General features: G+C 52.5%; 55 protein-coding genes and 1 pseudogene (2 of these 56 running past the window's edge). 13 read left to right on the top strand and 43 right to left on the bottom strand.

The genetic code is table 11. The annotated features are described in order from the left end of the window. From NYE24_RS01460 to NYE24_RS01410, 11 genes are all read right to left on the bottom strand, one after another. A protein-coding gene (locus NYE24_RS01460) for an SWIM zinc finger family protein (RefSeq protein WP_342477857.1) crosses the window boundary here: on the bottom strand, positions 1–266 show its start. Its footprint begins 1,180 nt before the window's first position; 266 of the gene's 1,446 nt are visible here — the first part of the coding sequence; it begins with the start codon at positions 264–266; its stop codon lies beyond the left edge, outside the window. 430 nt (positions 267–696) lie between these two features. Continuing rightward, positions 697–1,299, bottom strand: a complete 603-nt coding sequence (locus NYE24_RS01455; protein WP_036694411.1) for a response regulator transcription factor — start codon at positions 1,297–1,299, stop codon at positions 697–699. After that, positions 1,296–2,435, bottom strand: coding sequence for a sensor histidine kinase (locus tag NYE24_RS01450; RefSeq protein ID WP_036694412.1), 1,140 nt, complete (start codon positions 2,433–2,435; stop codon positions 1,296–1,298). The genes NYE24_RS01455 and NYE24_RS01450 overlap by 4 nt, the downstream gene beginning before the upstream one ends. 166 nt (positions 2,436–2,601) lie before the next feature. Next, complete coding sequence (locus NYE24_RS01445; RefSeq protein WP_036694566.1) at positions 2,602–3,669, bottom strand: fatty acid desaturase; 1,068 nt, start codon at positions 3,667–3,669, stop codon at positions 2,602–2,604. 116 nt (positions 3,670–3,785) lie between these two features. Next, on the bottom strand, positions 3,786–4,997 hold the full coding sequence (locus tag NYE24_RS01440) for an MFS transporter (RefSeq protein WP_342477856.1): 1,212 nt from the start codon (positions 4,995–4,997) through the stop codon (positions 3,786–3,788). A gap of 508 nt (positions 4,998–5,505) precedes the next feature. Beyond that, positions 5,506–7,101: a response regulator gene (locus tag NYE24_RS01435; protein WP_342477855.1), complete on the bottom strand. Its 1,596-nt coding sequence runs from the start codon at positions 7,099–7,101 to the stop codon at positions 5,506–5,508. 17 nt (positions 7,102–7,118) lie between these two features. After that, complete coding sequence (locus tag NYE24_RS01430) at positions 7,119–8,486, bottom strand: extracellular solute-binding protein (protein ID WP_036694415.1); 1,368 nt, start codon at positions 8,484–8,486, stop codon at positions 7,119–7,121. A gap of 14 nt (positions 8,487–8,500) precedes the next feature. Continuing rightward, positions 8,501–10,228: a sensor histidine kinase gene (locus NYE24_RS01425; protein ID WP_036694416.1), complete on the bottom strand. Its 1,728-nt coding sequence runs from the start codon at positions 10,226–10,228 to the stop codon at positions 8,501–8,503. A 185-nt stretch (positions 10,229–10,413) separates the two neighbouring features. Continuing rightward, a complete protein-coding gene (locus NYE24_RS01420; protein ID WP_036694417.1) occupies positions 10,414–11,277 on the bottom strand; it encodes a carbohydrate ABC transporter permease in 864 nt (287 codons plus the stop codon). Next, complete coding sequence (locus tag NYE24_RS01415) at positions 11,274–12,224, bottom strand: sugar ABC transporter permease (RefSeq protein ID WP_036694418.1); 951 nt, start codon at positions 12,222–12,224, stop codon at positions 11,274–11,276. The genes NYE24_RS01420 and NYE24_RS01415 overlap by 4 nt, the downstream gene beginning before the upstream one ends. A 99-nt stretch (positions 12,225–12,323) precedes the next feature. Further along, a complete protein-coding gene (locus NYE24_RS01410) occupies positions 12,324–13,685 on the bottom strand; it encodes an extracellular solute-binding protein (RefSeq protein WP_036694419.1) in 1,362 nt (453 codons plus the stop codon). A gap of 458 nt (positions 13,686–14,143) precedes the next feature. On the opposite strand from NYE24_RS01410, the gene NYE24_RS01405 reads away from it, so the two are divergent. Continuing rightward, positions 14,144–14,728, top strand: coding sequence for a thermonuclease family protein (locus tag NYE24_RS01405; RefSeq protein ID WP_076154100.1), 585 nt, complete (start codon positions 14,144–14,146; stop codon positions 14,726–14,728). A gap of 42 nt (positions 14,729–14,770) precedes the next feature. Here the strand turns inward: NYE24_RS01405 and NYE24_RS01400 are convergent, their stop codons facing one another. Further along, the gene (locus tag NYE24_RS01400; RefSeq protein WP_036694420.1) at positions 14,771–14,983 is read right to left on the bottom strand and encodes a hypothetical protein; all 213 of its coding nucleotides are present in this window, start codon (positions 14,981–14,983) and stop codon (positions 14,771–14,773) included. 217 nt (positions 14,984–15,200) lie between these two features. Between NYE24_RS01400 and NYE24_RS01395 the strand changes: the two genes are divergently transcribed. Further along, positions 15,201–15,413 carry a hypothetical protein gene (locus NYE24_RS01395; protein ID WP_036694421.1) on the top strand — a complete coding sequence of 71 codons (213 nt, stop codon included), beginning with the start codon at positions 15,201–15,203 and terminating at the stop codon, positions 15,411–15,413. Positions 15,414–15,416: 3 nt separating this feature from the next. Continuing rightward, positions 15,417–15,722 (top strand): HNH endonuclease signature motif containing protein, encoded by a 306-nt coding sequence (locus NYE24_RS01390; protein ID WP_036694422.1) that lies wholly within the window; start codon positions 15,417–15,419, stop codon positions 15,720–15,722. A gap of 281 nt (positions 15,723–16,003) precedes the next feature. On the opposite strand, the gene NYE24_RS01385 is transcribed toward NYE24_RS01390, so the two are convergent. The 3 genes from NYE24_RS01385 to NYE24_RS01375 form a co-directional block, all read right to left on the bottom strand. Continuing rightward, on the bottom strand, positions 16,004–16,162 hold the full coding sequence (locus NYE24_RS01385) for a hypothetical protein (protein WP_200869198.1): 159 nt from the start codon (positions 16,160–16,162) through the stop codon (positions 16,004–16,006). A 199-nt stretch (positions 16,163–16,361) separates the two neighbouring features. Then, complete coding sequence (locus tag NYE24_RS01380; RefSeq protein WP_036694423.1) at positions 16,362–16,724, bottom strand: hypothetical protein; 363 nt, start codon at positions 16,722–16,724, stop codon at positions 16,362–16,364. Positions 16,725–16,760: 36 nt separating this feature from the next. After that, on the bottom strand, positions 16,761–17,762 hold the full coding sequence (locus NYE24_RS01375) for an aldo/keto reductase (RefSeq protein ID WP_341024749.1): 1,002 nt from the start codon (positions 17,760–17,762) through the stop codon (positions 16,761–16,763). Between the two features lie 272 nt (positions 17,763–18,034). Here NYE24_RS01375 and NYE24_RS01370 point away from each other — a divergent pair, with 272 nt between their 5' ends. Continuing rightward, complete coding sequence (locus tag NYE24_RS01370) at positions 18,035–18,706, top strand: tetratricopeptide repeat protein (RefSeq protein ID WP_036694425.1); 672 nt, start codon at positions 18,035–18,037, stop codon at positions 18,704–18,706. Positions 18,707–18,778: 72 nt separating this feature from the next. Here the strand turns inward: NYE24_RS01370 and NYE24_RS01365 are convergent, their stop codons facing one another. The 7 genes from NYE24_RS01365 to rpiA all read right to left on the bottom strand — a co-directional run bounded on the left by NYE24_RS01365 (position 18,779) and on the right by rpiA (position 26,123). After that, entirely contained in the window at positions 18,779–19,921 is a 1,143-nt protein-coding gene (locus NYE24_RS01365; RefSeq protein WP_342477854.1) for a DUF4179 domain-containing protein, read from the bottom strand. Then, on the bottom strand, positions 19,918–20,451 hold the full coding sequence (locus tag NYE24_RS01360; protein ID WP_342477853.1) for a sigma-70 family RNA polymerase sigma factor: 534 nt from the start codon (positions 20,449–20,451) through the stop codon (positions 19,918–19,920). Before NYE24_RS01360 ends, NYE24_RS01365 begins: the two co-directional genes overlap by 4 nt. A 201-nt stretch (positions 20,452–20,652) precedes the next feature. Next, on the bottom strand, positions 20,653–23,811 hold the full coding sequence (locus tag NYE24_RS01355) for an MMPL family transporter (RefSeq protein WP_342477852.1): 3,159 nt from the start codon (positions 23,809–23,811) through the stop codon (positions 20,653–20,655). Further along, entirely contained in the window at positions 23,808–24,260 is a 453-nt protein-coding gene (locus NYE24_RS01350; RefSeq protein WP_036694430.1) for a MarR family transcriptional regulator, read from the bottom strand. The genes NYE24_RS01355 and NYE24_RS01350 overlap by 4 nt, the downstream gene beginning before the upstream one ends. A 226-nt stretch (positions 24,261–24,486) precedes the next feature. After that, complete coding sequence (locus tag NYE24_RS01345) at positions 24,487–24,927, bottom strand: GNAT family N-acetyltransferase (RefSeq protein WP_036694431.1); 441 nt, start codon at positions 24,925–24,927, stop codon at positions 24,487–24,489. 43 nt (positions 24,928–24,970) lie between these two features. Further along, on the bottom strand, positions 24,971–25,474 hold the full coding sequence (locus NYE24_RS01340; RefSeq protein WP_162174455.1) for a VanZ family protein: 504 nt from the start codon (positions 25,472–25,474) through the stop codon (positions 24,971–24,973). Then, positions 25,443–26,123 (bottom strand): ribose-5-phosphate isomerase RpiA, encoded by a 681-nt coding sequence (gene rpiA / locus NYE24_RS01335; protein ID WP_179090396.1) that lies wholly within the window; start codon positions 26,121–26,123, stop codon positions 25,443–25,445. The genes NYE24_RS01340 and rpiA overlap by 32 nt, the downstream gene beginning before the upstream one ends. Before the next feature lie 124 nt (positions 26,124–26,247). Here rpiA and NYE24_RS01330 point away from each other — a divergent pair, with 124 nt between their 5' ends. Continuing rightward, on the top strand, positions 26,248–26,445 hold the full coding sequence (locus tag NYE24_RS01330) for a hypothetical protein (RefSeq protein WP_036694433.1): 198 nt from the start codon (positions 26,248–26,250) through the stop codon (positions 26,443–26,445). Between the two features lie 34 nt (positions 26,446–26,479). Here NYE24_RS01330 and NYE24_RS01325 read toward each other — a convergent pair whose 3' ends face one another. Both NYE24_RS01325 and NYE24_RS01320 read right to left on the bottom strand, forming a co-directional pair. Further along, on the bottom strand, positions 26,480–26,683 hold the full coding sequence (locus tag NYE24_RS01325; RefSeq protein WP_076154786.1) for a hypothetical protein: 204 nt from the start codon (positions 26,681–26,683) through the stop codon (positions 26,480–26,482). 120 nt (positions 26,684–26,803) lie between these two features. Then, complete coding sequence (locus NYE24_RS01320; RefSeq protein ID WP_342477851.1) at positions 26,804–27,385, bottom strand: hypothetical protein; 582 nt, start codon at positions 27,383–27,385, stop codon at positions 26,804–26,806. A gap of 116 nt (positions 27,386–27,501) precedes the next feature. Between NYE24_RS01320 and fsa the strand changes: the two genes are divergently transcribed. From fsa to NYE24_RS01305, 3 genes are all read left to right on the top strand, one after another. Further along, positions 27,502–28,149, top strand: a complete 648-nt coding sequence (fsa, locus tag NYE24_RS01315; protein WP_036694437.1) for a fructose-6-phosphate aldolase — start codon at positions 27,502–27,504, stop codon at positions 28,147–28,149. Between the two features lie 421 nt (positions 28,150–28,570). Beyond that, positions 28,571–29,014: a MarR family transcriptional regulator gene (locus NYE24_RS01310; RefSeq protein ID WP_036694439.1), complete on the top strand. Its 444-nt coding sequence runs from the start codon at positions 28,571–28,573 to the stop codon at positions 29,012–29,014. Positions 29,015–29,026: 12 nt separating this feature from the next. Then, the gene (locus NYE24_RS01305) at positions 29,027–30,223 is read left to right on the top strand and encodes an MFS transporter (protein ID WP_342477850.1); all 1,197 of its coding nucleotides are present in this window, start codon (positions 29,027–29,029) and stop codon (positions 30,221–30,223) included. 70 nt (positions 30,224–30,293) lie between these two features. On the opposite strand, the gene helD is transcribed toward NYE24_RS01305, so the two are convergent. Both helD and NYE24_RS01295 read right to left on the bottom strand, forming a co-directional pair. Beyond that, a complete protein-coding gene (gene helD, locus NYE24_RS01300) occupies positions 30,294–32,651 on the bottom strand; it encodes an RNA polymerase recycling motor HelD (protein WP_342477849.1) in 2,358 nt (785 codons plus the stop codon). A gap of 87 nt (positions 32,652–32,738) precedes the next feature. Then, positions 32,739–33,794 carry an aromatic acid exporter family protein gene (locus NYE24_RS01295; protein ID WP_342477848.1) on the bottom strand — a complete coding sequence of 352 codons (1,056 nt, stop codon included), beginning with the start codon at positions 33,792–33,794 and terminating at the stop codon, positions 32,739–32,741. A 193-nt stretch (positions 33,795–33,987) separates the two neighbouring features. Here NYE24_RS01295 and NYE24_RS01290 point away from each other — a divergent pair, with 193 nt between their 5' ends. Further along, positions 33,988–34,488 carry a hypothetical protein gene (locus tag NYE24_RS01290; protein ID WP_342477847.1) on the top strand — a complete coding sequence of 167 codons (501 nt, stop codon included), beginning with the start codon at positions 33,988–33,990 and terminating at the stop codon, positions 34,486–34,488. A 99-nt stretch (positions 34,489–34,587) separates the two neighbouring features. Here the strand turns inward: NYE24_RS01290 and NYE24_RS01285 are convergent, their stop codons facing one another. Next, a complete protein-coding gene (locus NYE24_RS01285; RefSeq protein WP_051493402.1) occupies positions 34,588–35,256 on the bottom strand; it encodes a phosphatase PAP2 family protein in 669 nt (222 codons plus the stop codon). 97 nt (positions 35,257–35,353) lie between these two features. Here NYE24_RS01285 and hfq point away from each other — a divergent pair, with 97 nt between their 5' ends. Next, the gene (gene hfq / locus NYE24_RS01280; protein WP_036694444.1) at positions 35,354–35,590 is read left to right on the top strand and encodes an RNA chaperone Hfq; all 237 of its coding nucleotides are present in this window, start codon (positions 35,354–35,356) and stop codon (positions 35,588–35,590) included. Between the two features lie 128 nt (positions 35,591–35,718). Here hfq and NYE24_RS01275 read toward each other — a convergent pair whose 3' ends face one another. Continuing rightward, on the bottom strand, positions 35,719–36,825 hold the full coding sequence (locus NYE24_RS01275; RefSeq protein ID WP_342477846.1) for a lactonase family protein: 1,107 nt from the start codon (positions 36,823–36,825) through the stop codon (positions 35,719–35,721). Positions 36,826–37,007: 182 nt separating this feature from the next. Between NYE24_RS01275 and NYE24_RS01270 the strand changes: the two genes are divergently transcribed. Together NYE24_RS01270 and NYE24_RS01265 are read left to right on the top strand one after the other, a co-directional pair. Next, positions 37,008–37,343 carry a LytTR family transcriptional regulator DNA-binding domain-containing protein gene (locus NYE24_RS01270; protein ID WP_036694446.1) on the top strand — a complete coding sequence of 112 codons (336 nt, stop codon included), beginning with the start codon at positions 37,008–37,010 and terminating at the stop codon, positions 37,341–37,343. A 255-nt stretch (positions 37,344–37,598) separates the two neighbouring features. Further along, the gene (locus NYE24_RS01265; protein WP_036694447.1) at positions 37,599–38,777 is read left to right on the top strand and encodes a peptidylprolyl isomerase; all 1,179 of its coding nucleotides are present in this window, start codon (positions 37,599–37,601) and stop codon (positions 38,775–38,777) included. A 206-nt stretch (positions 38,778–38,983) separates the two neighbouring features. Here the strand turns inward: NYE24_RS01265 and NYE24_RS01260 are convergent, their stop codons facing one another. After that, on the bottom strand, positions 38,984–39,583 hold the full coding sequence (locus NYE24_RS01260; RefSeq protein WP_036694450.1) for a nitroreductase family protein: 600 nt from the start codon (positions 39,581–39,583) through the stop codon (positions 38,984–38,986). Between the two features lie 388 nt (positions 39,584–39,971). Between NYE24_RS01260 and NYE24_RS01255 the strand changes: the two genes are divergently transcribed. Further along, positions 39,972–41,276: a metallophosphoesterase gene (locus NYE24_RS01255; RefSeq protein ID WP_342477845.1), complete on the top strand. Its 1,305-nt coding sequence runs from the start codon at positions 39,972–39,974 to the stop codon at positions 41,274–41,276. Between the two features lie 50 nt (positions 41,277–41,326). On the opposite strand, the pseudogene NYE24_RS01250 reads toward NYE24_RS01255, so the two are convergent. From NYE24_RS01250 to NYE24_RS01185, 14 genes and pseudogenes are all read right to left on the bottom strand, one after another. Next, a pseudogene (locus NYE24_RS01250) lies at positions 41,327–42,255 on the bottom strand (phosphotransferase). Between the two features lie 137 nt (positions 42,256–42,392). Further along, positions 42,393–43,541 (bottom strand): DNA polymerase III subunit beta, encoded by a 1,149-nt coding sequence (gene dnaN, locus NYE24_RS01245; protein WP_342477844.1) that lies wholly within the window; start codon positions 43,539–43,541, stop codon positions 42,393–42,395. A 27-nt stretch (positions 43,542–43,568) separates the two neighbouring features. Continuing rightward, complete coding sequence (locus NYE24_RS01240) at positions 43,569–43,745, bottom strand: ribbon-helix-helix protein, CopG family (RefSeq protein ID WP_256706306.1); 177 nt, start codon at positions 43,743–43,745, stop codon at positions 43,569–43,571. A gap of 272 nt (positions 43,746–44,017) precedes the next feature. Next, entirely contained in the window at positions 44,018–45,232 is a 1,215-nt protein-coding gene (locus NYE24_RS01235; RefSeq protein ID WP_342477843.1) for a chromate transporter, read from the bottom strand. Positions 45,233–45,382: 150 nt separating this feature from the next. Beyond that, positions 45,383–46,810, bottom strand: a complete 1,428-nt coding sequence (locus tag NYE24_RS01230) for a M56 family metallopeptidase (RefSeq protein WP_341024716.1) — start codon at positions 46,808–46,810, stop codon at positions 45,383–45,385. Further along, positions 46,807–47,166 (bottom strand): BlaI/MecI/CopY family transcriptional regulator, encoded by a 360-nt coding sequence (locus tag NYE24_RS01225; RefSeq protein WP_036694457.1) that lies wholly within the window; start codon positions 47,164–47,166, stop codon positions 46,807–46,809. The genes NYE24_RS01230 and NYE24_RS01225 overlap by 4 nt, the downstream gene beginning before the upstream one ends. Positions 47,167–47,413: 247 nt before the next feature. Continuing rightward, positions 47,414–48,922 (bottom strand): copper amine oxidase N-terminal domain-containing protein, encoded by a 1,509-nt coding sequence (locus NYE24_RS01220; RefSeq protein WP_342477842.1) that lies wholly within the window; start codon positions 48,920–48,922, stop codon positions 47,414–47,416. A gap of 92 nt (positions 48,923–49,014) precedes the next feature. Then, positions 49,015–49,683, bottom strand: coding sequence for a TraX family protein (locus NYE24_RS01215; protein ID WP_036694460.1), 669 nt, complete (start codon positions 49,681–49,683; stop codon positions 49,015–49,017). Between the two features lie 155 nt (positions 49,684–49,838). Then, entirely contained in the window at positions 49,839–51,002 is a 1,164-nt protein-coding gene (gene mmsB, locus NYE24_RS01210; RefSeq protein WP_036694461.1) for a multiple monosaccharide ABC transporter permease, read from the bottom strand. Between the two features lie 6 nt (positions 51,003–51,008). Then, positions 51,009–52,538 carry a multiple monosaccharide ABC transporter ATP-binding protein gene (gene mmsA / locus NYE24_RS01205; protein WP_036694463.1) on the bottom strand — a complete coding sequence of 510 codons (1,530 nt, stop codon included), beginning with the start codon at positions 52,536–52,538 and terminating at the stop codon, positions 51,009–51,011. Positions 52,539–52,642: 104 nt separating this feature from the next. After that, positions 52,643–53,752, bottom strand: a complete 1,110-nt coding sequence (gene chvE, locus NYE24_RS01200) for a multiple monosaccharide ABC transporter substrate-binding protein (RefSeq protein WP_036694464.1) — start codon at positions 53,750–53,752, stop codon at positions 52,643–52,645. 306 nt (positions 53,753–54,058) lie between these two features. Next, on the bottom strand, positions 54,059–55,288 hold the full coding sequence (locus NYE24_RS01195; RefSeq protein WP_076154762.1) for a response regulator: 1,230 nt from the start codon (positions 55,286–55,288) through the stop codon (positions 54,059–54,061). Between the two features lie 22 nt (positions 55,289–55,310). Then, positions 55,311–57,176, bottom strand: a complete 1,866-nt coding sequence (locus tag NYE24_RS01190) for a sensor histidine kinase (protein WP_342477841.1) — start codon at positions 57,174–57,176, stop codon at positions 55,311–55,313. Between the two features lie 21 nt (positions 57,177–57,197). Further along, positions 57,198–57,671: the 3' portion of a substrate-binding domain-containing protein gene (locus NYE24_RS01185; RefSeq protein WP_036694467.1), read on the bottom strand. The gene runs 540 nt beyond the window's last position; the window shows 474 of its 1,014 coding nt (coding positions 541–1,014); the start codon falls outside the window, past its right edge; the stop codon is at positions 57,198–57,200.

Here is a 57,671-nt window from a genome sequence, read left to right as displayed (position 1 = left end):
GCATAGAGCAGACCTAATGCGTGCTTGCAGGGGAATTGGCGGCTGGGGCAGCTGCAGCGGAAGACCGGGCTGTCTGGTGCGATGAAGTCCACTGAGCACTCATAGGGCGTTTTGCCGCTTCCGGCACATTTTCCGAACAATAGTTCTCCGTTCTCCGACTGATGGAGCTCCACAAAGCTCTTCTTGCGGACCAGCCCCTGGCCGTTCTTGATCGCAGCAGCATTAGGTGCAAGTGAATCGACGTACGTGGATGTTAGCTCTGGCAAATTAGATTCCTCCCGGCTGAATTAGGATGTAAGCAGAATGAATAAACGTGCATACGGGGCACAAGTATTTATTACCCAACTTCACATAAAACGACTACAAATAACATCACAAAACGACTACAAATAAGATCACATGTTTGCATTTATATTAACAAATCTTGGCGTCCGATCCAATAGAGTAACCGCTTTCAAATAGAAAATGGGTGATAGGTCCTAGATTCACTTCTAGTCAAGCTCTGTTCTAAGCGATATATGTACACTCTATATTCCAAGTGGAAACAGCATTGCCGTCCTTTTAAAGGACGGTACCGTTTCAGCGAGAAATAGAAGGATAATTTATTGTGTGCAACATATAAATTCTTATATTTGAACAAAAAAACGGCCAGCCCTCATAAGACAGCCGCCGTTCCTGCTTCCCCGCAGGGATATTTTATTTGAACCAGCCTTTCTCCTTAAAGCGTGTAATCGCCTCGATCCGGTTGCCTACATCCAGCTTGTCCAGAATGACCGAGATATAGTTGCGGACCGTTCCGGTGGTGATATAGAGCTGGCTGGCGATCTCTTTCGTATTCTTGCCGTCTGCGATGAGCCCCAGCACTTCCTTCTCCCGCTCGGTCAGCGGATTTGCTTCCTTGCTGTAAGCCTCATCCATCAGCTCTGGCGCGTACATGCGCTTGCCGTCCATGACACTGCGGATCGACAGCGCCAGCTCTTCGCTCGGACTGTCCTTAAGCAGATAGGCGTCGACTCCGGCCTTGACCGCACGCTCGAAATACCCTGCCCGGGCAAAGGTGGTCAAAATCATGATTTTGCAGCTTTCCCCCTTCAGCGCTTCTGCCGCTTCCAGACCCGTCATGGCGGGCATTTCAATGTCCATAATACAGATATCCGGATGCAGTTGCTTCACCAGCTTCACGGCTTCTTCCCCGTTGCCCGCCTTACCGACCACCCGCATATCTTCCTCCAGGTCCAGCAGAGCCGATAGTGCTCCCAGCAGCATCCGCTGGTCTTCGGCTATCACGATTGATATCATTGCGCATTCACCTCCATGTCCGGCTGCTGCGACGCATTCGGCACCTTAATCACCAGTGTAGTTCCTTCATCCTGGATCACTTCCATCGAACCGTTGACGAACTCCAGCCTCTCCCTCATACCCTGCAGGCCATGCCCTTTATGATATAGCTTGGTCCCCTCAATTCCTCCGCCATTGTCCTTCACCTTGATGAGCAGATCGGTCCGCGAGGATTCAATCTGAATCCGGCAGAGTGAGGCCCCGCTATGCTTGACCACATTCGTTACCGCCTCCTTCATACACATGCTCAGCACGTTCTCGGTAATCAGCGAGGTCTGGGTTAAATCGGTGTTACCTTCCAGCTCATAATCAATCCCGGCAGCCTGAAGGAGCTGGCGGACCCGCACCAGTTCATCCTCCAGCCGGATGCCCCGCATCTGCGTAATCATCTCGCGGACTTCCTTCAGCGCACTGCGGGCCGTCATACGGACATCGTTAATTTCGATGATAGCCTGCGCCGGATTCTTGGTAATCAGCTTGCCCGCGAGGTCACTCTTCAGTCCAATCAGCGACAGTCGCTGCCCCAGCGTATCATGTAAATCACGGGAGATCCGCTGACGCTCCTCCATAATGCCCAGCTCAGAGATCCGTTTGTTGGCATCCTCCAGCTGCCCCTGCAGCTTATCCTGCCTGTTGCGGTTATACGTTGTGACCGGAAGCAGTACCACCGCAATGATACTGACCAGCACGAAGGGAAGCTGCGAGAGGAATACAGGATTGCGCATAATCAGCTCATAGTTAATCGCTACAATAGTCGTCAGCAGATGGATCGGATATAGGGTGAAGAAGGCTGCTCTTTTCTGAATATTCCCGATAAAAAAAGCCAGAAATAACGCAAAGTACATATACCCGAACAGCAGCGTCATCGTAATCGAGACCACCATCTGCACACTGGTCCAGAAATAGACCACCCAACCCCTCGACTTAAACGACAGCACGTAGCAGCCGAAGAAGACCATAATCATCAGGATGCCATACACCCAGCGGTCCGCCGTGGAGGAACGGAAGATGAAATAAAATGGGAGAATGTAAAAAACAACCCATACATAAGGGCTCAGTCCCGTGCTTTTATGAAAAATATGATGCCACTTCTGCATGTTAGCCATCCTTTTTGCCAGCAAGTTTATACCCCCATTTTAACATAAACCAGCCTACGACCGGCAACTTCCTTCACAGTAACCTGTGTATATTCTAAAAAGAAAGACCAGACCCGGCATCCTGCTCCCCGGATCTGTCTTTCTGCATGTTATCATGTTATCGCTTCTATTCGCTCTGGAATCCCGGCTTGATTACCTTAAGGACATCTGTGACGGCAGGCTCGTTCTGGCGCAGCCGCTGCTTCAACTGCTTGAAGCTGAGGAATACCTTATGCTCCTCATCCCAAAGGCGGTATTTCAGCGCTTCAAGACTGGTGCTGAGTGTAATGGTGGTTGCCTTTTGCAAGGGCGGGCTGGCATTGTGGGCCAATTCCAGATTGTAATTCGGCACCTTCGGGCTCAAGTGATGCACATGGTGAAATCCGATATTGCCGGTAATCCATTGCAGTACCTTCGGCAGCTTATAGTAAGAGCTTCCTTCTACAGCGGCGTTCACATAGCTCCACTCTTCATCATGCTCGAAATAGGTATGTTCAAACTGGTGCTGTACATAGAAGAGCCAGATGCCGAGGAAGCCGGATACGAATACGATTGGCAGCTGCACCAGCAGGAACGCCTGCCAGCCTATGAGCATAATAATCCCGGCGTACAAACCGACTATGGACACATTGGTCAGATACGTATTCATCCGTTCCTTGCGTCTTGCGCCTTTGGCATTGAACCGGTACTGGATAAGGAAAACAGCAATCGGTCCGATGACGAACATTACCAGCGGGTTACGGTAGATACGATAATAGAGCCGCGTGAGCGGCTTGGCAGCCACATATTCATCCACTGTCATGATCCAGATATCCCCGATGCCTCTTTTGTCGAGATTGCTGCTCCCGGCATGATGAATCGAATGACTGTGCTTCCACTGACGGTAAGGGACCAAGGTAAGCACGCCTGTGATGGTGCCAAGAATATCATTGGCCTTACGGTTCTTGAAGAACGACCCATGGCAGCAGTCATGAAAAATAATAAAGGTGCGGATGACAAAGCCTGCAGCCGGAATAGCGAACAGCAGCGTCAGCCAGTAGGACACGGATAAGCTGAAGTAGGCGGCAGTCCAGAGCAGCACCAGCGGCCCAAGCGTATTAATGAGCTGTTTTATGCTCGTGTTGCGGTCTGTTTTCTCGTAAGGGGCTACGCTTTTCTTCAATGTAGAGAGCTGGGGTATCTGGTTGTTGGTCATCGGGATCGGTTCCTCCTCGGATGCATCCATTCAAGGATACTTCTTATATTTACAGTATAAAGAAAGAAGTGTCATCCCCGTAAGTCATAAATATCAACTCTGACATATGACAAATGTCATACTCGGCTCTGAAGTGCTTCTCTGCCCGCCTCCTTCGTTCTGAGCAGCGGCAGCATAATCATCACCGCAATCAAGAACAGTACACCGCTCCCGGTGAAGACTGTGGATAAGGAGAGCATACCTTTTGCATAGCCGGCTACAGACATTCCGATCACCATGAAGCCCATGAACATCGGCCCCATAATGCCGCCCACCCTGCCCATATAAGCAGTGTCCGTATGACGGAGCAACAGAGTATTGATACCGATATGAATACAAGGGTAAAAGAAGCCGCTAACCGTCTGGAGCGCCAGCGTCAGCGCTGTATGATGCGACCAGCCTACTCCTACCGTTGCGGCCGCACTGATCAGCAGGCCTAGGGATAACATTGTCTGCGGCTTCATAGTTTTGCCTTTACTCATAATAAACATTCCGCCCAGCAGCATCGCCGCTCCATTCGCCATCATTACCCACTGCAGGAAGCCTTTGTCTCTGCCCAGATTCTCCATAATGATGAAGACGCCCAGCGGCTGAACCAGTCCGGCGGCAAGCCCGGCGAAGGCAAAGGTTACTCCAAGGTTCTTCAGCACCCGGCTTGCACGCACATAATTCAGTCCGGATAGCATCTCCGCCAGGAACCCGCTGCGGGCCTGTCCGGTCTCCTCCATCCGGTCAGCGGGCAGCTTGACCAGAATGAGCGCCGAGCCGATGAACATCCCGCCCATCACAGCAAGTGAGGCCTCAATGCCGTAATGACTATAGATGAAGGTGCCGATAACCGGACCAATGACCATGAAGAACGCCGTAAGCGACTGAAACATAGCCATTACACTTTGCAACTTCTCTTCAGGCACATGCTGCTTGAGCAGCTTCATCGCCGAGGGCTGTGAGAACTGGGACAGGATAGCCGACACCAGCGTTGCGAACAACAGGGCCCGCCATGAGCCTGACATGACCACCAGCAGCACAACAAAGATTGAGCAAGCGGACAACAGATCGCTAACAATCATGGTCCTTTTGGGCCGCCAGCGGTCTGCGAAGGTTCCTCCGATGATCGCGAACAGAAAGAGCGGGCCGTATTCAGCTACCGAAATGAGCGAGACATAATAAGGATCATTCTGCGTAATCTCCGTCACATACAGCAGAATCGCAAAATTCCGCACCCACACCCCGAGCTGCAATAGTACATTCGACAGCATAATAGTCCGTACATACTTGTTACTTAACACGTTAACATCCTCCATTATTCAAAATAGACTAAATAGATATGTATCTAATATCTTTACTAATATATAGACTTTAATTATATTTGTCTAGTTATTTATAGATGTTATTCTAACTGTCTATTTTTTACCGAATTACTGCTTTCTATTTTCGAAATAGAATTTATAGGGCATTCTACTTGTGCTTGGGTGTTGTTTCGTATCCTGCTTAAACAGCGGAGCGGACGGAACGACCCGCGTAAAAGCGAAAGAGGCTGCCTTTGTGCCCGGCTTTTCACCGCTAAAGAGAACAAATAAAATCTGGGGACAAGAGCGTTTGGGACAAACCATTTCATTTCCCCGTATCGCCCACTTCCGGCGTATCCAAAGGGATTTATCCCTTTCATTTCCCCGTATCGCCCGCTTCCGGCGCATTCAACAGGATTTATCCCTTTCAGCAAACGACAAGAAGCACCTAAGTCTCCTTAGGCGCTTACGCGTATCTTGTATCTATGTAGATGTTGGTCCCCCCTGGCTAAGCCTGCTTCACATGCTCCTCGCGGTACTCTGTGGGGGTCTTGCCGGTCGCTTTTTTGAATACCTGAGTGAAGTATCTCGGGTCCTGATAGCCGACCAGCGGCGCGACCTGATAGACCTTCACATTGCTGCTGCGCAGGATGTACTTGGCGTTCTCCATCCGGCAGTGGGTAACGAATTCGAGGAATGTGTAGCCGGAGATTTGCTTGAACAGGGTGCAGAAATGGCTGATGCTGAGATCGGCCACCTCGGATACCTCCTCGATGCTGAGATCCTTATGGTAGTTGGATTCAATGTACCGCTGGACCTTCTCAATGATGCTCCGGCCGTCCTCCCGGGCTGCGGTCTTATGACTCTGCTCCAGCCAGTCGCCGAAGGTGGTCTTCAGAACATCCATCATGGCAGGCAGAGTGCCGAGTCCGTTCAGCTTGCTGAGCAGCCCTTCGATGGACCAGTCATTATGGGTATTCAGATGTGCGAACTGCCGGTACAGCACCACACTCATCTCAATCATCAGACGCTCCGCCAGCGGCTGGGGCAGACTCTGGGCTTCAATGAAGAGGGACATCTCGTCAAAAAGAGTAAGCATCCGCTCCAGGTTCAACGTGCGGATGCACTCAATTAAGGACAGCTCCAGCTCCTTCGGATACTGCACCTCACGGTTGCCAGCCGCCACTGCCTCCTCTTCCAGGAAGACTCCGGCCTGGCCGGAATAGAAGCGCTGGTACAGCGCCTGGGAGGCTAACGGGTAGACCGTGCTAAGCTGATCAATCCCGCTGGTGCTTCTGCTGATGCCGACAGAGCAGTTCAGCTTGGAGTAGCGCTTGATCCCGGCAATGAGCTGCTCCCCGAGTGCCCGCTTGCTGTTATTTAGGCTAGCCGGGAAGAGCAGAATCCATTCCCCGTTATAGAACGGGAAGATGGACAATGCCCCGTTCTCGAGCGACCACTCCTCCAGGATATTGCGCACGGCAAACAGCCACAGATGCTTCTCTTCAGGGCTCCATTTCGCCGTCAGCGCGGCGTAGTCGTCCAGACGGACCACGGCCATGAAGTATTCGCCTTCCAGCTCGCTGTTCTCCAGCCATTTGAGATGCTGAAGCGGGCGCGGGTTGCCCAGCGTGAATTCGGCCAGCATACGCTCGCGGGCCAGCAGCGACAGGGTCTGCACCGAGAGCATCAGCTGCTCGTTCTCCTTCTGGCGGTCCAGGCGCTCCCTGGCCCGCTTAAGCATCTCCACCAGCTCGTCATGGTCGATTGGCTTCAGCAAATAATCAAAGGCCCCCAGCCGCAGAGCTTCCCTGGCATATTCGAACTCCCCGTAGCCGCTAATGAAGATGAAGATCAGCTTGGCGCTGCGCGGCAGCACCTCCTTCATTAGCGTGATCCCGTCAATCACCGGCATGCGGATGTCACTGATAATGATGTGCGGTGCGGTCTGCTGAATCTGCTGCAAGGCGGCCTCGCCGTTCTTCGCTTCTCCCACAATGGTCAGGCCCAGCTCATCCCATGGAATCGCAACCTTCAGGCTACGCAGTATAATTGGCTCATCATCTACGAGCAGTACCTTATATTTCTCCTGCTGTTCCTTCATCTACTACACCCCCAGGCTTATTGACCCGAAGAACTCCGGATCAGATTCCAATACTGTTTGGATGCATCCTGCAGCTGCTGCAGGGCCTGCTCCGCCTTCAGCCCTCCGTCAATCATCTCTTCAATGACACTGAGGAAGGTCTTCTTCACTTCAGGCGATAACAGATTGTCATACGGGACGAAGCTCTGCTGATTCTCCTCCATCAAATCCATCACCTGGGCGAAGACCGGTCCGGTCTTCTCCGGGTCAAATGCAATCCGCATCGACGGAATCCGGAGCCCCTCATAGACAATTCGCGTCTGAATCTCTTTCGTATAGAAGCCCTTCATCAATTCCAGAGCCGCTGTACGCTTCGCTCCGGTGAGGCTTGAAGACAGCCCGATGCCGATTGTATACCCTCCGGCGATGGACGGCTCTGACCCGGCCTCCCGCGCAGGGAAGGGCATGACTCCAACCCGGCTCTGGAAATCGTCCGGTGCATTGTCTCCCGAGAATAAATTGATATCCCAGTTGCCGTTCAGGTACATGGCTGCCCTCCCTTCAGTGAACAGACGGACCGCCCCCTCAGTAGAGGTATCGTTAGAGTCTTCACTGAAATAGCCTGCCTCCACCCATCTGTTCAGGTGCCGGAACGCTTCCAGGTAGCCGCTGCTGCGGAAGCTCGACCTATCCTCGCCCGTTACCAGCTTCTGAATCAGGTCCGGTCCGGCGTAGCGGTCCATCAGATAATGTGCGAATATCCCCGCAGGCCAGCGGTCTTCGTTCCCCAGCGCAAACGGGATATACCCCGCTGCCTTCAGCTTCGCCATCACCGTATCCAGCTCGGCCAACGTAGCCGGAGTGTTAATGCCTAGCTTGGTGAAGATTTTTTTATTGTAATAGAGCGGTTCCGCATTACCCTCAATCGGCAGTCCGTAGATATGCTTATTGAACGTCCAGAGATGCAGATCCTTGAACTGGTTGCTGAGACCGTTCTCTACAGTGAAATCAGTCAGATCCATCAGCCGGTCTGAACGCACATAAGGCTCAATCTCCGCCCCGCCGAACAGAACGAACATATCGGGCGGTGTACCGGTTACCATCTCACTCTTCAGCTTCTGCTCGCGGTGTATATTCTGATCCAGTCCCTCGAAGTTCACCTTCACATTCGGATGGCTCTCCTGGTAGCTGCGCACAACCTCCTCGAAGATCGCCAGCAGCGGCCGGTCATGCTCCTTGATCCAGAAGTGCCGGAAGGTTAGTGTGATCTTCTCGGGCGAGGTATCTTCAATTTGCTCCCGGTCCTCCTGCATAATGAACCATACGGCGCCGGACATCAGCACAATATAGAGGAGAATCCATCCCCAGTTGGTCAACCATCTAAGCACATGCCGCTGGTCCTTCATTTGGCTTCTCCCCCTCATGTCGGCTGTATCCTCGGAATCCGGATGCAGATGGCTGATCCGAAGCCCGGTGAGGAGCAGACCAGAATACCATAGGGATTACCGAACCGGATGTTCAGGCGCTCATGCACATTTTTCAGTCCAACCCCGCTGTCGCTGTATTTCTTGGGATTGCTCCGCTCCTTGTCCCACTGGCTCATCAGCACCTCAAGATCGAAGCCGGGCCCGTTATCCTTCACAATAATGATAATATCCTTGCCGTTCTCCTGAGCGGTAACCGTAATCCTTCCGTGCTCCTCCATCTGCTCAATGGCATGGTACAAGGCGTTCTCCACAATCGGCTGAACAATGAGCTTCTGGGTCATCACATATTTCAGCGGCTCGGGCAGCTCCAGCTCATAGGAGAATTTGTCCTCGAACCGGAACTTCTGGATATCCAGGTAATGGCGGACATGCTCGAACTCCATCTGCAGCGGGATCAGCTCCTGATTCTGACTGATGCTGATCCGCAGCAGCCGGCCGAGCGAGATGACCATTTTGCTGATATCCCGGTTGCCTGCCAGCACCGCCATGGAGTTGATCGATTCCAGCGAATTATAGATGAAATGCGGGTTGATCTGGGCCATCAGCGCCTGCATCTCCGCTTCCTTTTTGCGTCCCTGTTCGGTCTGGACCTGATCGATCAGCTCATTGATCTGCGAGCTCATCCGGTTGAAGCCGTCAATCAGGGAATCGCTCTCATCATTGGCCCGCAGCGGTACCGGAATCGGGGTGAAGATCCCCTGCTTGACCCGCTTCATGCCGTTCACGGCACTGTTAATGCTGCGGACGAGCCTGCGGATGAAATAACGGTCGAACAGGAAGGCCGACAGCAGCGACACCATGCCGAGAATAATCGCAATATTGCGGATGGAGACCGATTCGGAGGAGATCAGGTTCATCGGCGTAATGGCCGCCAGATACCAGTCCGCGTTATGTGAAGGCAGGAAAGTGATCAGAGAACGCTCCCCTTGATAATTGTCAATGTAATAGTCCTGCTCCTGGTTATAATTCTCCTGCAAAAAAGGAAAATCCGTCCGTTCTCCGATATGCTCCCCGGACTTGTTAAAGACGATATTACCCTGCTTGTTGACCAGCAGAATATCCCCTTTCTTCAGGGTGGCAGCCTCCCAGAAAATCTGATCGAGCAGATCCGGCTTCACATATACAACCAGATAGCCGATATCCTCCAGCGAATAATAGTCCTTAATCACTCTGGCATGGACCAGCACCGGCTTATCGCCGCTTGCCGAGCCGTTCTCTCCGGGACCGGACCAAACAGGACGCCCTTCGGCAGACTCCATGGCTCCGAACCAGACCTGCTTATGCATATCTGCAAAAGACATCGGCGCATTGTATTGATACAGCAGCCGGTCTTTGCCGTACAGGCTGAATGAGGTGATCATCGGATGGTTAATCAGCAGGTTGTTGATTTCCTGCTTGCGGTCATAGGTGAGGACGAAATTCTGCTGCTTCAGCGACTGCTGAATCGCAGGCTGTGTGATGGCAGAATTGGTGATCGATGAAATCTCACTGAGGGCGAACTTCAGCTTGCGGTCCGTCTCCAGCAGGGAGATCCAGTAGAAATTGCTTGATTTTTTCTCCATGGCATTCGAATAATTCACATACGTAACAATCCCCATGACAATCACGGGAATGAATACGAGAAGAATAATAGCGAACAAGATTTTGCGGCGGAGCTTCATGACGGTTCCCTTCCTCCTGCGGTCTCTGTCCAAATAGAAGAATAATAGGTTTCACACCTTAACTTATCCTTCTATTTCTCGCTGAAACGGTACCGTCCTCTATAAGGACGGCAAAGCCGTTTCCACTTGATTATTATTCTTCACAGCATTCTGTAAATCCTCTTACTTATAGAATAGATAGACGGTTAACTCTTGATGGCGCCTGAAGTCAGTCCGGCAATCACCCAGCGGCTGAACAGCAGGAAGACAACCAGCAGCGGCAGTGTGGCCGTGAAGGTAGCGGACATAATCATCCCGTAATCGAGACCGTCACGTGTAGTGAACAACTGCTGCAATGCAATCTGAATCGTGAAATGCTCCTTGTTCTTCAAGACCACCAGCGGCCAGAAGAAGTCATTCCATACCGTCATGAAATTCAGAATGCCCAGGGTAGCCATCGCCGGTGTAATGACCGGAACGGCAATTCTCCAGAAAATCCGGAAGTGTCCTCCCCCGTCAATACGCCCGGCTTCAATCAGTTCAGTAGGCACGGCCGAGGAGATGTACTGCCGCATCCAGAAGATGCCGAAGGCATTGACCATAGCCGGAACAATCAGCGCCTTGAAGCTGTCAATCCAGTGAAGCTTGGCCATAATGACATAGGTTGGCAATACGCCAAGCTGCTGTGGAACGATCAGGGTGGCGATAACGAAGACGAACAGCACGTTTTTACCAGGGAATTCATATTTGGCAAAAGCATACCCGGCCAGTGTACAGAAGAACACGACCGAGACCGTCACCATGGACGAGACGAACAGCGAGTTGCCGAGCGCCTGAAAGAAGTCCGATTTATCCAGTACCCGCTTGAAGTTCTCGAAGAACTGGTCTCCGATGGTGAGCAGCGGCGGTACGTGGAACACGGCTCCCTTGTCATTCGTCCCGACCACAAACATCCAATAGAACGGGAAGATGGAGACCAGTGCTCCGAGAATCAGGAGAAGATAGAAGCCCAGCTTGCCGAAGAAGCCGGGATCATCCGGTTTTTTTCTGAACATACGCAGTGTACTCACGCTTTTTTCCCTCCAGTCTCTCTGCCGCCTCTTGAGATCAGCATATTGAGGACAGAGAACAGTATCGTAACGAGGAACAGCAGAACTGCTGTAGCCGCCGCCGTGCCGAAGAAGCCGTTACGGAAGGCCTCACTGTACAAGTAAGTAACCATCGTAATCCCTTCCTGCCGGGTAGATCCGGTACCGGATTGGCCGAGGAAGACATAAGGCTCTGTGAAGAGCTGCAGGGCACCGATAGTAGATTGCAGGGAAACGAAGATAATGAACGGCTTAAGCAGCGGCAGTGTAATGAAGAACAGCTGCTGTCTGCGGTTGGCCCCGTCAATTTTGGCGGATTCGTACAGGTCCATCGGAATGCTCTGCAGGCCTGAGAGGAACAGGATCGCATTGTAGCCCGTCCAGCGCCACATGACCATGGTGGAGATGGCAATTTTGACCCCCCACCAGCCGGAGTTGAAGGCCATGCTCTCTACCCCGATTCCGTTAAGCAGCCAGTTGATCATTCCGTTATTGCCGAACAGCGTACTGAATACCAGTGTAACCGCCACGATCGAAGTGATATTCGGCATGAAATAAAGGATGCGGAAGGTCTTCTTGAACCGGGTCATCCCCGAATGCAGCAGCACCGCCAGAAGCAGCGCCAGCATAACCTGCGGCACAGTACCCATGAGTCCCATAATGAGCGTGTTACTGAAGGAGATCCAGAAGGTCGGGTCCGTGGTGATCAGCTCGAAGTTCTTGAAGCCGACGTATTTCATTGGACCTAAGGCATCCCACTTGTAGAACGATAAATAGAATGTGAAGAAGATTGGATATAGTCCGAATATCGAGAACAGAATAAAGAACGGTGAAATGAAAGTATACGCAGTGAAGCGGCTCCGTCTTTGTTCAGTGAGGAAAGGTCGTTTGCTCTCGGCATGCGGACTCGTAATTACGGGCTCTGCCATGTCACACCTCCAGGGAATTCATATCTAAATCCGGATTCACAGAGGGAATACTCCGTGAATCCGGACATTTGGGGAAGCCTGTTCCCCGCGAATTACAGCTTAGCCGCGTTCTGCAAGCGTTTTCGCCTGCTTCACAGCATCGTCCCACTCTTTGGCCGGATCGGCTTTCTTCTCCAGCACGTTTTTCAGCGCATTCTTGAAGAAGGTATCGGTCTGGTCATGCAGCGGTCCGTAGTATACCGGCTTCACGCGGTTAGCCGCTTTGCCGAATTCCACCGCCGTCTGCTGTCCGCCGAAGAAGTCATCCTTGAAATCTACGAACGCAGGATCTTCGTACAGGGCAGGAATAGAAGGCATCAGGCCTTTGGTCTTGAAGGATTCCAGCTGGTTATCCTTGTTCACGAGCCACTGGATGAAATCATATGCTTCCTTGGAGTGCTTGCCTTCCTTCGGCAGCGTGATGAACGAACCGCCCCAGTTACCTGCGCCCTCAGGAAGCTGGGCAATTCTCCATTTGCCGGAAGAGTCCGGCGCGTTGCTCTTGATATTGCCGGCCATCCAGGCCGGGCCCATCACGACGGCGAACGATCCATCGTTCATGCCTTGGCCCCATTCAGGCGACCAGAGCATTACATTGCTGATCCAGCCTTCTTGAATGCCTTTAACGGTAAAGTCATACGCCTTCTTCACCTGCGGATTGGTATCGCCGATGAAGCTGCCGTCTGCTTTGCTGAAATAGATCTCGTCCGCCGACTGGTCACGAAGCGCATTGTACGTCAGATCGGTCAGGTCGGAGAAATACTTGCCCGTCTTGTCTTTGAACGCTTTTGCTACAGTGGCGAATTTGTCCCATGTATCAATGGCCGCACCGAATCCTTCAGGATCGCTTGGCAGTCCGGCTGCTTCAGCCAGGTCAGTGCGGTAGTAGACTACTGTCGGGCCGATATCTGTCGGAAGTCCGAGCTGGAAGCTGCCGTCGATGGAGGAAGCCTGCTTCCATTTCCAGTCGAGATAGTTGGCCTGGATGTCTTTGGCTCCGAGGTCATTCAGGTTATAGAATTTGTCCTGGGCTCCCAGGAAGCGTTCCATGAAACCGATCTCAAGCTGGAAAATGTCAGGAGCGCCTGAACCCGCCGAGAGTGCTGTGGTCAGATTGTTGTGGTGGGCCGTCTGGTCACCGGTATTCTGAATTTTAATGGTTACGTTAGGGTGTTCCTTGGTGTAGGCAGCAGCCAGCTCTTCGTAGTTCACATTGCCCAGCGTCCAGAACGACAGCTCCACCTTCTCTGCGGACTCTGCCTTGTCTCCTTCAGCTGCCGGTGCTGCTGTGCTTGATCCCTTGTTACCCGAATTTCCTTCTGCAGCCTTGTTCCCGCCGTTGTTACTTCCTCCGCATGCTGCAAGTGAGCTCATGAGCATGATGGAGACCAGCGCCAGCGCCAGGCTCTTTGTTTTTTTCATTCCTCTATACCCCTCTCAAAGGTTTCTTTTACAAGATTTAGTGTACCGTAGGCCACTGTTTTTTTTGAGGAGGCATATTGCTGATTTATGGTGGAAATACTTACGATTCTAAAACTGGAGAGTTTTTATCATTACAGTATTTATAAATATTTGTAAATTACCGATAGTTTAAAATGGGGAAATCGAAAAACAATTACCAAGTATTCTGCTGTTATGTTTATTATATTTTTTATTTTGTTCGTGATTGCAATTCCAAAAGCCTCTCCCTTGGAACAAGCTGCTAATAAGACTGATGACCACACGGAAGTTCTTGACACTTATGTACTTAAATCTGAAACCACTAAGAAGAATGCTGAACTTACCAGCTTGTCTATGAATGCAAAAACCATTGAAGCAAAGGTCCCGCAGTTACTGATGGTGATACCTTCACAGTCAAATTAGATGGAAAGTCTGAAAAGGTGCGGCTCATCCTAATCGACACTCCTGAAATAAAACCTGTACAGCCCTTCGGGCCAGAGGCGAGTGCGTTTACAACAAAGTTGCTTAAGGATCATACAGTCAGACTTGAATTCGATGTATCCGAACGTGACCAGTACGGACGTATCCTTGCTTACGCCTATGTTGATGATAAAATGGTAAATGAATTGCTGCTGGAGAAAGGTCTTGCACGAGTCGCTGTCTTTCAGCCGAATGTGAAAAATGTTGATCATTTCAGGTCAATCCAGAAAAAAGCTCAAGCAGCAAAATTAGGGATATGGAGCTTAAAAGATTACGCAACTGATAAAGGATATGATGATACCGTTGTGGCTAAAGCTACTATCCAGCCCACTGCCAGAGTTAAACCTTCACCTAAGCCTACAGCCACACCTAAGCCTACCGCTACTAAAAAACAGAAACCAAAAGCAACCCCGCAACCAGTTCAAGAGGTTTACTACAAGAACTGTTCAGCCGTGAGAGCAGCCGGTGCTGCGCCGATCTATGCTGGAGAGCCTGGATACTCTAGAAAGCTTGATCGAGAGGGTGACGGAGTGGCGTGTGAATAGATTTAACCCCGGAATTACGATCCGGGGTTTTGTTATTGTGATCTATTTTCCTGTCTTTTTAAAAAAGGATTTGATTCCATCGTATATGACCATCAATCCAATAATTAAAGCCAAACTTCTTACAACAAACTCAGCAATATAGAGGCTACCTTGGTATTGTGTTGAGCCGAAAGTATGCCCAGTGATAAATCCTGGTGATATCATTATAAGCACACCTACAACGACACTTGAAATTAGTAATACGACCTTACTCACGAATGTCCCCCTCCCGTTTTCACTCTTCAAAACTAATGTATTGAAACGAACAAACTTACGAATATTATATTTTCAATTCCCTTACTTAACAACACTAATCTGGAAAAAAACCGCAATATTACTAGCATTCAGTTCCTCCATAGGTCGAACTAAAATTTATCAAATGATATAATTGCTGAAGCAGCAGTTATCCCAATCTAAAGGAGATTTATATCCCATGCCCATCAACCGACCACTACTCACTGATCAGGATCTGCAGGAAGCGATTGACCACAAGCTGCCCGTCCGCGTCTTCCAGGATGACCATCTGGTGAATTCCGGCGCTACTATAGTGCGGTTCACCGATTCGGATGTTGTGATCCAGTCGCGGGTCAGTGATCTAACCTATTATTCGCGCAGCCGCTGTGAATTCTTTGAAGTGCGGCCTTAAGAGATGACTGCCCGGGCCTTGGACACGTGTGAGCTGTGCGGCCGTTCTCCTCTTGCAACTACCGTTCACCATCTGATCCCCCGCAAGAAAGGCGGCAGCCTGCTCCCGACTGCCCTTCTGTGCAACGCTTGCCACCGGCAGATTCATGCCCTGTATACCAACAGCGATCTCGTTGTTCTTGGCCTTACGACACTGGACAGCCTGCGGAGCGACCCGCAGATTGCCGCTTATCTGAGATGGATCATGCGGCAGGCACCGGGCTCCGAACCGAAGCTGCGCAAATCAAAGCGCGTACGAAGCAAACGCTAATCTGCTGGGAAGCAGGATGAAGCAAGTGCTTCGAGGTGAATAGGATTACCTTCGCCCAGCACCGAATGTATACTGTTTTCCGCATACATTTGGGACATATGCCGCACCTCTTATCCACTAATCCACACGCACCTTGTCCACAAAAGGAGAAAACTATACTTTCCTAAACAACAAAAAAGGTGCCTTCCGAGTTCCGGGAGGCACCTTTTTGCTGCTTTTGCTGAAGGCTCTATGATTTGCTGCAAGATCTTCTGTGGAAAATAGTTCTGCTGCACCATTGCTTATTTCTTCATGTCGCCATAGTTGCTTAGCTTCTCGTTAAGGACTTCCTGAAAGCTCTGGACTTTGTCTTCCTGTCTCTGCGCTTTGGGATGGACAACAGGCTGAGGTCTAAAAAACTGATGATTAAAAGCCATAAGGTTATGTACGCTCATACTCATTGAAGTTCAACCTCCTTCCATAATCTTCACCTTATTTGCGTGAGTGCGAAGTATCTTATCCCTTATATAACCTGCTCTTTCCAGTCCTAAACAGTTTCATCTCAGAAAAATGGAAATAGCGGACCCAGACTTGAAAATCAAAGTCCGGGTCCGCCGCTGAGTATCATTCTATTCATTCATCAGCTCTACTAAATAATGGCTACAACGAAAAATCAGTCACGCCTTTCTTAGAGGCATATTTCAGCATATACGTTCCTCCGCCCTCAAAAGGCATCGTGGCGATGGTGATGCGAGTATAGTCGAGCCTGTGATCTTTTAAGACTCTCTTAACCAGAGCAATTCCGCGGGCTTCATCTGTCACTACGCAGAATAGATTAAGCACATATTTGGCCGGGTCAGCCATACTCTTGCCCATATCAAAGCCATCCACATAACCAAGTTCGGCATCCGCCAGGAACAGATTCAAGTAATCGGTTACTTTGTCTCTAAGCCATTCATCACGCTTGCTTCCCTTGACGCTCTTCAAGGGATACTGTACCACGAGCCAATGCTTCTCATTCATTTGTGTTCACCACCAGACTTATGGGTTCCTTACAGGTTACTTCTTCAAGGCTGCCCAGGAAGCCTCGTTCAGCAGCTCCAGCTCCTCCGGCTCCAACCGGAAGCTCATGGCACCGACATTCTCCCGCGCATGGCGGGCCTTGGACGCGCCGGGAATGGCAACTACAGTGTCGCCATGATAATGAATCAGCCAGTTCAGCGCGATCTGCCCGGGAGTAACCCCGTATTTGTCAGCCAGCGCAGTCAGCGAAGTGATTAGCGGCTTACTGCGGGCCAGGCTCTTGTCGTCCAGGCCGGACATCATCCGCCGGGAACGCGAGACGGCAGCCACCTGTGAAGGATCATTATGGAAGCGGCCGGTCAGGATGCCCTGCTCAAGCGGAGAATACGCGATGATCGAGATTCCCAGCTCCTTAGCAGCCGCCATGAGACCATTCTGGTCGATATTCCGGTGAAGCAGATTATATTTGACCTGATTCGATACGAGCGACAGACCGTAGGTCTTCAGCAGCCGGTGCGCTTCTGTCATCTGCTTGGCGGAATAATTGCTCACTCCGACATAACGGATTTTGCCGGCCTTCACCAGTCCTGCCATCGCCTTCATCTCACTGGCAATGGAGGATAACGAGAACGGCTGATGGATCTGATAGAGATCAATCCCTCTACCGCCCAGACAGGCGATGCGCTGGCCGATAGTAGAGGTAATTGAGCCTGCCGTCCGCAGCATCGGCCACCATTTGGTCGCAATCAGCGGAGCCGCATGGGGACTGCCCTCCTTCTGCAGCTGATCCAGCACATGAGCCAGCGCCTGCTCAGATTTGCCGCCGCCATAGATTTCTGCCGTATCCACCCAGTTCATGCCGCCTTCCAGGCTGACCCGCACAATATCCAGAATATCCTCATCTGTAATGTTGCTCCAGTAGCGGCCTACGATTCCGCTGCCCCGGCTGAACTGCCAGCAGCCCAGACCTAGCGGTGATACGGACAGCTCAGAGCGTCCCAGGGGACGCAGCTGGACCTTGCTTGCCAATGTGTCCATGTTTCATCCTTCTTTCTGTAAGAGCTAATATAGCCATGAAACAATTTAACTGTACACAAAGCTTATGACTTCTAAGGCAGGCTGTCAATTACAGCTGTGCAGGGCAGAAGCAAGAGTCCCACCGATCGTCCCGGTCTAACGAACGAGCGCACCGTGACTCTTTTTTGCGTGGCTTCAAAAAAGGATGATATGGTATAATTACCCTGCCTATTCATATCCAACTTGCAGGAAGCGCAATCGAACCACACACGTAACGGAGGGAATTCATATCCATGATTAAAATTCTAGGTTTCCTGCTGCTCTACCGGCTGCTCGGTAATCCGATTCTGGCCCTGATCATCCTGCTTGTCGTTCTCTATTTCCTGGACCGCCGTTATGTCGGCATTCTGCCCAGCTTCTCCAAGCCATTCCGCCGCAGCCGTCAGATGTCGAAGCTGCGGACGACCATTGCCCAGAACCCGAACGATGTAACCGCCAGATTCGATCTGGCCCGGCTGCTGATTGAACGCAAACGCTTCAGCGAGGCCAAGGAGCTGCTGACCGCCATCGCTGACCGTTATGAGACGTCCGCTGAATACTGGGTGGAGCTGGGATACGCCAACCTCAAGCTGGGACAGCTTCCCGAAGGCGAAGCGCAGATGCTTAAGGGGCTGGACATCAACCGCCGGGCGCAATACGGGCAGCCTTACCTGCGTCTGGCCGAGATTTTCCGGCATGTGGACCAGGACAAAGCGCTGCATTATGTAAGCCAATTCCAGGAGATTCAATCCTCCTCCAGCGAAGCCTATTATCTGGCTGGCTCGATGTTCAAGACGCTGGGACGGACTGAGGACGCCAAGCTTGCTTTTAACGAATCGCTGGCTGTCTACCGCTCTCTGCCCAAGTATAAGAAACGTCAGGAACGCGGCTGGGCGCTGCGCAGTTATTTTGCGAAGCTGAAGTAAATTCATCCCGGTCTTCCTAAGCAAATAGCCTCCGGTGCAAATTAACCTTTGCTGACCGGAGGCTTTTATATGCTATTTTACCGGAACAGTGATCTCCAGCTCAGGAATGTACCGCTTCTGTCCATCTTTCCAAATGGTAGGCTTAATGATAATGCGGGCCGGGATCGTCTCAAACGGTTCATAATTAAAAGTGTAGGATAAGATATTGCCTTCGCCCGTCCCGCCTTCGCCGCCGAGTCCCCTAACTTCCCGCCCTTGCTCGTCTGAAAGCTCAAAATAGACCGGGAAGTGGCCATTCACCTTATATTTGTCCGGAATGTTTGCTTCTATAGCCTGAATGCCCGCCCCGGCTTCTCCTTGTAATTCTGCCACCAGCAGAGTTGAAGTAGTACTTACCTCCAGCCGTTTAATCATCAGATTAATGTGATCATGAGTTTTCAGGATATCCGGTGTAAGAACGACGCCCTCCAATACTTGGCGGGTTACGGGGAACTCAAAAATGAACGGGTCGGCAAACCCGGGAAGATAGACAGACATTTTGAAATCAAAGGTGCCTGGAAGCTGCAAATTCCCTGAATTTAGAGTTGTAATAATGACAGAATCGGAGGCCTCCTGCCCGCCGGGTGCAATCTTCACTCCCGTATTAACAAGCTCTCCGTTTACATAAAAATCCATGGGGCGGTTAAGGCGGCCTGTCTCTGGATCAGGGATAGCCCATGTATCTGAAAAAGACTTGTGCGCATACACGCCCTTCGACCGGGTCATCACCAGCGACAGACGGCTTCCGTCATACATTTGTTCTGATACGGTTAGAGTCATCCCGTCCTGTGTGACGGTCTGCTCAACATTTGTGGTTAACCCTGCTTCGTTTGCTTTACGCAGCCCGGAATCTCCTGCAAGCTGGAATACGCTTGACATGAACGGTAACTGCTTCAAGGTCTCTGCCATGGCCGGGGAGATGAATCCCAGGCTAATCAGGAGCACCAGCCCTCCGGCCACAGATGCTGCACTGATCATCACCCGGGACAGCCACCGGGGCATTCTTTTACGTCTGAGCGTCTCCTGATGCTCTGAAGCCGCCTCCAAGCCAACTTCATCCTTTTCATTGATGATCCGGTACGTCTCCTCCAAACGCAGATGCACAAGCTCCGGCAGTTCAGGAAGAGTCTCTTCCTGAAGGTCTGCCAGCCTGCTCTCCAACCGCTGCTGGCTCATCCGTTCACCTTCCTTTCTACAGGTTGCTCCAGGGATTGCTGTAACGTCTTGCGGGCGCGGTGCAGCCTGGTCTTGACCGCACTCTCTGACAGCTCAAGCAGCCCGGCAATCTCCTGCACAGTCAGCCCCTGATAATAATGCAGCTTAACAATGGTCCCTGATATCTCTTCGAGCCTGCCAATGGCCTGGCGCAGATCTATCTCTTCTGCGGACGAAGATATGGCTTGTACGCTCTCCGGCGGATTGGGCATGACGACTACCCTTTCCCGTCTGCGCAGAATCAAGTTGCATTCGTTGATCAGAATACGAAATAGCCATGTGTTGAAATAAGCCGCTTCTTTCAGTCCTGAGATGGCTTTAAAAGCCTTCAGTACAGTCTCTTGCATCGCATCTGCACAATCCTCGTCACTCCTGACCATGGACTTGGCCATACTGTACATCCGCCGCTCCTGACTCTTCACCAATTGGATGAAGACCTCGCTGTCACCTGCCTGGGCACGCCTGACCAGATCCTCTTGTCCGGTGTTCAAATATGATTGCCCCCCTTCTTCCGGGAAGCTGCCGCATCCCCATTCAGTGCTTTCTTTCATATACTCTTTAGATGATGTACAAGCCGATAAGGTTACATCGGCACGGTGATTTTTTATTTTTCTTTGTAAACAGCCAAAGAGCAGGCCCCAAATAACCGGGAAGCCTGCTCTTTATTGTTTCATCTCTTGTAGTGAAGAACGTTACATATCCAGTGATTTCGAGTGATCGTCCCCGGCCGCCGGACGGAACGGCCACCAGTTAGCCCGCCCGAACATCCGCACCATAACAGGTACGAAGAACGGCAGGAAGACCAGCGCATACAGCGCCAGACCTGACAATACAACCGTCGCAATCTGCATCATCGACAGGACCCCGGACGGGTACATCGAGGCGAAGGTACCGCCCAGAATCACTACAGCCGAGAGAATCACTGTCCCCATATTGCGCATGGCGTGCAGGATGGCTTCACGCACATCCCAGGTTTTGTTCTCATTGAAGCGGTCCATCAGGAAGATGCTGTAGTCTACCCCGAGGGCAATCAGCATAACGAAGCTGAAGAACGGCGTCGTCCAGGTGATTCCCGAATAGTTCAGCAGGTGCACGAAGATCGCTTCCGTGATGCCCAGCGCCGTAAAGTAAGTGATTAACAATGAGGCAATGATGTACAGCGGCATAATCATCGAACGGAACAGCACCACCAGGATGATGAAAATACCGCTTAGCATCAGAATGACCGTACGCGTGTAATCTTCATTGGAGATGGTCTGCAAATCATTGTAGGTGCTGGTCACGCCGCTCATGGCCGTTTCCGCATTCTCCAGCTTGGTGCCGGCTACGGCACGGTCCACCGCTGCCTGAATCTGTCCGACACTGTCAATAGCCTTTGCGCTGTATGGATTTCCGGCGAAGACCACATCCAGGGTCATGACTTTGCGGTCCCCGGACAGATAGGTATCGAATACCTGCTGCATCTCCTTGGCCTTGAGCGCCTCTGCCGGAACCAGGAAACCACTCAGCTCATCATCCTTAGCATTCTGAATCTGCTTGAGGTAATCCTGCGCCGAGCTTAGGCCGCCGGTGATTTGTCCCAGACCGTCCGCACTTTGCGTCAGCCCGTCCGTCAGCTGGCTAAGCTGGCCTGTAAGCTCGCCGAACCCGTCGGCAAGCTGCTTCTGCCCGCCCTGGAGCTGTGTAAGCCCGGTGGTAATCGCCGGAAGCTTGCCGACAATCTGCCCCTGGCCGTCAGCCGCCTGCTTCAGCCCGGATTGCAGCTTGCCGATACCGGCTACCAGCTGATCCAGCCCCTTCGCCAGCGCTGCCTGCCCTGCTGCCGCTTTGGAATACCCGGCGTTGGCCTCCGTCAATCCGGCCGCCGCCCCGCTCAGCTGGGCCGAGATCTGGCCCAGTCCTCCGGCAAGGCCCGCAGCTCCCGTACCGCTCTGCGTGACTGTACCTTTGATCGTCTGATAATTCACATCCTGTAGCAGCTCCGGATAGGCGGCTTCCAGTCCGGTGAATGAAGCTCCCAGACCGTTAAGCGCATCTGCCACGCCTTGAAGCTGTGTCTGCAGACCGGTGAGGCCCCCGTTCAGCGCGGTCAGGCCGCTGCCGATCTTCTTGTAGCCTTCGAGCAGCGCGGCATTGGCCTGTGCCAGCTGCTTTGCACTGCCTGCCGCCTGCGCAAGGCCCGCTTTAATCTCTCCCGCTCCGGCCCCGCCGCTGCGGATTCCTTCTTCGATTCGTGTTAAGCCTGCGCCCAGCGCATCAATGCCTTTTTTCAGCTCAGCCGTTCCTGCTGTAAGCTTCGCACTGCCCGAGGCGGCTTCAGCAAGCTTAGGCTCATTGTCCTTCAGCTGCTTGCTTGCTTCGCTCAGCCCGCTCTGGATCTTGGTTAACCCTTCACTGCTCTGATCCAGACCGTCCGACAGCGTAGCCACCTGAGTAGGAATCAGGAAGTCATTAATCTGTTCCCCGGTAGGCCGGGACATGCTGCGCACAGCCTTAACGCCATCCACCTTTTCCAGCTCGCGGCTGATTTTCTCGGCAAGTCCCATATATTCAGCAGTGTCCATCCGGTCGTCATTCTTGATGACAATCTTGCCCGGCATGGATTCACCCGGACCGAAACTCTCGGATATAATATTGAACCCTTTGACCGAGGCATAGTTAGGCCCAATCTCATCCATGCTATTGAAGCTCAGCTTCCCGCTGTAGGTAAGCAGGAACGGTGCCACAACCGCAGCAACGATCAGCAGCGCAGCCCAGGGTCTCTTCAGCGAGAACGAACCGGCTGCTCCCCAGATCCGGCTCTCACTGTGCTCCAGCTTGCCGCGGGATGGCCAGAACAGCTTAGGACCCAGAACCGCCATGAAGAACGGCACGACCGTTACCAGTGCAAGCAGCATCACCGCTATGCCGACCGCCACCGCCACTGCCGAACGGTAGAGCATGAACTTGGACAAGCCGATGGCCACGAAGCCGACAAAGACCGCCAGCCCTGAATAGAACACCGTTCCACCAGCCTTCCGGTAAGTGGCGATGATGGCGCTTTGTGTATCCTCCGACTGGGCAAGCTCCTCCTTGAACCGGCTGATCAGCAGGATACAGTAATCGGTCCCGATCCCGAACATGACAGCCACCATGAAGATCTGGGTGAAGGTCGACAGCGGGAAGTCGAAGCGGTCCACCAGGAACGCGACAATCGACTGGGACACGATATAACTCAGCCCCACCGTCAGCAGCGGCACGAACGGAGCCACGAACGAACGGAACACCACGAACAGTATCAGCAGAATAAACACGACTGTGATGTATTCCGACTTTTTCAGACCGGCTTCCGAGCTGGCAATCGTATCCTCCGTAATCAGCCCTTCGCTGGTCATATAATGCTCCGCAGTGACGTTACTTAGCAGCTCAGCAGACTTGGCCGGCAGCTCCTTGACCGCCGCTTCTCCGCCTTGCACCGACAATGCGACCATAATCGTCTTGCCATCCTTGGCAATAAGCGTATCCTTCAGCTCCGGTTGAGAGAAAGGATCTGTAATCGTGCCGAGCTTCAGGGAATCCTTGTTCCCGGCCAGCTTCTCCACACCCTGCTTAATACTCTCGGTGTCTGCGGCCGTCAGCCCCACCGGCTCATGGAACACCAGGGCTACCTGATGCACCGTCTCCCCGTCTTTGGCCGCAGCGACCTCCTTCATAATCTCCGCAGCCCGCGAAGAGGTGTAGCCAGCCGGAACAGCGATCTGACCCTTCTCCCGAACCAGATCTGACATGCCGGGAGCCGTGAGGAATAAGACTACCGCCACAGCCACCCACACTGCGATAACCGCCCATCTTGCCTTCAAAATCGTTCTCAATTGCTTCTACCCCCTGTATCCTGCATCAGAAATGCCAGCTTCTCAAACATGGTAATAAACTGCTCTATGTTGTCTTCCTCGAAGTGGGAAAAGTATGGGGAGATCACCTGCTGCATCTGCTTCTCAGAGCTCGTGTAGACGCTCTGTCCGTACTCCGTCATGGTCAGATACACCTGCCTGCGGTCATTCTCATCCCGGGTCCGCTGAATCATTCCGGCTTCATCCAGCCGGTTGATGATGGCCGTGATTGAGCTTTTGCCGACCGCTACGGCCTCAGCCAGATAAGTGGAGGTACACCTCTCCTGCCCGCTGATCAGCCTGAGAATGAGGAATTGATCCGTTGTCAGTCCTTCCTCAAAAATATCCCGGAGCCGCGAGTTGATCTGCCTGGTAACGACCATATAAGCATCTACGTAGCGGTTAATCCATTCTTCTGCGTCTTTCTTCAATGATGCCTCCGCCCTTTCATATTAGTTCACGTGTAGAACTGTTTCACAGTAAAACTATATTGTCCTTTTCATAAAAAGTCAACTGGTTTTCATGAATTTTACATTGTTCTTCAGCAGAGCGATTGGACAAGCTTCATGGACGCAAAAAACCACCCCGCACGTAAAGTGCAGAGTGGCTAATATTGTGAATTTCACTTATTGAATATCCTGATACTGCTTGTTCTGCTTACTCCTCGTCTTCCGTCTCTTCCACCTCATAGACACAGCGGAACATTTCGATTCCGGCAGCGTTCTCGCCCAGGCTGTACACCATGAAGCCCAGACTGCGGTAAAAGTCAGCGGCAATCTCGTCCTCTGTCTCCGCTACCAGATAACGCGGCTGACGGGAGGTGACCAGCTCAAGAATCATGCCGCGCGCATACCCTTTGCCCCGGTTCTCCGGGAGCACTGCAATATGGCGGATGTCGAGCGAGCCGTCTTCCGTCTCTTCATACCCGGCCAGTCCGACCAGCAGCCCGTCCTCCTCCCAGCCGCACAGCTGCATAGCCGCAAGCTTACTATATTCCTCCGAAGTGCGTATCAGCGCATCCGGGTCATCTATAACCGCATAAGCCAGCAGCTCATTCACCTGCGGTGTGCCGACAAGCGGCTTCAAATCAATCAACATATGTCTCATCCTCCTAAAAGTATACCTGACCCCAGACCTCCCGCTATCCCCGCACCAGCCGCAGCAGCGCATACCCCGTCCAGACCCCGAGCAGGTTAAGCAGCAGATCGTCAATATCCAGGCTCCCGACATGCAGCAGCATCTGCAGCAGCTCCAATACAATGATACCCAGAGCAGACAGAAGCGTCAGCCGGATAAACGAGCGGTAACCGGTGACCACCAGCGGAAGCAGGATGCCAAATGGCGCGAATACTGCCACATTCCCCAGGAGATTCACCAGCCTGCTGGCATACGATAGTCCATTGGTCATATCAAAATATAAACGCACTGTCCGCAGCGGTTCAAGATTGTAACGGAGCGGCCCGTCCAGCTGAACCGTCCGTCCGAACCCGAGGAACATCCAGTACAGCAGCATTCCGCTATACGCGAGCAGAAGCAGCCAGGCCAGGAAGCGGCGTCCGGGCGGCAACGCCTGTTTGGCTGAAGTCTTCCCTTTCCGGCGGCTTGCATGCGGCTTAGTGATCCTGGCCACCTTCAATAATCTCAATGGTGCCGTCACTCTTGCCGATAATCGCCAGATCGGCGATCCCGATGAAGAGTCCATGCTCGACGACTCCCGGAATTCGCTGAAGGGCAAGCGCCAGCACTGTGGCCGATTCAATGGCTTCAAAACGGCAGTCGGCGATATAATTGCCGTTATCCGTCTTGTACAGGTCCTCTCCGCTGCGCCGCAGCTCCGTCTTGCAGCCCAGCTTAGCCAGAGCGGCAACCGTCCACTCCCAGGCGAATGGCACAATCTCCACCGGCAACGGGAACTTCCCGAGCGTGGTCACGGCCTTGCTCTCATCGGCCACAACGATCATGCGTGCGCTGCCCATGGCGACAATCTTTTCCCGCAAAAGCGCACCGCCCCCGCCCTTAATCAGCTGCAGCGCCCCGTCGAGTTCATCCGCCCCGTCAATCGTCAGGTCGAGGCTGTCCACATCACTGAACGCTACCAACGGGATGCCCAGCTCGCGGGCCTGATCCTCAGACGCCTGTGAGGTAGCTACGGCCGTAATCTGCAGGCCTTCGCTCACCCGCTCCCCCAGCTTGCGGATGGCCCAGTAAGCAGTGGAGCCTGTACCCAGTCCCACCTTCATGCCATCCTGCACATATTCGACTGCCTTCTCCGCTGCCAGCTGCTTCACATTGATACTCATTTTATTCCCTCCATGTTATCCGTTATAATGAACGAAGTGGAATCGGCTGTGCCTGTCCACAAGGAATTCCTATCCTTACCATCAACCTGACACTAATAATCCATCAGGAGGCATCCGCATGAGAACCGAGAACCAAATCCAATCCAAAATCAACGAAATGACGCTCCAGCGCAGATCCCTGGAATCACGGCTGGCCCCCCTGCCTCCCGGCGACCCTCAGCGGGCAGCACTTGACGCCCAGCTGACCAGGCTGGAAGATCTGATTCTAATGCTGGAATGGGTGCTGAACGCACCCGCGGGCAAATATCACGCCTGACTTCCGGGCTTCTGCCCGGACAGGCTTATGCCGTTCAGCTATAATTCCCGAGCATGGCCTCGTATAACCCGGCATTCTCATGCTCGAAGCAGACGAAATCGATCTGCCGCAGCGGGAGCTCTGCCGGGCTCTTCGCGCGGACATAATGAACTACAGCTTCCAGCGCCGTCTTGCAGGCCAGCTCCTTCGGGAAATTGTAAATGCCCGTGCTGATATTCGGACAAGCCAGGCTCTTCACCCCATGAGCGCAAGACAGATCAAGACTGCTCTTATAGCATCTCGCTAAACAGCCGCTTCACCGGCAGTACCGCCCTGCCAGGAGGTGATGTCGCCTTCATGAACCGGCAGGACGACATCATTAACGTTGATCTGCATAGCGGGTCTCCTCCTTAGCCGCAGTCTCCAGCGCCTGAATCAATTCCTTCTCGCCCCTGCGGGCAGCCTTCCCTGAAAAAGAAACATGCGTAAGCCTGCCGCCTTTCACTGCAGCCTGGCGGAGAATACCCAGCATATAATTCTGCGCATCCGATAACACGAGCTCACCCGTTCCGGCGGCAACTCTGCACAGGGCACGGGTCGTTCCCGCTTCTGACTCCGGCAGGTCTTCTTCCCCGGGCTCAATCACCGTGAATTGGAACAGCGGCACCGCCTCCGGCAGCTCCTCACCCGCTAAGAATCTCTGATTATATACCGAGTACATCAGATTGCCGGTATGCGCTCTGGAAGCATCCGACTCTTGCTCCGCAAGGATTCTGCTGTTCTGGTAAGCAATAATTCCGGCCGTGACCAGCAGAAACAGCACCACTCCCGCAATTAAAGTATACATTCCTGTCACCAGCCCATCACCTGTAATGAACAATACCGCTTCTATAGTATCATGGACAGAAGTAGCCGTGAATGGTCCTTCCCGTGTAAAAACAATTTTTTGCGCGGATTCCATAAAGTTATTTTGAAAGATTCAAATTAACAGTTGAAACTTTACGCAGCATGTCTCATAATGAAGTGGAGCCTGCTGTTTTGTCAAATCCATACGAAATCAAGGGAGGATACCCGGAAATGAAATTTTTCTTGGATACCGGAAATATTGAGGAAATCAAACGTATTACCCGCCTCGGATTAGTGGATGGCGTAACGACGAACCCGTCGCTGATCGCCAAGGAAGGCAGATTGTTTAAGGATGTAATCAAAGAGATCGTAGCGATTGTCCCTGGTCCTGTAAGCGCTGAGGTTATCGGTCTTACGGCTGAAGAGATGCTTAAGGAAGCTTACGAGATTGCTGAATGGGCTCCGAACGTGGTCATCAAGCTGCCTATGACCGAAGATGGTCTGGAAGCTTGTTATGAACTGACCAAAAAAGGCATCAAAACGAACGTAACTCTCGTATTCTCCGCTGCTCAAGGCCTCATGGCCGCTAAGGCAGGAGCTACTTATATCAGTCCGTTCGTCGGACGTCTGGATGATATCGGTGTAGACGGCATGAAGCTGATCAAGGATCTGAAGACGATTCTGACCAACTACGACCTGAAATCCGAGATCATCGCCGCCAGTATCCGCAACATTGCCCATGTGGAGCAGGCTGCCATTGCCGGAGCTCACATCGCTACCATCCCGGGATCACTCCTGCCATCGCTCTGGAAGCACCCGCTGACCGACAATGGTATCGAACGCTTCCTGAAAGACTGGGAGAAGGTTCCACAGGTTTAAAAACAAATAGTTCAAGCCCCCTTCTGCATCATGCGGAGCGGGGCTTTTTTGTGTTGCAAAGGAGCTTGAACTCCCCGATCAATATAGGTGGATTTCCTCCACTAGTTTAAGAAGGAGCACAGTCTTTTCAGGTAATAGTTGGAAAAACCGCTCTTAATATTTGCAAATCCTCCAGAGTTGAGGAACTCCTTAAAAATAAATGACGTTTTTCCAATTAATCTCCCCAGCCGCTGCAAGACACCGAAATTAGGATGCGTTTTTCCAACTAATGATGCATTAGGTAGGGCGGGTGCTGCAGTAGGTATGACGGGCAGCATTCAAGGGCTGAATTTGGCAGAGCGTGCCCCATTCATCCTTGACTCATTTACTTGTTATGCTTATACTTGTTACAACAATTAATTAATAAAGGAGCCATTCATTTATGACCCTGTCCTCTCCCCAGCAATTCCTCGGCTTCCTGCTGGGCTCAACCCACCGGAGAATCTCAGTGAGCTTCGCCCGGGCGTTGAAGCCGTATGACATCACACCTGAGCAATGGTCCACCCTGCTGATGATCTGTGACCGCAGCGGAGTCAACCAGAAGGAGGTGGCCGTTGCCTCCGCCAAAGACCAGCCCACCACCGCCCGGATCGTGGAGCTCCTGATTAAGAAAGGCTTCATTACCAAAACAGCCAACCCGGAGGACCGCAGGGCGTTCCAGCTCTATGCCACAGGAGAGGGAAGGGCGTTAATTGAGAACACTATAGCTCTGGAGCAGCAGACTATAGATATGGCTGTAGCCGGGCTCGAGCCGCAGCAGCTTGAAGATCTCCGCAGTATGCTGGAGCAGATCTATCACAACACCGGAAATATACATCAGGAATAGGAGTCAACCCACTTGAATCAATCCTCTGAACGTCTATGGACCACATCCTTCATTACACTGACCCTTTGCAATCTTCTGCTGTTCATAGGACTGCAGATGACCTTATCTACCCTTCCTGCTTATGCGGAAAGTGCTTTGCATGCTACCCCCGTGCAGGTTAGCCTTGTTACCAGCCTGTTCGCCTTCAGTGCCATTGCCTCCCGCCTCTTCTCGGCCAAGGCCATGGAGAAGGGCGGGCGCAACCTGCTGATCTTCCTCGGCCTTGCCATTGCCCTCTCTGCGGTGGCGGGCTATTATTTCGCAGGCAGCATCTTCACCCTGCTGCTGTTCCGCATCCTGTTCGGCATAGGCTTCGGCATGGCCAGCACAGCGTTCCCGACCATGGCCTCCGATGTCATCCCCATCCGCCGGATGGGCGAGGGCATGGGCTACTTTGGATTATCCACCAGCCTCGCTATGTCGGCTGGCCCGCTGATCGGACTCAGCCTGCTGCAAGGACCAGGCTTTGGGTCCCTGCTGCTGGGGACGGCTGTCGCGATTGCTCTCATCCTGCCGATGGGCTTCCGCCTGGCGAAGTCACTGCCTGGCGGACATCTGGAGCCGCCCGCAGTTCCGGCTACTGCTGCCGGAAGCAATCCTTACCGCAGGCTGCTGCTTCCCTGCCTGCTTAACTTTCTTTTATCCATCTCTTACGGCGGTCTGCTCGGCTTCCTGGCGCTCTACGGGCAAGAGAAGCACCTCCAGCATATCGCTTACTTCTTCCTGTTCAATGCCGTAGCCATTGTCGTGATCCGGCCGCTCTCCGGCAGAATCTACGACCGCTATGGTGCGCCCGCCCTGCTCATCCCGGGAAGCCTATTCATCGTTGCGGGGCTGCTCCTGCTATCCTTTGCCTCTACAACGGCGGGCTTGTTCCCGGCCGCCCTATGCTACGGCTTCGGCTTCGGCTCCATGCAGCCTGCGCTTCAGACCTGGATGATCCAGTCTGTCGAGCCACGCCAGCGCGGGTTAGCCAACGGAATGTTCCTGAACTCCCTGGATCTCGGTGTCGCCATCGGCTCCATGCTGCTTGGCGCTGTCGCCATGTTCACCAGCTACGCCGTAATGTACCGGTATTCGATATTGGCACCTCTCCTGCTGCTCGCTGTCTATCTTCTGGTACTCGTGACTCAGCGATCCCGGAAGCACAAAGCTTCCCTACAGGGTTAGCTGGAAGCCACACTTCCGTGGAATACACAAAACCGCCTCGCGTCACACGCGCAGGCGGTTTTATATTTACTCACTTCTCCAGCTCACCAGCCGAAACCGTTTCACGCACTGCAGCAGGCATGAACGGGCTTGGCTGTCCCAGGCTGTAGATGTGAAGCAGATGCATCGCCCGGGTACAAGCGGTATAGAACAGCTTACGTTCATGTTCACGCCCGTATTTCTCAGCGGAACCGTCATAGATGATTACAGCATCGAACTCGACGCCCTTGGCGAGGTAAGCCGGAAGCACCAGCGTCCCTTTTTGAAAATTAGGCGTTTCCTTCGTAACCAGCCGCACCGGCAGCCGCTTCTCCAGTTCACGATGCACCTGTGCGCTCTCTTCTGCTGTCTTGCAGATTACCGCCACATAATGATAGCCCTGGGCATGAAGCTTCAGCACATCCTGCTCCACAGAGGAGAGCAGATCATCTTCACTGTCCACCAGCGTCAGGAGCGGCTCCTCCCCCCGGCGGTGAAAGGGTACGATCTTCTCGCCACCGGGAATCATCGCCCGCGTGAATTCAACAATCTCATAAGTAGACCGGTAGCTGCGGGTCAAGGAGATCACCTCGGTGTTCTCTTCGCCGTAGATGCTCACCAGCCCCGCCAGATCTCCCAGCACCTCGCCTTGGGCATAGATCGCCTGGTTCAGGTCGCCCAGCACGGTCATTTTGGCCCGCGGAAACAGGCGGCGCATGAATTCCAGCTGGAACGGCGAGTAATCCTGCACCTCATCGACAATGACATGACGGATCAGCGTGTTCGTCCGGAAGCCCTGGCTTAGCTCCTTCAAATACAGGAACGGCGTAGCATCCTCATAGGCCAGCTCATTGCCCCTGATCGCAGTAAGCGTCTGCGCGCAGATCTCATCCCACGCTTCAGGCAGCGGCTGGCGGGTATCCAGGCGCTCTATCAGCTCACGACCCTCGAATAAGCGGCTGTACAGCGCCTTCACATCCACGAAGCGTCCGCGCTTGGTCCAGCCGCGCAGCGGCTTGAGGCGCTGGCTGACTACGTAGCGGGCAAGCAGGATCCGCTCCGCATCATAATCATCGAAGCTGTCATTATGCCCTCCGCCCTTGCGGCGCATCTGGTTGTAGGCCCGCTGATAATCGCTGTTATCCATCAGCTCAATCTGTTCGTCTACCCACGCCGCACTCCGCTCTTCTGCGCCGAAGGCCGCAATTTTTTTGAGCAGCCAGCCTGTCATCAGCTCAATCCGGTTCGCCAGCTTGATGCCCGGGTCGTAGCTGTAGAACTGGCGCTCCATCTCTTCCTTAGAAGCAACCGCCTTCCCCTGGAACATCAATGGCTTGAATAGCATGCCTTCATGCTCCAGCAGATTCACATATTGCCGGATGGCGCTAAGGAAGGCTACTGATGATTTATAAGCAATGCCTTCACGGCGTATGAACGCCTCCTCCCCGTCCGGGGCATTCAGCAGACTCTCCGTCTGGCTGAACACATCCTCCAGCTGAAATTCCTGGCCCAGCCGATGCTCCAGGTACATCTGGAAGGTGGTCTGCTGCATATTCTCTTCCCCCAGCTCAGGCAGCACAGTGGATACATAGCTGTTGAACAAGGGGTTCGGCGAGAAGAGCAGCATCTGATCCGCCTGAAGCACCTCACGGTACTTGTAGAGCAGATAGGCTACCCGCTGGAGAGCCGCTGACGTCTTGCCGCTCCCGGCAGCTCCCTGCACAACCAGCATCCGGCTTCGGTCATTGCGGATGACCGCGTTCTGTTCCTTCTGGATGGTGGCCACGATCGATTTCATCCGGTCATCGGCGCTGTGGCTGAGCACCTGCTGAAGCAATTCATCGCCGATGGTGACGCCCGTGTCGAACATGACTTCAATCTCACCGTTATCAATCACGAATTGGCGCTTCAGTTCCATGGTGCCTGTAATCTGCCCGCCCGGCGTCTCATAGGACGCAGGCCCCGGTGCCCCGTCATAATACAGGCTGGAGATAGGCGCGCGCCAATCGTAGATCAGGAAGGTCCCGTTATCCTCCATCAGCGAACCGATGCCCAGATAGATGGTATCAGCCGCAGCATACCCCGCCTCCGAGAAATCAATCCGGCCAAAATAGGGCGATACCACCAGCTTTTTATATTTTTTGAGCGCCTTGCTGGATTGCAGATGATGGCGTTCGCGTTCGTTCAGAATCTGTGCCTGCTGCCGCAGACTGGTCGAAGTCTCCCCCAGGTCGTCGGGGCTGCTGAAGTTCACTGTGACCTCTTCCCAGAAGTCTTTGCGCATATCCACGACATCCGTGCGGTGGAGTCCCAGCTCCTCTGACAGCAGCCGGATATGGGTAGACAGCAGCTTGGTGATGCCGTTTACCCGCTCCTGCTCCTTTTGCCACTCGTGATCATGTTTATCCAATTCATTTCATCCCCTTTGGAAGGTTGACTAACAATGTTACCAACTCTGTAGTCGTTTTACAAGTTTTTGCTATATTCAGCATACGCTCTATATTTTCTCACTTAGCACTGCACTTTCCTTGTCATCTGCGTTCATGCGGTGGATCTGGTCAGCTACCTTATCCAGACGCTCCAGCTGATAGCCGTAGTCATAGATGGCCGCAGCCACCACCGACAGCCTGAGTTGCCCGGACTTCTGCGGATCATACCCGTTAATGGCTGATTTCAGGAAGCGGTCATTGTCCTCTGCCAGCGGCTCGGAATCATTGGCTCCCGGCTTCAGTTTTTCCTCGAATTTCAGCAGAATGTATTCATGATACTTGATCAGCTGCTCCAGATGGCGGTCGAACAGCTCATCCGTTTGCTCCGTCCGGTCGGCCTGGAAATAATGCCGGTCAATCGCCTCAAGCACCTGATAGCCCTTTTGCAGGGAACCCAGCAGGTTTTTATAGACTACCATCTGTCTCGTCTGACTGTATTTAGCCCTGCGGAGCTGCTTCTGCTCCTCCTCGAACAACGCGTATTTGTCAGCCAGCGCTTTAATCGCGCCCTCCAGGCCGTTCTTCTCATCCCGGAAGACACTTTCCTTCATCTCATGCGACACCGCCGTCCGCAGCAGCAGCGATAAGCTGGTGAACACATTCTCGATCTGCTGGATGTACTGCTTGCGCGGCTGGGGCGGAAATACAGTGATATTGATAATAAAAGCCGACAGGATCCCGGTCAGGGTCAGCAGGAACCGGGTTAATGCGAACTGCCACTGGCCGGAAGCCTCCATGACAGAGATGACTGTGACCAGCGTCAGGCCGATCGTATCGGCGCGGTTCATTTTCATGCTGATCATAATCACCAGGATGCATACCAGTCCAACCGCAATCGGTTCATTGGAGAGCAGCATTCCGCCAAGCAGCGCTATCACGGCCCCCATCGTACTGGTCTGGATCTGATCGAGGAAATACCGCCATGATCTGTATATGGACGGCTGCATGGCAAAGATTGCCGCAATAGCCGCACCGACAGGAGAGGCGAAGTTGAATAGAACGGACAGATAAAGGGCAAGCGTTACGGCCATTCCTGTTTTGAGTATGCGGGCACCGAAAGCCAAATCCATCCCTCCCAAGAGCTTGAAGCTTATCATAATTACTGCGTATGTTCATCCTTTATGTATATCCTGTTATTACCCATGAACTGCGCTGGCGAATTTTAGTATGTCTTAAGCCGGGCTTCAGGATTCTTTCAGCTTTCAGGGAATACTGTTATACCGGGTAGTCACTATAACCATCAGAAGAGGTGTATTCATGAAAAAAACGACCCGAACCCTAACCGCATGGGCAGCAGCCATGATGCTTGCCCTGTCTCCAGCAGCCGCCTTCGGCGAGCAGCTTCCCAAGGGCACAGCCACCCCTCCTCCGGCCTCACCGCATACCGGCAGAGAGCATACCCCTCACCGCAGCGGGGACCGGAACTTCAGGGCCGGAGGCCATTTCATTATCAGCGAAACGGCTGAGCTCCTGGGAATGGGCCGTGAGGAGCTGATCGCCAGCCTGAAATCAGGTAAGACCCTGTCGGGTCTGGCCCAGGAGAAGAAGGGCTGGAACGAAGACCAGTATGTCCAGAAGCTGAGCGATGCCGCCAGCCTAAAGCTGGATGGATTCGTCAAGGAAGGGAAGCTGACGCAGGAAGACGCGGCGAAGCTGAAACCGGGCTTACCGACGCTGATCAAGCGCAGCCTCAGCCGCGTAGCCCAGCTTCACCAGGGCAAGCCGTCACCGCCGCCTGCTGCAACGAAGGCCCCCTGAACTGTACGGCACCGTCCCGGGAGAGACAAGCTAGCCAGACCGTCCTCCTTACGGATGGATACCGTATGCAAAAGAACAGGCACCGAATGCCCGGAGTTACTACTTCCGGGCATTCTTTGTGTTACGCGGGTTCGCCATGTAGTTCCTGTAAGCCTCGAAGCAGGCCGCCGACAGCATTAGCCAGGCTCCGCTCGCGGCATAGCCGCCGATCACATCACTCGGATAATGCACCCCCAGATAAATCCGGCTCCAGCCGATTCCCCCGGTCATCAGCACAGTGAACAGAATCAGCAGAAACCGCTCGCTCCGGTTGCGCATATGCCTCCAGAGCAGGTAGGCAATGACTCCGTATAACGAGAAAGCCGCCATTGAATGTCCGCTGGGGAAGCTGTAGCCTGCCTGCTCAATCAGCCTGTGAATGGTGGGACGCTCCCGGTGGAACCACAGCTTGAGGAGCGTGTTCAGCAATTGGGAGCCGAGGCCCACCCACAGGAACAGGGCAAGTTCCATCCGGTGCTTCAGCACGAAGAACAAAATGAGCATGGTCAGCACGGAGGTACCTATTGCCAGCTTCGAGGAGCCGACCAGGGATAAGCCTTTGGCCAGCGCCGTCAGCGGCGGAGATTCCATCGATTGTACGAACCGGATCACCGCATCGTCGAAACCCCGGGCTCCGCCCAGCTTAACCAGCAATGCGATCAGGATAAAAGCCAGCAAAAACCATATAAACCGCCGGAACCCGCGCGACCAGTAATGATAATATAGCATAACTACCCCCTTGTCTATTTGTCAGGCTCAATGAACACATTTCCTGGGAAGGTCTGTCCCGTGTTATAATGGCCTGGAGAAATTATTTTAATTAAAGATGGAGTGCTGCCAAGTGGAAAGTCTAAAATTGCAGGAACGTTTGTTGAACCAGTGCATCTCAACAAAGATGCCTGTGACGATCTTTACAACTAACGGAGTCAAAATGCAGGGACTGGTAACCTCTTATGACGCTTATACGATTACCTTGCAGGGTCAGGGTGACGGGAGACAGAACGTACTCTTCAAATCGGCAGTCTCCACCGTGGTGCCGCTGAAGCCCGTCTCACTCAAGTAAGCTGTCAGCACGGCGCACATTTTAACCTAAGCTATTACAAATGAACTGTCCAGGAACTCAAAAGGAACACCGGAGCAGCATCCCGGTGTTCCTTTTGCCGTTGTCTCCCTAGGGTCAGTCAGCTCGTCCTAAGCGGGGAATACCGCCGGCATTACGCACACCGGCTTCGACAGTTCAGCTGTGTTGCCGGTGAAGCTCAGGCGGCCGCTGCCTTCGTCCAGGGAGAAGACAACCAGATTATTGCCGTCCCGGTTGGCAACAATCAGATAGGCACCGTCCGGTGTAACTGTGAAGTGACGGGGATGTCCGCCTCTGGTGGATACATGCTCTACCAGGGTCAGCCCGGCTGTCTGCGGATTTACAGCATACTGTACGATGCTGTCATGTCCGCGGTTCGAGCCGTACAGATATTGGCCATCCTTGGAGAAGGTGATCTCTGCACAGCTGTTCTGGCCGGCTTCATAGCCTTCAGGCAGTGTGGATACAGTAGCAGCCGTCTTCAGGGTTCCTGCCTCTGCATCATACAGGAATGATGTCACCGTGCTGTCCAGCTCATTAATCACATAAGCGGACTTCCCGTCTGGATGGAACACGAAATGCCGCGGTCCAGCTCCGGCATGCAGCGGAGTATCTCCAATCGCATCAAAGGTTCCCGCCTCTGTATTTATCCGGTAGCTGCGGATCAGGTCCAGTCCCAGATCCGAGACGAACAGGTAGCGTCCATCAGGGCTGAAAATTGCCGAATGCGGGTGCGGACGGTCCTGGCCCGGTGTTGCCCCATGTCCGGTATGCTGGGCGGTATCCGTCAATGCTACTGGCAGTCCGCCCTTGTCCAGCGTGAGCAGTCCAACCGATCCCCCGTGATAGCTGCACACTATAAGATGTTCATTATTGGCGTCCCGGTTAATATTACAGGTCGTGCTCTGGCCTTTGCCTTCAGAAGGCATAGTCTGAATCCGCTGCAATTCGGTCAGCTTGCCTGTCTCAGGATCGATTGCGAAGGTTATAATTTCCCCTTCCTTGCCGCCCGTGCTGTTCGGCTTCTCCCCAATGGCATACAGCTTCCGCCCGGAAGGGTCCACATTGACGAACGTAGGATTCGTCAGGCCTTCTGCGGTATCCAGCCGCTCCAGCGTGCCCCCGGTTTCACCGTCAAAGGCAAACACCTGGATACCGCTCTCTTCTGCGGTGGCATATGAACCGGTAAATAACAGCAGCTTAGTCTTCTCGTTCATCTAGAATTCCTCCTCAAGTTAAACAGCCATCTATATAATTTACATTTTTTCGTGAGGGTTGACAAATGCAACGGAAAAAATGACAAAAAACATTTCAAAAATAAGACTTCTCAAGAACAAAAGAGTATGATATAATGAAAGCGCTAACATTATTGTCAATCAAGAATAAAGGGGGAACACGAATGAGCAGCCTGCTGGAAGCCAGAAATGTATATGAGGACTTCGAGGTGGAGACAGACATTCTGTTCTTTAAGGTCGGGGACCATGACCTGGTCATTTTTCACGGCAGAAACTACAATATTAAAAAGAGAATGACTGCCGAGCAATTGAACCGCTTATTGTCGAGCAACAGCTATTACCATGTGTACGGGAGCTGCTACGTGAACCTGAACAAGATCAGTTCCATCGAGGATGACTGCATCTACTTCGGTGAGATGGGCCTCTATGCGAAGTCTGTACGGGTTCCAAGACGTAAGCAGGAGAACATCCGCCATCTGCTTAAGGGACTGAGTTCCTAAGCCGGAGGCGTTATCCGCACACATCTTGCAGCTTGGTACTCTTCTATTCGAATCATTACAGTCTCTCTCATCAGGCCGGAGCGCATACGGGGACACCCGTGCTGCTCCGGTTTTTCCTGTGTTTCACCTGTTTCTTAATGGAATCTTAAAAAGTAATTGTGCTTTTTTATACTTTCTTAAGGTTTGGAATTCTGTTTTCTGGTAAAGTTGTAGAAAGACAGGCACCACCTATATTGAAGGGAGTCATTAATTATAATGGACAAAAAAGATTTCAATGAAAATGAAAAGCTAGAAAACGGCATTACGCCGGAAGAGAACGACGCTTCTGTGATTACTCCGGAAGAAGGCATCGAGCCTGCTGGAACAGCCCCAGTGCCGCAGGAACCTGTACGAACAGCTCCAAGAGTTGAAGAAAGCGTTCCCGTAATGAACAAAGTCGGCGGCGGAGGTACTCCTCCTTCCTCACCTGCTCCATCCGGCGGCGGCAAAGGCTGGATGATTGCGTCGCTCGTACTCGCCGCAGCGCTGATCGTAGTGCTGATTGTACAGCCTTTCAAGAAAGATGACAGCAAAATTGCAGTTGCTTCCGTGAACGGAACAGACATCACCAAAGCGCAGCTGTATGATAAATTGGTTGAAGCCGGCGGGGAATCCACCCTGCAAAACCTCATTACTACCACTCTGGTAGGCCAGGAAGCCAAAAAGGCTAACATTAAGGTAACCGATGCTGACATTAATCAGGAAATCGAAGATCTCAAAACCCAGTTCGGCGGCGAGGAAGCGCTCAATAACGCCTTGCAGCAGAGCTCGATGACGATTGAGGATCTGAAGAAGCAAATGCCTCTCCAGGTTGAGATCCGCAAGCTGATCGAACCTAAGATCACAATTACCGACACTGATATTTCTAAATATTTTGACGAGAATAAGGCTAAATACAATCAAGAAGAGGAAGTTCGCGCTTCCCACATTCTCGTGAAGACCAAAGAAGAAGCCGAAGCCATTGTTAAGCAGCTCAAAGACGGCGGAGACTTTGCCGCACTGGCTAAGGAAAAATCCGCTGATACCGGCTCCAAGGACAAGGGCGGCGATCTTGACTTCTTCAAACGCGGAGACATGGTTGCAGAATTCTCCGATGCTGCCTTCAAGTTGAAGGTTGGCGAAACCAGCGGTGCAGTGAAGTCCGAATACGGTTACCACATTATCAAGGTTACCGACCGCAAGGAAGCCAAGGAATATACACTAGCTGAGAAGAAAGACGAGATCAAAAAGACCCTAACGGCACAAAAAGTGTCTGAGATGTCGGCTACCTGGTTGGCGGATCTGAACAAGAGTGCCAAAATCACGAATACTTTGACCGATAAACCGGATGCATCCGTTCCTCCGGCAGCCAGTGAAGCACCGGCTGCTGCAACGGAAGCTCCTGCTACGAAATAAAGATTGCGATAATGGTACAAGCTATAACAATATAGAAGGATACAATAAAGAGGACAAGCGGGAACGCCAGTCCTCTTTATTTGTGTTCAGATGTCTGCCTCAATTATTGTTCGTGCAGATTGAGCATGACAAAAACCTCCTTGATCTGGCTATATTCATACTTAGCCGGATCAGGGAGGTTCTAAACTGCTTATCGCAGGGTTTTCTTACTTAATGACCTTCACACGTTCTTCAATCGGCTGGAATTCCTTCTCGCCTGGAGGAGTCAGGATGTTACCGAATGGCATCTGGGCAATCAGCTTCCAGTCTGCAGCAATACCGAAGGTCTCCTTCACTTCATCGTCGATCAGCGGGTTATAGTGCTGTAGGGATGCACCCAGACCTGCTTCTGCGAAGGCGGTCCATACTACAAATTGCAGAATTCCGGAGGACTGGTTGGACCAGATCGGGAAGTTCTCAGCATACAGTGCAAAGTTCTCCTGCAGGTGCTTCACCACTGCCTGATCTTCATAGAAGAGCACAGTGCCGTAGCCGGCTTTGAAGGAGGACAGCTTCTGAGCTGTGCCTTCGAATTGTTCAGTAGGAACGATCTTACGCAGGGTTTCTGCTGTAATATCCCACAGCTTATCATGTTGTTCGCCCAGCAATACTACAGCTCTGGAGCTTTGCGAGTTGAAGGAAGTTGGGCTATGTAGAACAGCCTCTTCTACAATCTTCTGAATTTGTTCATCAGAGATTGGGGATTCTTTACTGATGGCGTATATGGAACGTCTGCCTTTTACCGCTTCAAAAAAAGTCTTAGACATAAAATAACTACCTCCATTTAATTAAGTAACTTACTTTTTTTAATCATAACACTTTTCCTGTCTGAATACAACACATCATTCACAACTTTTTCCTGTACTAGCTCTTTGTTTGTATATCCGCTCTTAGTGTCGCTGAATTGCTCTCATTTATGCACCTTCCACTATTTTCTATAAGCTATTCTGGAGGTTTAGAAACAACGGCTAACATATCGTATATACAACCCGGTCATAAATAAGCTACAATAATTCAGCTAAAATACAGAAAGAAGGTTAAGCTATGCGCGTCCCGCTTCATAACCGCACAACTCATATGGTGAAGCTCATCTTAATAATGCTCCTCTCTTCCCTTCTCTTCCTCAGCGGGTGTGAAGACTCCGCTTCTTCTGCCTTGAACGCTGTTCCAGCGGCCGCCGGGTCCGTGACCCCTGCTACAGAACCCGGAGAACCTGTATCCTTCTGGGTCGCCACCGATACGCATTATCTGGACAAAGCCCTGGAGGACGGCGGTCAGGCCTTCCAGACCTATGTCACAGGCGGCGATGGCAAAATGCTTCCTTACAGCGATGAGCTGACCGAAGCTCTGGTCCGGGACGTGGAACAGAACAAGCCCGCCTTCCTCATTCTGAGCGGTGACCTCACCAATAACGGGGAAGCAGGCAGTCATAAGGAGCTGGCTGCGAAGCTGCACCGGATGGAGGCTGCCGGAACCCGCGTCTACGTGACTCCGGGCAATCATGATATCAACAACCCCTGGGCCAGATCGTTCGACGGTGACAAGCAGGTCGTTGCCAAGCATATTAATGTAGAGGATTTCCTGCGCATCTATGACGATTTCGGATATAACGAGGCGGTCTCGCGGGATGCAGACAGCTTAAGCTATGCGGTGAAGGCCGCACCCGGCCTTTGGCTGCTGATGCTTGACAGTGCGCAGTATACGCATAATGAAGAATATAATTTTCCACAGACCGACGGGCGCCTTCTGCCCTCCACCCTTGCCTGGATTGACGACAATGTGAAGCTGGCCGCTCAGGAGCATGCGTCTGTGATTACCGTGATGCATCATAATCTGCTGAGCCATACCTCCATGGCCGTATCCGGGTTCAAACTTAATAACGGTCAGGAAACGATGAAGGATTTTCGCCGGAACGGTCTAAATCTGGTATTATCCGGGCATATTCATATGCAGGATATCCGCCGCGATCCTCCAGAAGCCTCGATCGATCCGGCCTTGCCTGTCTATGATATTGCAACAAGCGCCATGGCGGTGAATCCGCACCAGTTTGGCAGAATGACCTTCGATCCCGCTTCACGGGCCGTGACCTACCGCACCGCTCAAGTAGATGTTGAAGGCTGGGCCAAAGCCAACCACAAGACCGATCCGCACCTGCTGAACTTCAAAGCGTATGCGGAGCAGATTTTCGCAGAGAATTCGTATGACAAAGCGATGAGCCGGCTGAAGGAGAGCAGCTTCACAGAAGCGCAGAAACAGTCGATGGCTGAGGTGATGTCGAAGTTGAACGTGAAGTATTTTGCCGGGAACGCTGCTGATTCGCTGGAGGAGATCCGGGCGATGCCGGGATTCAAGCTGTGGGAGAGTATGGAGGGCGGCTTCATGTCCGGATATATCCGCAGTATGGCGGAGCACGCAGAAGAGAGCAATACCTCGCTGGAGATGGTTCTGACTATACAATAGCAAAGGTAAAGCCTCCCTTCCGGTATACGAAAGAGAGGCTTGTTCCAAGCTTATGCTTCTATAAACTGAAGTGCACAATCCGTATGATGATCGGCAATTCCTTGTGCGAGCTGCTGGTCAGGGAAGCCTCTGTGAACTAACTTCAACCCGCCTGAGATTAATGAGAGATGATGATGGAACTTATAGAATAGCTTCCGGTTCTCATCGAGCGGAACATCGTTCAGATAGCGGTAGTACTCCCCAAAACGCATTTCGAGGAAGCTGTGCTCGTGTTCAATATCATAAAATTCGGCTCCTTCAATATCAATCAGGCAAGGCTCCAGCTGATCCGTTACGATCACATGGTTGGGGCCAGCTCCCCGTGAATGAATCCGTAGCTGTTTCGGGGTACTATCTTAGACTCCAGGTTGTATAGCCTGTCGAGTAGCTTCCCTTGGTTCTTGCGGATTGCTTCCACATGCGCTGCGGCGTAAGTTAGCTGTTCTATCCCATTGTATAATTGATACAGATGACATTGTTTGTTGTTAGGCGCAGTCTGATCCGGTTTACCGTAGGTTCTGCTCTGAATCCTATGCATGGTGCCAATCATCTCTCCCACCTGCTGGAAGACCTTATCCTGAACCTTGCGGTCGGGATGCTTGTAATACCCCCCGGCATCTTGTCCGGCTACATATTCAACCAGCGCATAATCGAAATCGTACCGGTCTCTGTCTCTGTTCAGATCATAGAGTATTGGTGTGCGGATCGCATGCTCCATCAGGAACTTGTTATTGCTCGCAAATAATTCACTCCCGTAGGACTCAGCATGCAGGTTATGATTAACAATTTCTTCCTGAAAATAATTCATGGTAAGGTCCCACACGTACAGAATACAGGAGAACCCATTGCTGCAGTCGAGCTTATAGACCACCTTCTGGGCACCGCCCTCCATCTTGCTGACCTTAACGACGGTATAACCCGTGCCTAAGACCTTCTCCACATACTCCTGCAACGCAGCAGCCTCCAGATGACAATGAAATTTCAAGGAACCACACTCCACTTCTTCTTGTATTGCCGGCTACTCCACTCTATTCCATTCCCGGAAAAAAATATAGACTGTTTCTTTGCGTTCTGTTATTATCTTGAATTAGGTCTTGCTAAGTTTGCGGTTCGCACTGGAGTAATTAGAAAAAAAGTTGAAGAAAGATCATTCAACGGGTGTATGACTATCGGGCTCATTTTACCGGTGAATCTCAAGCGTATGAACTCACTACTCGTACCATGAAGGATGTCTGCAACATACTTTCCATTTAGCGAGATCGTGAAATCCTCCCCCTTCTTCTCGAATATAGCTACCTCGTCCTCAATATCTCCGATTTCTGCGGTTTGGGATAACAAACGTAGTCTGTCGGCAGCGGTTTCTAACCTTATAATACTTTCACTCGCCAATACCGTCGTCCGTTCTACCGCTTTTAACAGAGGAGCTGTTCCAATTGTAATCTCTGATATAAAAGTATGCGGAATCACATGGTGCAAGGACGGGTACTCTCCCTCAATTAAAGCAGATTGAACCATAATATGGTTAGCAGTGAATCTAACATGCCGGTTGGTTACTTCAACTTCTGTTGTTCTGTCCTCGCCGTCCATGATTTTTACCGCTTCAACTAAATTTCTGCCAGGAATAATAATATGCTTATCCATCTCAGCTTTATGTTCAACATCAATAGTCCGCGAAGCCAGACGGATACCGTTAGTAGCCGTTAACTGTAGCCGATGATTTCGATACTGAAAAGATACCCCGGTCAACACAGGCCGATGTTCTGATGAAGAAGCCGCCCCTGCTACCTGTAGGATGGAAGCCTTCAATAGTTGATTATTAACTGCTAATTTAAGTGCAGCATGATTCTCAGCAGGATGTATAGCCGGATAATCTACAGCATCCATTCCGCATAACCGAATTTGTGTATGTTCTGAGGAGATAGTGAGCCGTAAGGATCTGTCGACTTCCAAAGTAATCATCCCAGAATCAGACTTACGTAATATTTCGCAGAAATACCTTGCCGGTACAACCACTTCTCCAATTCTCTGAACCGTCAAAGAGGTATCTTCCCCGGGAATCCGATACTGGATAGTCATACTGCTATTGCTTGCCGTAACTATTAGTTCATTGGATAGAGCTTGTATATGAACCCCTGCCAGTATGGGAATCCGTTGGTTTGCCGGTACAGCCTTAAGCACTTGCTGAAGAGCTTTGAGAAGAATATCCTTGCTTACGTTGATCCGCACTGACTTCACCCGCTTCCATAAGCTACATTACAAATCGGTAGACTCAATCAGAGATCGGATAAGCTCCGACCGGGACAATTTATGCTCTGCGCAATGCTGTTCTACCTTCTCCCAAAGCTCACTAGTTAAGGTTAGCGAGACTTTTTTCGTTACACCTATGTTCTTGCGGCCTGCTCCCTCCCGCGGACCTCCTCTTGCAGACATGAACCCTAATTGACCTTCTTTATTGGAAAGACCTATTTTTAGATCATTTTGAGTCAAATTGATTTGTCCTCTCTTTTTTTGATTTTGGTTACCTTTTTCAATATTCTTATTATTATTTTATCATACGATCAATGGGCTTACAATGTTAGGAATGGATGATTCTGGTGGCAAAAAGAAAACCACAACAAAAAACTGACCCTGCAAAGTTGCAACGGCCAGTTCTATATAGAGCAAACTATTTTAGTATCCTTTAGATTTAGGCAGCCTTACGATCACATTCCCCCGACCACCATTCCACCCGCCGCACCAGCCACCACAACCAACCAAGGCGGCAGCTTCCAGAAGACCAGCATTACAAACAGAATGATAGCCAAGGCAAAGTCCAGCGGCGCGAGGATGGCTGTCGTCCACAGGGGATCGTACCAGGCGGCAAGCAGGATGCCGACCACAGCGGCATTGATTCCGGTTAAGGCTCCTTGAATCCGGGGGCTCCTTCTTAAGCTGTTCCAAAAAGGCAGTGCGCCTGCAACCAGCAGAAAGGCTGGCAGGAAAATCGCGAGCGTGGCCATTATGGCCCCGGGAACACCGGCGGTCATTGCTCCAAGATAGGCTGCAAAAGTGAACAACGGACCCGGTACAGCCTGCGTGGCCCCGTATCCCGCCAAGAAATCGGCTTGGCTCACCCAGCCGGCAGGAACGACTTCTTGTTCCAGCAGCGGAAGCACGACATGTCCGCCGCCGAATACCAAAGCACCGGAACGATAAAAGCTGTCAAATATCGCTATTCCTCCCGTCTCAGCCGTCCCTCTTAGGAGTGGGAGTACTATCAGGAGTAAGCCGAACAATGCTAAACAAACGACACCGGACGACCGGCGAATAGGGACCGGAACATTCGTCAAGCTCTCCGCAGGACTGTGGCGATACAGCCATAACCCGGCTATGCCCGCAGCAGCAATCGTTAGAATCTGACTGTAGCCGGTCTGCCATGATAATGTAACAGCTGCCGCTATAGCCGCGATGGTCACTCTTTCCCGGTCCGGGGTCAGCTTCTGCCCCATGCCAAGGATGGCCTGGGCAACAATCGCAACAGCTACGATTTTCAGTCCGTGATTCCAGCCAACACCAGCAATATCATAGCCCTGAAGCAGGAAGGCAAAAGCGACCAGCACCAGGACAGAGGGCAAAGTGAAGCCCAGCCAAGCGGCCAACCCGCCCAGCCAGCCTGCCCGCACCATTCCGATGCCAATCCCCACCTGACTGCTCGCCGGACCGGGAAGGAACTGGCAGAGCGCTACCAGATCCGCATAGCTTCGTTCATCCATCCATTTCCGGCGGCGGATATATTCATTGTGGAAATAACCCAGATGGGCGACCGGTCCGCCGAAGGAGGTAAGACCCAGTTTGGCGGATACAAGCAGAACCTCAAGTAACGCCCCGGCCCTGCCCTTCCGCTGTTTTTCCGGCACCGCCTGCTTCTCTGCTTGCATACCTATTGCTCCCTTGACTCTAGAATGTATACCTCATTCCAGACTATCATCCGAGTTCAAGCATTAGATAAAAGGTACAGCAGTGTTCTGTAAATGTTCTGTAAATGTGCGTATTACCTCACTGTACGCTAGTTGCAGGGCTGAATGATTCTATGGTGTAAGCTTGACACTATCCAGCCGGTCGATCAGCTTACGGAGGCCAGCTTCATCCGCTCCAGACGGACGGACATCCTCGCCCAGCAGCTGATCCACCTCTTCTCTGGTAAATGTGAAGCTGTAACTTATCCCTTCATCCGCAAGCGAATAATGAATGATATCTGCATTATCGATCAGGGTGAACAGCAGGACCGAATTCTTCAGGAGAGGGTCACGGCTTACTGCCTGAAGCTCATCGTTCCACATTCCGGTAATATCGTTTACTTTATAATTGACGGTTAATGCATATGGGCGGGAGCCGGTTGTCAGCTCAATGCCTGCCCTCTCCAGTCCTTCCGGCAGCGGCATTGCACCAAGCAGCGCTGTGACTTTGCTGGCGTCCCCAATATACTTTGTTTTGCTCTCCAGCAGCTGATCCACCGCATAACCGGTATCTAACACCTGCGCCGGGGGCTCCACCGTCTTCGGATTGGCTGTACATCCAATAAGCAAGATCACAATAAGCAGGGTACAAGCGGCCATGCTCCTTGAAGTCGGTTTTCGGTACGCCAGAATATGCTTGATCCGGGCCTTCACACTGCTCTCGCCAAAAGCCAGCGGGCTGCCGGTCATAAGACCGCTCCGGCGGGCTGAGAAGCCAAGCAGGGAGCCTGAGTAGCTGCTTTTAACCTGCGGACCCAGCTTCCGGATCACCACTTCATCGCAGGACATCTCCATATCCTTGCTCATGAGCACAAAAGACAGCCACATCAGCGGATTGAACCAATGGAGAATGACCAGCAGGAACATAAGCGGCTTGACCAGATAATCCCGTCGGTCAATATGAGTCTGCTCATGCAGCAGAATATGGGACAGCTCCTGTTCACTCATTCCGGCCGGAATGTAGATCCTTGGCTTCAAGAAGCCGAAGACGAAAGGAGTCATAATCTGGTCGGTCTCAAAAACATGCCCATTCACCAGGGTTGCCGTACGGACTCTGCGCATGATTCTTACATAAGAGAACACGCTGTACAGCAGCAGTGTTATAGCGCCTGTCAGCCAGATCATACTGCCGGCCCACAGGATGATCTGCACCGGATTCACGCTTGCTGCAGGTGCAGCCGGCGGAAGCAGGCTGTTCAACAGACTTCCATGAGAAGCTGTTCCGGTATCCACCGCAGGCTGTGCTTGCATCCCGATGTTCTTCGGAACGAATTGCAGCTGCCCTGTGCCGGACGAGCCCGCAGGCCCTACCAGCTTCAGGATACTGAAGCTTGAAGTGAAGCTAACCGGAAGGATCAGCCTGATCATTACTGCTGACCACAGCATATAGGAGAAGATTTTGGGAGCGCGCCGCAGCAGGACTCTCGCCAGCATCACGGCGACGGCCACATAACTGGCGGTAATGCTCATGTTCAGAATACTGATCCACAGGTCCGTCATTGGGAGGCCTCCTCAATAATCCTCTTCAGCTCCGCCGCTTCCTTGGCCGATAATTTCTTATCCCCGAGAAAAGCAGTCAAAAACTGCGGTAACGAGCCGCCAAAGGCTTTGTCCACGACCGTCTGGCTCTCATGCCGCTGTGCTTCCGACTTCGGGATGATGGCGGTGACCATAGCCCCCTCGTTCCTGAGAATTCCCCGCTCACATAGCTTTCTTAACACGGTATAGGTCGTGGACTTCTTCCAGCCCAGTACCGCTAGACTCAGCTTCACCAGTTCAGTGGAATTAATCGGTTCATGGTCCCAGATCAGGCAAGCAAATTTATATTCGGCATCATATAATTTGTAGGGTTCCATCCTGTTCACTCCTTATAAGTTTATTGCAGTAGACCTACTGATGTTAAGTCTATTGCAGTAAACCTATATTGTCAAGGATGCACCCGTTACCTCCAGCACAAAATAACCCCACAAAGTGGGGATTTAGCTTCGATGATAACTCAGGTACTTTGCGGGACCCCAAAACACATAAATTCTTATCTATCAAAAGAAGCCGGAACCGCCTGATTGCTCAGGGGTCCCGGCTTCTTGACTGTTGCCTTACTTCTTACGGACGTTCGATCCAGATATAGCCGTCATCATCTACTTCAACCGTAGCATGCAGGCCTTCGGCCAATACACGCAGCGGCACATTAGCATCTCCGTACTCATCTACGAATACCGCTAACGGAAGCTTCACGGTCTTGCCGGCAATTTGTGCCTGCGCGGAACCGATTTTGAAGACGAGCTGATCACCGTATACATCGTCGGTAACCTTGATCGACTTGTTAGGTCCATCCCACTCTACCTTAGCATCCAGATCCTCTGCGACATAGCGCAGCGGAACATAGGTAGTGCCATTCTTCACAACCGGATAATAATAATCGTCGTCCGGTGCGATCATCACGCTCTTAGCGGTGATTCCCATCTCTTCTTTGAGCAGCTTATATACCTGTGAATTAGGTTCGAAGCTTCTCAGGGTCTCCCCTGGAGTAAGATCTCCCATGGAGTAATCAATTGCATCTGTTGTGCTGATCGCATCAGCCGTTACCGGACCGTTCACATTCCAGGTCTCGGATACCAGCTTCATGTTGATGCTCTGCAGCGGCAGATCTTCACTGGCCGGAAGAGCAACATTGAAGTCGATGTTCTGTTTGCGGACATGGAAGCCGCTGTCCACGAAGATATCCGCGCTCAGCTTGGTATCCTTGCCTAGAACAGTCTTAAGTTCAGGAGTGGTCTCATAGAGGTTCTCCAATTGCTTGTCATAGACCAGCAGGAGAGCATCCACAGCCAGCTTAGCTGCATCATGCACTACAGTGACTACCCCTTCTTTATCCTCCAACGGAATATCGCCCAGACCAATGCTGTTCAGATCTTCAGCTCTGTCTTTGATCAGCGGATACATATAATCATATAGACCGCTGATCAGGGCAGTGAAGCCTTCGGTATCCTTAGACACAGATCTCAGGAAGCTCTTAAGCAATACCGGAAGCTCTTCTCCTGTAATTTCCGTATGTAGCTTCGTCAAGCTGGTTGGCTGGCCGTATACGGATTCATTTACTGATGTCACTGTGATCGCACCCGGATTCGGAAGATTCTTGATCACAAACTGGGAGGCCAGCTTAGTGAATTCCAAGGTCTTGGCAGGATCGGTTGCTTCCAGACCAAGCAACATTTCATTGCTCTGAAGCGGCATGTAGAACGGCTGCTTCGCGCCTTCTGCGGTGAAGACCAGGTTCTTCTGGTCGGTGAAGAGGGAGAAAGGAATCTTGAACTCCTTGTAACCCACAACTCCCGTGGCCGAGACATTGCCGTTATCCTGAACCTTCACATGGCCGAGCGTAAGTGATAAGGAATTAATAAGATCAACAACTTCCCGGTCCTCTGCGGTGATGCCTGCGGCAGGAACAGCGCTCAGGGTCATCGTAGTGCTTGATTCAGAGGATTTAACATCCAGATCCCCCAGCAGTGCCTTATTGACATCGAAGCCGCCAACCGCTTGGCAGCCTGACAGAATCAGCAGCAGGGCGAGAATCGGCACCAGCCATTTGGTTCTTGCTTTCATTTTCTTCATAGCATGTCTCCTCTAGCTCATAATTTGGCAACGTACCCATCATCTCAGAGGAGCATCAATTTGTAAATACAGCACCTGGAAATGATGAACCCTCATACGCTAAATAAACTCCGCCATTCTATAAATACCCATTCTTTGAAAAAGAGAAACTTTACCAAGGCAAGTATTACTAAATGGGCCGGATAAAAGCTCCACCAAACCCAGCGCGGCAGACGTCTCTTCTCCAGCAGCACCCAAAAACCCGGGGTCAGCGCAATCAGAAAGGTCGGAATAATGCTGGCCATCTGCACCAGCCAATTATAATAGAACAGATAGAATACATTCAGCGCCAAATGCGCCAGCACGAGCACATAAGAACGGGTGTATCGGAAGATCAGCACCAGCAGCAGGCCGTAAGCGTTGTAGTCGAGCGGCAGCGCATCCATCAGCAGCACAGCGACTACCACTACCGGAATACCCGCCCACAGATTGGGCAGCTTATCAAGCAGGGCAAGGACCAGCGCTGAGATCAGCAGGGTGAATACGACGTTCCAGCCTCCCGGATGAATCGCCAGATTGTACGGAATCTGCGCCAGCACAGCGATGACAAGCAGCCGCCGCAGATAGCGGGGTCTGGAGGAGGTATGGATATAGCCTTGCGCCAGCGCGTAGCAGTAGATCGGGAAGGCAATTCTCCCCACATATCTCCAGGCAAGCTCACCCGGGAAAAAGATCAGCCCAACATGGTCAATCAGCATGGTAAGCATGGCAATAATCTGCATTTGTAGCCTCCTGTTACTAGCATGAAATATAAAGCACCTTAGGTGCTATTATCCATGCCAGAGGCAGATGCTGCAAGCTGCGCGGGAAGACTTGAACGACAGGTAAGCCGGACCCACTCCCTCAGGAGCAGTTCCGGCCCGTTTTTATCCTTAGATCAGGCTGTCTTCGACTTGTTATAGATATCGAAGCCTACGGCAAGCAGCAACACCAATCCCTTGATTCCCTGTTGCCAGTCAACGCCGAGGCCGACAAGCGACATGCCGTTGTTCATCACGCCCATGACCAGACCGCCGATAATGGCGCCGACCACGGTTCCGATTCCCCCGGACGCAGAGGCTCCGCCGATGAAGCAGGCAGCGATAGCATCCAGCTCGAAGTTCGTACCTGCCTTAGGGGTGGCTGAGTTCAGGCGTGCCGCGAAGACCAGACCGGACAGGGCAGCGAGTACGCCCATGTTGACGAATACCCAGAAGGTCACCCGTTTGGTTTTGACGCCGGAGAGGCTTGCCGCCTTCTCATTGCCGCCCAGGGCATAGATATGCCGCCCCATGGTCATGTGGTTCATGACGAAGGAGTAAATCACGATCAGCACCATCAGAATCACTAGAATGTTAGGAATCCCGTTATATTGCGCCAGAACATAAGTGAACAGGTTGATGACGATCACCAGTGCAGCGGCCTTAGCAACAGACATCCAAGCTGGCGATTGCTCGAAGCCGTACTTCACCGTGATCCGGCGGCTGCGGATTTCCTGATAGATCACCAGCAGCGACAGCAGAACGCCGATGATCAGAGTCAGCACATTCAGCGAACCCACGCTTGCGACATCGGGAATGAACCCGGAGCTGATCTTCTGAAACGTCTTCGGAAACGGCGCAATTGACTGCCCGTTCAGCACGATCATCGTCAGGCCGCGGAACAACAGCATGCCTGCCAGGGTAACGATGAACGCCGGGATTTTGACATAAGCGACCCAGAAGCCCTGCCAGGCCCCGACCAGAGCACCCATCAACAGCGAAATCACTACAGCCAGTACGGGATTCAGCTCCATATCCACCATCATAATGGCCGACAGGGCGCCGATGAAGGCAGCTACCGAGCCGACGGAGAGGTCGATATGACCGGTGATGATCACTAGCACCATCCCGATCGCCAGCACCAGTATGTAGCTATTCTGCAGAATCAGATTGGTCACGTTCAGCGGCTTCAGCAGAATGCCGTCCGTCATAATTTGAAAGAACACCGAAATAAAGATCAAGGCAATGATCATGCCGTATTGGCGGATATTTTTTTTGAACAGTTCACTAATAGCTCCCATGCGGTGTTACCCCCTGCTTCGTGTCATAAATTTCATCAAAAGCTCCTGCGTGGCGTCCTTCCGCTCCACTTCCCCGCTGATCCGCCCTTCGCACATGGTGTAGATCCGGTCGCACATCCCGATAATTTCCGGCAGCTCGGAAGAGATGACCAGCACGCCCTTCCCCTCTGCGGCAAGGCTGTTGATAATGGAGTAAATTTCATATTTGGCCCCGACATCGATGCCCCGGGTAGGCTCATCGAGGATCAGAACATCTGGTCCGGCGTAGATCCATTTACTGAGCACCACCTTTTGCTGGTTGCCGCCGCTGAGATTCACGGTTTTTTGCAGGATGCTGGGGGTCTTGATGTTCAGCTTCTTACGGTACTCCTCTGCGACCAGCACTTCCTCGTTCTCATTAATGACGCCATGGCGGGAGAGCTTCTTCAGACTGCTGAGCGAGATGTTCCGTTTGATATCGTCGATCAGGATCAGGCCGTAATGCTTGCGGTCCTCGGTCACGTAGGCTAACCCATGCTCTATCGCCTGGCTGATGTTATTCAGGTGCACTTCCTTGCCGTGCATAAAAGTCTGGCCGCTGATCCGCTTGCCATAAGACTTGCCGAACACACTCATCGCCAGCTCCGTGCGCCCCGCGCCCATTAGCCCGGCAATACCGACTACCTCGCCGCGCCGGATGTGGAGATGGATCTGATCCAGCATTTTGCGGTCCGCCTGCGTCTCGTGATAGACGTTCCAGTCGCGGATCTCGAAGATCGTCTCCCCCAGGTTCGGTGTGCGCTCAGGATAACGGTTCGTCAGATCGCGCCCGACCATGCCTTTGATAATGACATCCTCAGTAACGGCATCCTGCTTCATATCCAGAGTCTTGATGGTCTGTCCATCCCGCAGAATCGTGACCGAATCCGCTATCTTCTCGATTTCGTTCAATTTGTGGGAAATGATAATCGAAGATATCCCCTGCTTCTTCAGCTCCAGAATGAGCAGCAGCAGGTTCTCGCTATCATCCTCATTCAGCGCCGCTGTCGGTTCGTCGAGAATGAGCAGCTTCACTTCCTTGGAGAGCGCCTTCGCGATCTCTACAAGCTGCTGCTTGCCGACACCTATCGTAGAGACTCCTGTAAACGGCGATTCCTTGAGGCCGACGGTGGTTAGCAGCGCCTTGGTCTTGACCGTCGTTTCGTTCCAGTTGATCACCCCGCGTCTGGCCTGTTCATTGCCGAGGAAGATGTTCTCCGAAATCGACAAATACGGAATCAGCGCCAGCTCCTGATGGATAATGACGATTCCCAGGCCCTCACTGTCCTTAATATCCTTGAACTGGCATACCTGTCCCTGGTACAAAATATCCCCTTCATACGTCCCGTGCGGATACACTCCGCTAAGCACCTTCATCAGCGTGGACTTGCCTGCCCCGTTCTCTCCGCAGAGGGCGTGGATCTCGCCTGCCTTCACCTGCAGATTGACTGACGAGAGCGCTTTGACGCCGGGGAATGTCTTGGTAATGCCTTTCATCTCCAAAATAATTTCACTCAAGTGCCTCTCACCCAGCTTTCCTTGTGACTGTGCAGCGGTTCTCCGGCGGCGCTCCTTGCACTTCACGGCTGCCGCCGGTACCCGCTAGACCTGTAATATGACGGCTATTGTCCCAGCTGTTCCTTGGTATAGTACCCGCCGTCTACCAGCACTTTATCCACGTTGCCCGCATCCACAGAGACCGGCTCCAGCAGGTAGGACGGGACAATTTTGACTCCGTTGTCGTAGGTAGTGGTATCGTTGACTTCGGCTTCGGTCCCCTTCAGCACACTCTCGGTCATCTCCACCGCCTTCTTAGCCAGCTCGCGGGTATCCTTGAATACCGTCTGAGTCTGCTCTCCAGCCAGAATGGACTTCACGGAGGCCAGCTCGGCGTCCTGTCCGGTAACTACCGGAAGCTTCTTGTCGCCGGAACCGTAGCCTACACCCTTGAGCGAAGACAGGATACCGATGCTGATACCATCGTATGGAGACAAGACGGCGTCCAGATTATCGCTTGCATAGTTCGCGCTCAGCAGGTTATCCATCCGTGACTGGGCGGCAGCGCCGTCCCAGCGCAGCGTAGCTACCTTATCCATCGTAAGCTGCTTGCTGCGGACCACCAGCTTGCCGGAATCGATGTACGGCTTCAGAATCGACATGGCGCCATCGAAGAAGAAGTAGGCATTGTTGTCATCCGGCGATCCGCCGAACAGCTCGATGTTGAAAGGGCCCTTACCGTCCTTCAGGCCAAGCTTCTCCTCAATGTAGGAGCCTTGCAGCACGCCCACCTTGAAATTATCGAAAGTCGCATAGTAGTCTACAAATTCACTTTTTTTGATCAGACGGTCATAAGCGATGACCTTAACGTTGGCGTCATGCGCCTTCTGCAGCACATCCGTCAGCGCCTCGCCGTCAATTGAAGCGATTACAATTGCGTTCACGCCTTTGGTGATCATGTTCTCAATCTGCGACACCTGATTCTCGACAACATCCTCCGCATATTGCAGATCCGTGCCGTAGCCCAGCTTCTCGAACTCCTTGACCATGTTGTTGCCGTCATTCACCCAGCGCTCCGAAGATTTGGTTGGCATCGCAATGCCCACCTTGCCCTTGGATGTATCCCCGCCGCCGGAAGAGCTGCCGGCACTGCTGGATGAATTACCGCTGTTACCGCATGCAGACAAGATGAGTACCAGTGTTAGCAGAAGCGTGATCATTGAATATCTTTTCATTCCTGCACTACCCCCTGAACTATTCTGATGTCTTCCACAGGTGTTCCCGTGTGACAAATCGAGTATAGCAACCGGGAGCAGGTGCCGTATTTACACTGAGGCTACTATTTTTGTGAAAATATAACTTATGTGTATCTAACCCCATTAACCTTTGACTAGCCTCTGGAAAGTCGAATTAAGGAAGCGAAGCGATCATAGTTTCACATACGACGAAAAAACGCCTGTAGCCGATTGACCACAGGCGCTTCACAAACAATTATTATAGCTTTGGAGGTAGTTATAGTAGCTATAATATAATTCCGATTGCTAATCTCCCTTACTCTCACCGCGTACTTCAGCCTGCACCCCTTTACGGAACTGCAGCGGTGCCACTCCGGTCTGCTTCTTAAAGGCGGTGCTGAAATAATGCTGGGTCTCATAGCCCGACTGCTCCGCCACCTCGCTAATACTGAGCTCGGTTGAATGCAGAAGCTGGGCGGCCCGGCGGATACGGGTCTGGGTCAAATACGTGCCGAAGGATTCGCCCAGCTCCTGCTTGAACAAGCGGCTCAGATAGACCGGGGATGCTTGAAGCAAGCCTGCTGTTGCCTCCAGGGTAAGCCCGTATTCGCTGTAGTGCTCCTGGATATGCTGCTTGGCCCGGCGGACGAGCGGGGACAGCGGCTGCTCCTTGACCAGCGCCACCCGGCAGCTCCGGTAGGCGGCGGCCAGCTCTGTAATCTCTCCCTGGATCAGCCGGGTGCCGACTTCAACGGCGATTTTGAGATGGCGGCGCACAGCTGCCTCCACTCCTGCCAGGATGCGCTCACCGGCGGCATCCCAGAGCAGGATAACGATCAGTCCGGCGGCATCCCGGAACATCACCTTGGGATACGGGTCCAACAGCTCGGCGGCGATATTCTCGATGGCGAACAAAAAGAGCTGCCGCTCCTTCTCCTTCATCGCCGGATGCTGGCCCTCCCACCTCCAGCGGATGATGCCGATCAGCTCCGGCCGCTGCGGAGGAAGCTTGAGGAACTGCAGCTGCTCCCTGATCTCCGCCTGGCTCAGATTGCCGTCCAGCCATTCCTGGCAGAAGCGCTCGCGCAGCAGCGGGAAGTTCTTCATCAGCTGCCGGGAGGCCTGCTCCAGATGCTGGCTCTGCTGCCGCTCGGACTCCAGCTCATCTCGTACGCCCCGCAGCACCTGCATCAATTGCTTCGGCTCCGCAGGCTTGAGAATATAATCATTCACCTGCAGCCGGATCGACTCCTGTGCATACGCGAATTCATCGTGGCCGGTGATCACAATAATCTTGCAGCCGGGCAGCGCTTCCCGCAGCCGCTTCATCAGCTCCATGCCGTGCATAATCGGCATGTTCAGATCGACCAGGGCGATATGTATTGTATGCTCCACGGCCAGCTCCAACGCCTCTTCCCCGTCTTCTGCCTCTGCGGCCACCTCCAGACCGAGGCTATCCCAGTCCACGCATTGCCGGATGCCCTCCCGGATAATGCGTTCATCATCGGCAATGATTACTTTCCATTTGTCTATCATCTGCGTATTCTCCTCCTCTGTCCTAGTACTTCTCAGGGTAACTCTCACGAACAACCGGGTGACGTACGGTTACAAGCGTCCCCTGTCCCGGTCCGCTCTCAATCTGGATACCGTACGGCTCTCCGTAGGTCAGCCGGATCCGCGCCTGCACATTCAATATGCCATAGCCGCTTCCTGCGCTGCCTGTTCCAGCCATGTCCGTCTCCGTGCGCTCCAATTCTTCTGTACCTACCGCTTCGAGCCGCCGCCTGAGCTCCTTCAACTTATCCGCAGACATCCCTGCACCGTCATCGCGTACGGTAAGATACAGGTCGTTGTCCCGTTCCACGACTGCAATGGAGAGGAGTCCGGGGCCGCGCCGCTCCTTAATGCCGTGATAGATCGCGTTCTCCACCATCGGCTGCAGCAGCAGCTTAAGCACATACAGCTCCTGTAAGTGCGGCTCCACTTCAATGGAATAGGTCAGCTTGGTGCTGTAACGGACATGCTGAATTTTCAGATAGCTGACGATATGCTCCAGTTCATCGGAGAGCGGTATGATATCGCTCCCTTTGCTTAAGCCCAGCCGGAACAGCCTGGAGAGGGACTGGACCACCTCGGCGATATCCTCCGCCCCCTTGCTGCGGGCCATCCAGTGAATCGTATCCAGCGTATTGTACAGAAAATGCGGCTTGATATGCGCCTGAAGACTGCGCAGCTCCGCCTCACGCTTTTGCCGCGCCTGAAGCTCGGTCAGAGATAACAGCCGGCCAATCTGGGCCAGCATCGTATTGAAGCTGCGGCCGAGCAGCCCGATCTCATCGGAACGGCTGCCCCAGTAGCGGATCGTCAGATCGCCGGACTGTGCCTTGCTCATGAAGGAGGCCAGTTGGCCGATAGGACGGGAGATCGAATAGGCCAGATAGAATGAGGCGGTCATGCCCAGCATACAGACCACAAATACAAAGGTGACAACATTGAACGTAATCTCGCGGATTCCATAAGCCGACTCATCCATCGGGAACACGCCCATCGTGGTCCAGCCGGTAAACGGCGAGGTCCGGTAGATCAGCTGAAGCTTGCGGCCGTCTACGGTCTCCGAGGTAATGCCCGAGGACTCGGTGAACAAACCTGCCGGGATGGTACGCATTAAAGGGTGCTGCGGCGCATAAATCATCTCTCCGCGATTATCCACCACCGTCAGATATCCGGTTTTGCCGAGCGTGACATCTCTGGCCGTCTCCGCGATCACCCGCAGCTTCAGATCCACCAGCACCACGCCCTGCACCACCTGCGTCTCTGGATTCACAATGGCCCGAACAGCAGAGACTACCTCGCTCTCCTTATAGTCCACATGGGACCTGACCGCACGGCCATACGGATGCCCGACAATCAGGAAGATCCCCTTATTCTCTACCGCCTGCTTGTACCAGCTCTCCTCCGTCAGCCGGGTACCGGAACGGGTATACATCTCATTGCTGATGAAACCGCCTTCACGGTTGACCAGCATAATGCCGGCTATCTCGGAGCTGAGCGTGGTGAAGCCCTGCAGAAATTTGCGGATATTGTATTCCGCCGATTCCCCGTTACCTGCTGCGGGGTCTGGCTGTGCCGGAACCGGCGGCTCTCCCTTCAGGAACTTCTGGACGCCCGGATCGAATGAGATCAGGTATGTAATTTTCTGCAAATTCTCTACGTCACTCTCAATGGCCGTATTCACCTTGCGGATGAGCTGCATCGTGTTCTCAGTGCTCTGCTCCTCTACGATCCGGTCCACCGTCCAGCCAATCAACAGCCCAAGTCCAATGGAAGGCAGGATGCTAATCAGCAGGAAGTGAATAATCAGCTTATAGCGGATCGGCATATTATTCAGCTTCAGCTTCTCCATCGTCACGCCGGTCTTGCGCATCACAGGCTCCCCCTCTGCCGCCTATTTGGCATAATAATTGTCCACATTCTGCCGTGTGACCACATCGATTCCGGTATCTACAGAATCGGGGACAGGCAGGGGCTTGTTATTGGCATAAGCTTCAGGATCGGCTTCCAAATCGCGGTGCAGATGGAACAGCTCGGTCAGCGACCAATACCCCATATTCCAGGTGCCCTGGGCCATGGTTGCGGCAATCTTGCCTTCTTTCACCAGATCGAGTGTGCCTTTATCCGTATCGAAGCTGATAATCTGCGGGACCGGTCCGCTGCCTGGAGCAGCTTCCACGGCTTCCGCAACCCCGATACCGCCATTACTTTCCGTGGCAAAAATCCCGGCCAGCTGCGGATACCGCGCCAGCAGCTGCTCGGCAGCCTCCCTGGACGCCACCTGATCTCCCCGCCCATCCTTGACCGCCACCAGCTTCATCTGCGGGTACTTGCTGCGGATTGTATCCGTGAAGCCGTCCGTCCGCTC

It is taken from the genome of Paenibacillus sp. FSL H7-0350, assembly GCF_038593195.1.
GTDB lineage: Bacteria > Bacillota > Bacilli > Paenibacillales > Paenibacillaceae > Paenibacillus_AQ.
The sequence above is the reverse complement of the archived record's forward strand: the minus strand, read 5'-3'. Positions and strand labels throughout refer to the sequence as shown.

What these genes read in the sequence shown, in the direction of transcription:
- NYE24_RS01455 (WP_036694411.1), bottom strand. Translation starts at nt 1,299, where the DNA reads ATGATATCAATCGTGATAGCCGAAGACCAGCGGATGCTGCTGGGAGCA.
- NYE24_RS01450 (WP_036694412.1), bottom strand. Translation starts at nt 2,435, where the DNA reads ATGCAGAAGTGGCATCATATTTTTCATAAAAGCACGGGACTGAGCCCT.
- NYE24_RS01445 (WP_036694566.1), bottom strand. Translation starts at nt 3,669, where the DNA reads ATGACCAACAACCAGATACCCCAGCTCTCTACATTGAAGAAAAGCGTA.
- NYE24_RS01435 (WP_342477855.1), bottom strand. Translation starts at nt 7,101, where the DNA reads ATGAAGGAACAGCAGGAGAAATATAAGGTACTGCTCGTAGATGATGAG.
- NYE24_RS01430 (WP_036694415.1), bottom strand. Translation starts at nt 8,486, where the DNA reads ATGAAGGACCAGCGGCATGTGCTTAGATGGTTGACCAACTGGGGATGG.
- NYE24_RS01425 (WP_036694416.1), bottom strand. Translation starts at nt 10,228, where the DNA reads ATGAAGCTCCGCCGCAAAATCTTGTTCGCTATTATTCTTCTCGTATTC.
- NYE24_RS01415 (WP_036694418.1), bottom strand. Translation starts at nt 12,224, where the DNA reads ATGGCAGAGCCCGTAATTACGAGTCCGCATGCCGAGAGCAAACGACCT.
- NYE24_RS01410 (WP_036694419.1), bottom strand. Translation starts at nt 13,685, where the DNA reads ATGAAAAAAACAAAGAGCCTGGCGCTGGCGCTGGTCTCCATCATGCTC.
- NYE24_RS01395 (WP_036694421.1), top strand. Translation starts at nt 15,201, where the DNA reads ATGCCCATCAACCGACCACTACTCACTGATCAGGATCTGCAGGAAGCG.
- NYE24_RS01390 (WP_036694422.1), top strand. Translation starts at nt 15,417, where the DNA reads ATGACTGCCCGGGCCTTGGACACGTGTGAGCTGTGCGGCCGTTCTCCT.
- NYE24_RS01385 (WP_200869198.1), bottom strand. Translation starts at nt 16,162, where the DNA reads ATGAGTATGAGCGTACATAACCTTATGGCTTTTAATCATCAGTTTTTT.
- NYE24_RS01380 (WP_036694423.1), bottom strand. Translation starts at nt 16,724, where the DNA reads ATGAATGAGAAGCATTGGCTCGTGGTACAGTATCCCTTGAAGAGCGTC.
- NYE24_RS01375 (WP_341024749.1), bottom strand. Translation starts at nt 17,762, where the DNA reads ATGGACACATTGGCAAGCAAGGTCCAGCTGCGTCCCCTGGGACGCTCT.
- NYE24_RS01370 (WP_036694425.1), top strand. Translation starts at nt 18,035, where the DNA reads ATGATTAAAATTCTAGGTTTCCTGCTGCTCTACCGGCTGCTCGGTAAT.
- NYE24_RS01365 (WP_342477854.1), bottom strand. Translation starts at nt 19,921, where the DNA reads ATGAGCCAGCAGCGGTTGGAGAGCAGGCTGGCAGACCTTCAGGAAGAG.
- NYE24_RS01345 (WP_036694431.1), bottom strand. Translation starts at nt 24,927, where the DNA reads ATGTTGATTGATTTGAAGCCGCTTGTCGGCACACCGCAGGTGAATGAG.
- NYE24_RS01330 (WP_036694433.1), top strand. Translation starts at nt 26,248, where the DNA reads ATGAGAACCGAGAACCAAATCCAATCCAAAATCAACGAAATGACGCTC.
- NYE24_RS01320 (WP_342477851.1), bottom strand. Translation starts at nt 27,385, where the DNA reads ATGGAATCCGCGCAAAAAATTGTTTTTACACGGGAAGGACCATTCACG.
- fsa (WP_036694437.1), top strand. Translation starts at nt 27,502, where the DNA reads ATGAAATTTTTCTTGGATACCGGAAATATTGAGGAAATCAAACGTATT.
- NYE24_RS01310 (WP_036694439.1), top strand. Translation starts at nt 28,571, where the DNA reads ATGACCCTGTCCTCTCCCCAGCAATTCCTCGGCTTCCTGCTGGGCTCA.
- NYE24_RS01290 (WP_342477847.1), top strand. Translation starts at nt 33,988, where the DNA reads ATGAAAAAAACGACCCGAACCCTAACCGCATGGGCAGCAGCCATGATG.
- NYE24_RS01285 (WP_051493402.1), bottom strand. Translation starts at nt 35,256, where the DNA reads ATGCTATATTATCATTACTGGTCGCGCGGGTTCCGGCGGTTTATATGG.
- hfq (WP_036694444.1), top strand. Translation starts at nt 35,354, where the DNA reads ATGGAGTGCTGCCAAGTGGAAAGTCTAAAATTGCAGGAACGTTTGTTG.
- NYE24_RS01275 (WP_342477846.1), bottom strand. Translation starts at nt 36,825, where the DNA reads ATGAACGAGAAGACTAAGCTGCTGTTATTTACCGGTTCATATGCCACC.
- NYE24_RS01270 (WP_036694446.1), top strand. Translation starts at nt 37,008, where the DNA reads ATGAGCAGCCTGCTGGAAGCCAGAAATGTATATGAGGACTTCGAGGTG.
- NYE24_RS01265 (WP_036694447.1), top strand. Translation starts at nt 37,599, where the DNA reads ATGGACAAAAAAGATTTCAATGAAAATGAAAAGCTAGAAAACGGCATT.
- NYE24_RS01260 (WP_036694450.1), bottom strand. Translation starts at nt 39,583, where the DNA reads ATGTCTAAGACTTTTTTTGAAGCGGTAAAAGGCAGACGTTCCATATAC.
- NYE24_RS01240 (WP_256706306.1), bottom strand. Translation starts at nt 43,745, where the DNA reads ATGTCTGCAAGAGGAGGTCCGCGGGAGGGAGCAGGCCGCAAGAACATA.
- NYE24_RS01235 (WP_342477843.1), bottom strand. Translation starts at nt 45,232, where the DNA reads ATGCAAGCAGAGAAGCAGGCGGTGCCGGAAAAACAGCGGAAGGGCAGG.
- NYE24_RS01230 (WP_341024716.1), bottom strand. Translation starts at nt 46,810, where the DNA reads ATGACGGACCTGTGGATCAGTATTCTGAACATGAGCATTACCGCCAGT.
- NYE24_RS01225 (WP_036694457.1), bottom strand. Translation starts at nt 47,166, where the DNA reads ATGGAACCCTACAAATTATATGATGCCGAATATAAATTTGCTTGCCTG.
- NYE24_RS01220 (WP_342477842.1), bottom strand. Translation starts at nt 48,922, where the DNA reads ATGAAGAAAATGAAAGCAAGAACCAAATGGCTGGTGCCGATTCTCGCC.
- NYE24_RS01215 (WP_036694460.1), bottom strand. Translation starts at nt 49,683, where the DNA reads ATGCAGATTATTGCCATGCTTACCATGCTGATTGACCATGTTGGGCTG.
- mmsB (WP_036694461.1), bottom strand. Translation starts at nt 51,002, where the DNA reads ATGGGAGCTATTAGTGAACTGTTCAAAAAAAATATCCGCCAATACGGC.
- chvE (WP_036694464.1), bottom strand. Translation starts at nt 53,752, where the DNA reads ATGAAAAGATATTCAATGATCACGCTTCTGCTAACACTGGTACTCATC.
- NYE24_RS01195 (WP_076154762.1), bottom strand. Translation starts at nt 55,288, where the DNA reads ATGATAGACAAATGGAAAGTAATCATTGCCGATGATGAACGCATTATC.
- NYE24_RS01190 (WP_342477841.1), bottom strand. Translation starts at nt 57,176, where the DNA reads ATGCGCAAGACCGGCGTGACGATGGAGAAGCTGAAGCTGAATAATATG.